A 44,118-nucleotide genomic window follows, 5' to 3' on the forward strand; every position below is an offset into this window, starting at 1 on the left:
GCGTTCGCGGCGCGCGTCCCGGCCACCCGCTTCCGCAGACCGGGACCGAACCGCTCGGCCTCCCGGCCGTACCCCACCTTGCCGAGGGCCGCGCCCAGGAATCGCAGCGACAACTCCGTCCACCCCTTCGCACCCGACCCCGCGCACGACAAGGCCGCGGCGCCCCTCGTCAGGGGCACCGCGGCCGTGCGCGGTCCACGCGGCGTACTGCGCCGGGGCGAGCCGGGGCGTTACTGCTTCTTGTCGCCGCCGCCCTTGCCCTGGTCGCCGCCGGCGCCCATGGACTCGAAGATCTCCTTGCACATGGGGCACACGGGATACTTCTTAGGGTCGCGGCCCGGCACCCACACCTTGCCGCACAGCGCCACGACGGGCGTGCCGTCCAGCGCGCTCGCCATGATCTTGTCCTTCTGGACGTAATGGGCGAAGCGCTCGTGGTCCCCGTCGCCGTGCGACACCTGCGGCGTCGGCTCTACGAGGGTCCCCGTCCCCGTGCCTCGCTGGGGCTGGGTCTCAGGCTCAAGAGTGCTCATGGAGCCAAGGGTACTGGGGCCCGGGGCCATCAGTTGAGGGAAGGGTCGCGTGCCGCTCCGAGGAGCCGCGGGGGCGCGCCGGGGGTCAGTTCAGGGACGGATCGTCCGGGTACGTCGCCACCATCGCCAGCTCGCTGCGCTGGCGGCGCAGGACCTCGCGCCAGAGCCGCTCCGGAGCCGGCGAGGAGACGTCTCCCGGCTCGGACTCCACGACGTACCAGGCGCCGTCGCCCAGCTCGTTCTCCAGCTGGCCCGGGCCCCAGCCTGCGTATCCGGCGAAGATGCGCAGGGAACCGAGGGCGGAGGCGAGCAGTTCCGGCGGGGCCTCCAGGTCGACGAGACCGATCGCTCCGTGCACCCGCCGCCAGCCGAGTGGCGCCCGCTCGGCGGACGCCCCGCCCGGGATGACCGCGACCCCGAGCGCCGAGTCCAGCGAGACCGGCCCGCCCTGGAACACGACACCCGGCTCACCGGCGAGGCCGGCCCAGGCCGCCAGGATGTCCCCGACGCCCACGGGGGTCGGCCGGTTGAGGACGACACCGAGGGAGCCCTCCTCGTCGTGGTCGAGGAGCAGCACCACCGCACGGTCGAAGTTCGGGTCCGCCAGGGCGGGCGTGGCCACGAGCAGCCGCCCTGTGAGCGAGGACACCTCGGTCATGCCAGACATGATCCCGCACATTCCCGTCCCATGGGGAGCCAATACCCGTACGCGAGTGAATGCAGCTCAGGGCGCAACGGAGCGCCGGCCGCGCACACCGCGGGCGGTGACCCCGCGTGCCCGTTTCGGAACGGTTCGTGTTGTGGCAAAGCTATGACGCACCTGAGGCGTCCGCGGGCTTACAGAGGGGGGGTGGGCGGCCATTACCCTTGCTGTTCGGCTCCCGTACGACCGGCCTGCCGACGACTCACACCTGCCCAACTCATCGGAACGCGAGATACATGACCGTCAACGACGATGTCCTGCTTGTCCACGGCGGAACCCCGCTTGAGGGCGAGATCCGTGTCCGCGGTGCGAAGAATCTCGTACCGAAGGCCATGGTCGCCGCCCTCCTGGGCAGTGGTCCGAGCCGACTGCGCAACGTCCCCGACATCCGCGACGTGCGGGTCGTGCGCGGACTGCTGCAGCTGCACGGTGTGACCGTCCGTCCGGGTGAGGAACCCGGCGAGCTGATCCTCGATCCCTCCCATGTCGAAAGCGCGAACGTCGCTGACATCGATGCCCACGCGGGCTCGTCGCGCATCCCGATCCTCTTCTGCGGCCCGCTGCTGCACCGCCTCGGCCACGCCTTCATCCCGGGCCTCGGCGGCTGCGACATCGGCGGCCGGCCGATCGACTTCCACTTCGAGGTGCTGCGCCAGTTCGGCGCGAAGATCGAGAAGCGGGAGGACGGCCAGTACCTGGAGGCCCCGCAGCGACTGCGCGGCACCAAGATCCAGCTGCCCTACCCCTCGGTCGGCGCGACCGAGCAGGTGCTGCTGACCGCGGTGCTCGCGGAGGGCGTCACGGAGCTCTCGAACGCGGCGGTGGAGCCGGAGATCGAGGACCTGATCTGCGTTCTGCAGAAAATGGGCGCCATCATCGCGATGGACACCGACCGGACGATCCGCATCACCGGTGTGGACACGCTCGGCGGCTACACGCACGCGGCGCTCCCGGACCGCCTGGAGGCCGCCTCCTGGGCTTCCGCGGCCCTGGCGACCGAGGGCAACATCTACGTCCGCGGCGCCCAGCAGCGGTCGATGATGACGTTCCTGAACACCTACCGCAAGGTCGGCGGCGCCTTCGAGATCGACGACGAGGGCATCCGCTTCTGGCACCCGGGCTCGCAGCTCAAGTCCATCGCCCTGGAGACGGACGTCCACCCCGGCTTCCAGACGGACTGGCAGCAGCCGCTGGTCGTCGCCCTGACGCAGGCCACCGGCCTGTCGATCATCCACGAGACGGTGTACGAGTCCCGGTTGGGCTTCACCTCCGCGCTCAACCAGATGGGTGCGCACATCCAGCTCTACCGTGAGTGCCTCGGCGGCTCGAACTGCCGATTCGGGCAGCGCAACTTCCTGCACTCCGCGGTCGTTTCGGGCCCGACGAAGCTCCAGGGCGCCGACCTGGTCATCCCCGACCTGCGCGGCGGCTTCTCGTACCTCATCGCGGCGCTGGCGGCCCAGGGCACGTCCCGGGTCCACGGCATCGAGCTGATCAACCGCGGCTACGAGAACTTCATGGAGAAGCTGGTCGAACTCGGCGCGAAGGTCGAGCTGCCCGGCAAGGCGCTCGGCTAGCGGGCAGGGCGTTACGTACGACGATGGGGCGGCCCCCCTGAAAGGGGCCGCCCCATCGGCGTTCCGCGCCTCGTACGCCTCCCGTGCCTACGGGAACGTACCGGCCAGGACCAGGACTACTTACCCTTGGCGGCTTCCTTGAGCTTGCTGCCCGCGGAGACCTTCACGCTGTAGCCGGCCGGGATCTGGATCGGGTCGCCGGTCTGCGGGTTGCGCGCGGTGCGAGCGGCACGGTGGGTGCGCTCGAAGGTCAGGAAGCCGGGGATGGTGACCTTCTCGTCGCCCTTGGCGACGATCTCGCCGACGGTCTCGGCGAAAGCGGCCAGAACGGCGTCGGCGTCCTTGCGGGTCACCTCGGCACGGTCGGCCAGCGCGGCCACCAGCTCACTGCGGTTCATGTCGTTACTCCCGTGTTCTTCTTGCTGTTGAGGCGTGCCACGCGGCGGAGCCGCATATCCGGCACAGTGAAGCCGATGCTGCCAGGGTCCTCGGTCGGCCCCCGGACCCGGGTCCGTAGCCAGACCGTCGCGCCCGAAGACGCATCCTGCCCCCACCTGCGGCGGGAAAGCCAATCCGGCACCCCTGGGAGTCAAACGAACACCCTTGGGGGTCACACGGAAAGGCCTGCGAGGCCTGAGCCTGGCCGCCACCATAGAGGCGGCCACTGGCCCCGCGTTCCGCGACGCGCCGGGTTACGGGCGGTCGTGGCGCCCGTCACAGCCGGGCCACCGGCCGCTTCCGGCCGGTGCTGCGGCTCTGCCCGGCCCGCTCGGCTACGCGGTCGTACCGGCCGCGTCCGTCACCCCCGCCGCCTTCGCGGCGCTGCGCACCGCTCCGGCGACCGCGCCCGCGACCTTGTCGTTGAAGACGCTGGGGATGATGTAGTTCGGGTTGAGCTCGTCCTCGGTCACCACGTCCGCGAGCGCGGTCGCGGCGGCGAGCATCATCTCCGTGTTGACGGTACGCGACTGGGCGTCCAGGAGGCCACGGAAGACGCCCGGGAACACCAGGACGTTGTTGATCTGGTTGGGGAAGTCGGAGCGGCCGGTGGCCACAACCGCCGCCGTCTGGCGGGCGATCGCCGGGTCGACCTCGGGGTCGGGGTTCGCGAGCGCGAACACGATGGCGTTGTCGGCCATCCGGGCCACGTCGTCGCCGTCGATCACGTTCGGGGCCGACACGCCGATGAAGACGTCCGCCTCGCGCACGGCCTCCTTCAGCGTGCCGGTGAGGCCCTCGGGGTTGGTGTTGTCGGCAATCCAGCGCAGCGGCGAGTCGGCGGCCGCGTCGACGAGGTCGGAGCGGTCCGCGTGCACCACGCCGTGGATGTCGGCGACGACGGCGTTCTTCACTCCGGCGGCGATCAGCAGCTTGAGGATGGCCGTGCCGGCCGCGCCCGCGCCGGACATGACGACACGGATGTCGCCGATGGCCTTGCCCGCGACACGCAGGGCGTTCGTCAGGGCGGCGAGGACCACGATGGCCGTGCCGTGCTGGTCGTCGTGGAAGACGGGGATGTCGAGCGCCTCGCGCAGCCGGGCCTCGATCTCGAAGCAGCGCGGCGCGGAGATGTCCTCCAGGTTGATGCCCGCGAAGCCGGGGGCGATGGCCTTCACGATCTCGACGATCGCGTCGGTGTCCTGGGTGTCCAGGCACAGCGGCCAGGCGTCGATGCCGGCGAAGCGCTTGAAGAGCGCCGCCTTGCCCTCCATGACGGGCAGCGCGGCCTTCGGGCCGATGTTGCCGAGGCCCAGCACGGCGGAGCCGTCCGTCACGACCGCAACGGAGTTGCGCTTGATGGTGAGGCGGCGGGCGTCCTCGGGGTTCTCGGCGATCGCCATGCACACCCGGGCCACGCCCGGGGTGTAGATCATGGAGAGGTCGTCACGGTTGCGGATCGGGTGCTTGGACTGCATCTCGATCTTGCCGCCGAGGTGCATGAGGAACGTACGGTCGGAGACCTTGCCGAGGGTGACGCCCTCGATGTGCCGCAGCTGTTCGACGATCTCGTCGGCGTGCGCGGTGGAGGTCGCCGCGATGGTGACGTCGATCTGGAGCTTCTCGTGACCGGATGCGGTCACGTCGAGGCCGGTCACCGAGCCTCCGTTGGACTCGACGGCCGTGGTGAGCTGGGAGACCGCCGTTCCGCTCGCGGGCACCTCCAGCCGGACCGTGTTCGAGTAGGAGACGCTGGGCGCCGTTGCCATGGCCGACTTCCTCTGCTTTCACCGTGTCACTGCGTTTGTGCCGTCCGATCGTCGCACCTACCCCTGAGTACGTGGTAGTCGCCCCGGATTGCGAACGTTTTGTTCGCCAGAGGCCAGCAGATTCGGAAAACGGATTCCACCATACGAGAAACCGTCGGGCAACGAAAGAGGCCCACGTCACGGGGTGACGTGGGCCTCTTCAGGTCCTCCGGGGAGAACATCGTTCAATGACACCGACCCGCCATGCTCGCCTCGCGGCAAGTGGTCGCTCGTAGCGACGAAGGTTGGGCCCGGGGGCTTGGATCGGGCCGGTGTCACGTCAAAGGTAACAAAGGATCCCCGTAAGGCAATTCCCGTCCCGGGAGTTCTTTTTCGGCGGGGCGTGCGAGCGGGAACGGCCGGAGCGGACGGGGTCAGTCCCTGAGCAGGTCGGGGACGCCGGACGCGTCGGGATCGTCGCGGTCGCTGGAGACGACGGTCAGCTGCTGGGTGGCCCGCGTCAGGGCCACGTACAGGACCCGCAGCCCGGCGGGCGACTCGTCCGCGATCTCCGCGGGCGACACGACCACGTTCGCGTCGTACTCCAGCCCCTTGGCCTCCAGGCTGCCGAGAGCCACCACACGGTCCCCGAGCCCCGCGAGCCAGCGGGCGGCCTCCTCACGCCGGTTCATGGCGACGACGACGCCCACCGTGCCGTCGACCCGGTCGAGCAGTCGGGCGGCCTCGGCACGCACGGTCTGGGCCAGGGACTCCCGGACGACGGCGAAACGCGGCTCGACGCCCGTGGACCGGACGGCGGACGGCGACTCCGAGCCCGGCATCGCGAGCGCGAGGACCTTGGCGGCCAGCTCGGCGATCTCGGCCGGGTTGCGGTAGTTCACGGTGAGCGTGAACCGGCGCCGGGGGCGGCTGCCGAGGGCCTCGTCGCGCGCCTCGGCGGCCTCGTCCGGGTCGGACCAGGACGACTGGGCCGGGTCACCGACGACCGTCCAGGTGGCGTGCCGGCCGCGGCGGCCGACCATCCGCCACTGCATGGGCGTGAGGTCCTGCGCCTCGTCCACGATGACGTGCGCGTACTCGGTGCGCTCCTGGGCCAGCCGCTCGGCACGCTCGCGCTGCGTCTCCTCGCGCGTCGGCATCAGCTCCTCGAGACCCGTGAGGTGGGCCAGCGGGTCCAGATCGCGCCGCTTCTTCGGCCGGGCGGGCGCGCCGACGATCGCCTCGAGCTCGTCGAGCATCGCCACGTCGTGCACGGAGAGCCCGTCGCGCTTCAGCGAGCGCGCCACCCGGCGCACCTCGCCCGGGTTGAGGATCCGCCGCGCCCAGCGTCCGAGGCGCCGCTCGTCGGCCATCGCGGTCAGCACGCCGCGCGGGGTCAGCTCGGGCCACCAGGCGTCCAGGAACAGCAGGAAGCTGTCCTCGGAGGTGACGTCCTCGTCGAACGAGGAGCGCAGTTCGGCCGCCAGCTCCGGGTCGTTGTGCCGGGTCCCGGCGCCCGACCTCGCCCACAGCGCGTCGAGCAGCAGCTTGCGGGCGCGCGGGCGCAGCAGGTTGACCGGCGCGGTACCGCTGAGCGCGTTGTGCTTGATGCGATCCAGCTCGGCGGACTCCAGCTCGATCCGGCGTCCGAAGGCCACGACCCGCAGCCGGGTGGGCGGTCCGGCGGGCACGGGGTCCGGCTCACCGAACGCGAGCTGCCCGGAGGCCGCGCCGCCGGCACCGGCCGACCCGTTGGCCCCGTTCGCCCTCGCCGGCGCCTCCAGCGCCCCGCGGGCCGCCTTGCGCAGCACCTTCAGCATCCGGTAGGAGCCCTTGGCGCGGGCGACCGCCGGAGAGTCGTACAGCGTGGCGCTCACGCCGTCGACGAGTGAGCCGATCGCGCGGATGGCGACCTGGCCCTCCTCGCCGAGCGAGGGCAGCACGCCCTCGGTGTAGGCGACGAGCAGCGGGGTCGGGGAGACGATCAGGATGCCGCCCGCGTACCGGCGGCGGTCCTGGTAGAGGAGGTAGGCGGCCCGGTGCAGGGCCACCGCGGTCTTGCCGGTGCCGGGGCCGCCCTCGACATAGGTCACGGAGGCGGCGGGGGCGCGGATGACCAGGTCCTGTTCGGCCTGGATGGACGCCACGATGTCGCGCATGGAGTGGCTGCGCGCCTGCCCGAGTGCGGCCATCAGGGCGCCGTCCCCGATGACGGAGAGCCGGCGGCCGTCCAGCGTGGCCGTCAGCTCGGGGCGCATCAGGTCGTCCTCGACGCCGAGGACCTTGCGGCCCTTGGAGCGGATGACGCGCCGCCGTACGACGCGGCCCGGGTCGACCGGGGTGGAGCGGTAGAACGGGGCCGCCGCGGGCGCCCGCCAGTCGATGACCAGCGGCGAGTAGTCGGCGTCCAGGACGCCGATACGGCCGATGTGGAGCGTCTCCGCGATGTCGGCCGTGTTGTCCTCGCGGACCGCGCCGTCGGCGGGCTCGACCGCCGTGTACGCGCCGTCGGGGCCCTTCTTGCCGTCCTTCCCGAGGAGCAGGTCGATCCGGCCGAAGAGGAAGTCCTCGAACTCGTTGTTGAGTCGGTTGAGGTGGATTCCGGCGCGGAACACCTGGGCGTCGCGCTCCGCGAGCGCCCCCGGCGTGCCGACCTGACCACGCTGGGCGGCGTCGTTCATCAGGAACTCGGCCTCGTGGATCTTCTCCTCGAGGCGCCGGTAGACCCGGTCCAGATGTTGCTGTTCGACGCCGATCTCCCGGTCCCGTACGGAGTCGTCCTGGGCGGACTTCTCCGCTGCGGACGGACGGACCGAACCGACCGCGGATTCCTGCTGAGCCTGAGCGGCCACCGGGCCCCCTTCTGACGTGCTGGGCAGCCGTCAACCGTACGCGAAGGGGGGCCCGCCGGGCTACGTGCGCGCCCGGGGTTCGCTCACGCGTCCACTTCGACGAGCCGTTTCCCGTCGAAGGTCATGACCTCGAAGTGGTCGATCTGGTTCGGCGTGAAGGCCGCGCCTCCGTGCACGTAGAGCGGCTGCTTCGCCTCCTCGGCCTTGGCGTTGGGGATGCCGTAGCCCCACTTCGGGACCGCCCAGGAGGTGACCGTCTCGCGCTCGCCGTTCTTGCCGACGGCGATCAGGGAGCACTTGAGCGGGCCCTTGACGTTCTTGAGCTGGAGGACGGCGTGGGTGCCCCAGTCCTTCGGCTCGACGGCGACGACGGCGTTGACCTTGGTGGTCGGGTCCGTGGCCTGCGTCTTGTCCGTCATCACGTCGAAGGCCGCCTTGGCGGGGCTGGTCGCGTGCGCCTGCGGCATGTTCGTACCGCTGTCGCTGCCGCCGTTGACGGCCATGACGGTCAGCGGGCCGCCGATGATCAGTGCGGCCGCGGCCGCCACCAGGTACATTCCACGCCTGCGCTTGTGGGCGCGGCGTGCCGCGACCTCGTCGACCAGCCGCTCCGCGAGCCGTGGGCTCGGGCGGGCGGACAGGGACTCCGCGATGGCCGGGCTGCCCTGCGAGGCGGGCAGGTCGGCGAGCGCGGCGAGCATCGGTTCCATCCCGGCCAGCTCGTCGAGCTGCTGGGCGCACCACTCGCAGGTCGCCAGATGCTCCTCGAAAGCGCTTGCCTCGGCGTCGTCGAGAATGCCCAGCGCGTAGGCGCCGACGGTCTCGTGGATGTCGCCGGGGCCCTGCTGTCCCCGCGGACCCTGCATGGCTCCCGGACCACCCGTTCCGTAACCCCCGTACGTGTTCATGCCGTCACCCCCCGCTCCTCCAGCGCCAGCTTCATCGACCGCAGGGCGTAGAACACCCGGGAGCGCACGGTGCCGCTGGGTATGCCGAGGGTCTCGGCCGCCTCATTGACCGTACGCCCTTTGAAGTATGTTTCGACCAGTACCTCCCTGTGAGCAGGGGTCAGGTCGTCCAGCGCGTCCGACAGTGTCATCAGCCACAACGCCTTGTCGATCTCGTCCTCCGCGGGGATGACCTCCAGCGGCGACGGGTCGACCTCCTGCGGCCGGGCCTGCCGACTGCGGTGGCCGTCGATGACGATGCGTCGGGCGACCGTCACCAGCCAGGGGCGTACCGAACCGGTCGCTCGATTGAGCTGGCCGGCGTTCTTCCAGGCACGGATGAGTGTTTCCTGCACGACGTCCTCGGCGCGCTGCCGGTCGCCTGCGACCAGCCGCAGCACATAGGCCAGCAAGGGCCCCGCGTGTTCCCGGTACAGCGCACGCATCAGCTCCTCGTCGGGTTCGGTCGACGAGGACTGCTGAGACATGCGATGTCGGGCCCTTGGCCTGCGTTCATCAGCCACGGCGGAATCCTTGCGCACGCCTACCTCCGGTGTCCGGGGGTTCCCCCAGTCGGTCGCTCATCACCGGGTACGTGTGCTGGTACGCGGGTGTTCAAAGTGCACAGGGTTTTTTCTGTTTGAGTTGTGAAGAAGCCGAAAAGGAAGCGTATCGATCACTTCTGGTCACAGGATGATCACGGACGGGTGTGATCAGGCGCGAGCCAGAGCAGCCCGGCGGCGGTGCCGGGCCACCCGCTCCCGATTGCCGCACACCTCGCTCGAACACCATCGTCGCCGCCGGCCACGCGAGGTGTCCAGGTAGACGATCGGGCAGTTGTCACCTTCGCACTGTCGCAGACTCGCCCGCGCGGCAGGGTCGGTGAGCAGATCGAGGGCGTCCCGGGCCACCACGGCGAGCAGTTCGGCGCAGCCGGGCTCGGTGTGCAGCCGGCGGCGCAGCGAGCCGTCGTCGGCGCGGACGGCCCAAGGAGCGGGCGGCGCCGCCAGGGCCGCGGCGTTGACCCGCGCGAGCGCGTTGTCGGCGGGCCGGCCGTCCAGCTCGCCGCGCACCAACTGGGAGATGTGGCCGCGCAGTTCCCGGAAGCCGAGCAGCCACAGGGTGTCCACCGAGGTCAGCGGGGTGGCCGCGGGCACCAGCCCCGACGCGACGACCCAGGCCCGCAACCGGCCCGCGGAGTCGAGCCGTTCGTCGGGATGGGTGGTGGTCGTCAGGTCCAGGCAGATCCGCCCGGAGTCGAACCGCAGGTCGTACGAGGCTGTGGCCGTGCCCGCTGCCATGCGCCTGTCACCGCCTTGGGGTCACCCGCCGTGGTCCCTCCTACAGTGCATGCCCGCACGCCCTGCCGGAAGACTCCGTACCGCCCCGTACCGGACACGTTCACGACACCCGCGCGCCGGCCGTGCCCCGGGCCGTCTCCGGGCCGGCTCCGCGCCGGTGAAAGGGTGGACGCCCGCGTATGCGGCCGCGCTCCTCGGCCATGTCACCCGTCGGGCCGGGCCGCTTGACTGACGGACATGACGACCGACGCGCACACCACGAACACCGCACACCCGGCCGGCGCCAGTACGGGGCCGCACAGCACCGCAGGGGCCGTCCTCGGGGCGGCGACCGTCGCGACGGGCCTGATCGCCGGGGTCTTCTACATCTTCGCCTGCGCGATCATGCCGGCCCTGGCCCGCAGCGACGACCGCGTCTTCATCGAGGTCATGCAGAACATCAACGACGTGATCCAGAACCCGTTGTTCTTCCTCGGCTTCGTGGGCGCACTCGCCCTGACGGCGGTCGCCGCCCGGCAGTCGCGCGGCGCCCCGAACCGGTGGTGGGTGTTCGCCGCCCTCGCGGCCTACGCCCTCGTCGTCCTCCTCACCGTGGCCGTGAACGTCCCGCTCAACGACGACCTGGCTTCCGCCGGCGCCCCGGCCCGGATCGCCGATCCCGCCGCGGTGCGGGACCACTTCGAGGACACCTGGGTGGCCTGGAATGTCGTACGAGCCGTGCTCTCGACCGTCGCGCCGGCCTGCCTCACCCGCGCGCTGTTCCTGTTCCGGCGCCCTCAGCCGTCGGCGTACTTGGAGTCCGCGACCGGGTCGAGTGCGAGCCGGTAGCCGCGCTTGACCACCGTCTGGATCAGCCGGGGTGTTCCCAGTGCCGTACGCAGGCGGGCCATCGCGGTCTCCACGGCGTGCTCGTCCCGTCCGGCGCCGGGCAGCGCGCGCAGCAGCTCGGCCCGCGCCACCACCCAGCCGGGCCGGCGCGCGAGGGACCGCAGCAGCGACATCCCGGCGGGCGGTACGGGCCGCAGCGAACCGTCCACGAGCACCGCGTGTCCGCGAATCTCCACGCGATGCCCGGCAACGGGCAACACCCGCACTCTCCCCGGCAGTTCCTTGCAGAGCACCTGCACGAGCGGCGCGAGCCGGAACCGCTCGGGCTGCACGGTTTCGACGCCCTCGGCCTGCAACGGCAGCGCGGTGACCGGGCCGACGCACACCGGCAGCACGTCGTGGCGCAGGGCGGCGACGACATCCGCGCGCAGCCCGCGGTCCTCGGCCCGGGAGAGCAGCGACGCGGCCGCGGGCGCGCTCGTGAACGTGAGCGCGTCGAGGCCACGGGTGAGGACGGCGTCGAGCAGCCGGTCGACCGGCCCGATGTCCTGCGGCGGCATCCACCGGTACACCGGCACGGGCACGACCTCGCCGCCTGCCGCGCGCAACGACTCGACGAACCCGGGCAGCGGTTCACCGTGCAGCAGTACGGCGACACGGCGGCCCTCGACTCCCTGGTCGAGCAGCCGTCCCAGTACCTCGGACATCGACTCGGAGACCGGCGACCACGCCTCGGTCAGCCCCTGGGCCCGGATCGCGCCCTTGACCTTGGGACCCCGGGCCAGCAGCTCGGCCTCCCCCAACCGCGCGAGCAACTCCTCACCGAGCCCCCACCCATGGGCGGCCTCGACCCACCCCCGAAAACCCACGGCGGTGCTGGCCACGACGACATCAGGCCCCCGCTCGACCAACTCCGCCGTCACCGAACGCAGTTCACCGTCATCGCCGAGAGGCACGATTCGCAGAGCGGGCCCGTGCACGACGGCGGCCCCCCGCCTCCGCAGCAACGTCCCGAGCTCCTCGGCCCGACGCGCGGCGGTCACCCCCACGGTGAACCCGGAAAGCGGCCCGGGCACACCCCCCGCCCCTCGGTCCGACCCCTGCTGTTCGTCGTACATAGACCGGCTCTCGCCTCGCACTCGTCGAGTCGTGTCCGGGGCCGAGTACGTCAGCCACCGGGTGGGGGGGTTGTCATCCGTCCACGAATGACCGGGAGCCTGTCAACGCCCCGTGACAGCCAGGGTTCCCCACGATGTCGGGGTTGTTACGACGGACGTCGGGGCGGGGCGAAGGGGGTCCGGGATGGCAGGGAGGACGAGAGGGGACGAAGGCCGAGGTGGGGGCGGGGGCGGGGGCGGAGGTAGGGGCCGAGGCGGAGGAAAGGTATACGGCTCGCCCGCCCGGGGGGGGGCGACGGAGGCGGGAGGAGGCGGGGATGGGGACCGCCGACGGGGGCGGAGGGGTGGCGTCGGTCGGGGTGGGGCTACGGCTGGGCGGGAGGCTGGGGGTGGCCGGTGTAGGGGTTGGGGGCGGGCTGGTGGGGGTGCTGGGGCGGCAGGGCGCCGGACGGGTTGTACGGGCCGGGGGCGGGGGGCTGAGTGGGGGTGGGAGTGGGGGGCTGCGGGGCGTACGGGACGGCTGGGGCGGGGTGGGCCGGCTGCGCGGGGGGCTGGGCGTAGGGGCTCTGTGGGGTGTGGGCGGGCTGGGCAGTCGGCTGGGTGTAGGGGCCTTGCGGGGTGGTGTGCGGGGCCGGCTGGGCGTAAGGGCCCTGCGGGGTGTTCGGGGCCGGCTGGGCGTAGGGACCCTGAGGGGTGTGCGGGGCCGGCTGGCTGAGGGGGGTCTGGGGTGAGGGGGCGCCGTAGGGGCCGTACGGGCCGGGGGCCTGCCCTCCGTATCCGGCACCGTATCCGGCGCCTGACTGCCCGCCGTAACCGCCGGGCCCTCCGTGCCCTCCGTAACCGGCGTATCCGGCCGTCGGGGGCAGGTACCGCACGCGCCCGCCCTCGTCCGTCACGGGAGCGAATCCGGCAGCTTGCAGCCGGGCCGCGAACTTGGCGTTGCGCTTGCGTGTGACGACGATTCCGATGCCGAGGACGACCATGAGGACGGCCCACAGGATTCCGGCGACGGTCCAGGCGACGGAGTCGCCGCCGGTCCGTACGCCCAGGACGACGCAGGCGAGGGTGAGACCGACGAACCCGTAACGCATCCGCTTCTCGGCGTTCTTGCCGGTGAGGTCGAAGTTGATCCGGGCCTTGAGGAGTTCGAGGGCGTCGGGCACGACCGGCGGGAGGGAGACGCCGTCGCCGGCCTTCGGATACTGGGCCCAGTTCTGCGCGGCACGGGCCTGGGCCTGCGGGGCGGGGTCCGGAACGATGAGCATGGTGAGCGCGTTGTTGCGGCCGCTGCCCTGCCGTACGTCCGCGTACTCGTACCCGAACTGCTGCGCCAGGAAGGCGATTCGGGCGAACTTCTTCACGGAGGCCATGGGGCTGGTGAGCTGCACGGGCTCCCCCGTGGCCATCAACCGGAACATCTGCCGAACCTGCCGCTTACTCATTCCGCCCCCAACTCCCCGCGCTCCAGACGCGTTCACAACAGCAACGGGGGCCAGCCTTTCATGGGGTCGGGGGTGCGTAGAAGCGTGGAGGGGTCGGTTTACTGGGGCTTGACCGGGGGGCGGGGAGTCTGACTCTCGCGGAGATCGTCGGCCCCGCCAGCAGAATCAGGCACGAGCGGGTCGTCGAAGCTGACGAACTCCGCGATCTCGCGGAGAACCGCTCGATAGTGTTCACGATGAACCACGGAGACGGTGCTGAGAGTGAGAATGGCGAGGCTCCTGCCATCTGGGTGAGGAAGATGCGCGTGGATCTGCAGCAGGGGACCCTGCGGGAGGCCCGATTCCGCGGGTGTCGTGCGCACGATCTCACTGAAAGCGGCTGGCCCACAGGCAAGTTCTCCATAGCCAACCTCTGAGTGGCCGTGGGCCGTGGCCACGATTCGCGCAACTGTCACCCTCCTGGGGGCCCAAGCCGTATGCACCCAGGTGACGGTCAGAAAAGAGAGGAGCGGACCGCTGCTCTCTCCCGTCGTATCGTCTCGATGCAACCCCAACGAGCAATAGGTTGTCCCTTCGGATGTGAGGTTCCGGAGCATCTGCTCGACTGGGCCGAGCTGAGCAATGAGCTGGTTTCGCGCGGCCTCATCCGGAGCGGACTCCAGCAGAGGGGTCAGCGCCCCAGGGATACGTCCCTCGCGAACTTCGCCCGTTGCCTCCAACAGGGCATCGAGAGGCACCTGCACAAAGCCGGCCGGAACAGCGAACCAGATACCCGGACCTGGATCGAAGACGCTCGGATGGAGCGTGAAGGACGATGTGGTCATCGCCTTCAGAGCTTCTCTGCTTGCGGAATCGAGACATGCAGCTGGGCGCCGGCACAACGCGCACGCTCCATGTCCTCCACGTTGACGCTCCACGCAGGAGTCACCGAGGGCCGACCAAATGCCGCACGCTGATACAACACGTGCAAACGCACGGGGAGGCATCCATCCTTGGAGGGGGCCGCAACAACTCCGACGAATCGAGGGTCACCGGAGAACCAAACCGGCTCGATCTCCGCCTTCAAGGCAGGCTTGGTTCGGGGACCGCCAATCCGCTTCATCCACCAATGCGACCGTTGATGTTTGATGAAAACCAGCGGAACCTTCTCGTCTAGATTCTCCGGATTGCGGAACTCGAACCACATGCCATCATCGCCCGCTTGCGGATGTTTCTTCAGACCTCTTGGGAGATCCGGGAGAATTGACCAGGGATACTCTTTGAAAATGCGACGCATACGAAAAGCCCACGGGAAATAGGAGAGTTGGACAAAGACTCGATAGAACCCATACAGGAAGTAAGGCATGAAGATCCATGCAACCCACCCTGGAGACCTCACAGAAATCCCGAGCAATGCCATCCACGCTCCGGCCCAACAAGCGAGCCCCGCTACATTTATGGCCATATGCCTGCGCCAGGCACGCCGTGTAGGGACGTACCCCCAGGCGGTCAACGGATCGGTGGGATTCATGTCAGCTGCTTTCATTGGAAGATGCCTGGCACGATGCCCCCGGCCGGCTCACTGGAACGCGCGTCGCACGAGATCAATGGTCTCGCCCCCGTCGACAGGACCCAAGAACGTCCCGTCAAGCGTGGTGCCGATCTTCGCTGCCGTGTCGTTCTCAACCTGGCCGCCTTACGGACGGAGTGCGCCGCGTTCTTCAGGTTCAACGGCAGCGGCCCGCCGTCAAGCTGCTCCCGGAAGGCAACAGCGGCGTCACCCTTCCAGTAGCTGCCCTCCATCAGCTTCGTCACCAGGCCATGCGTCTCTTCGAGGACCTTGGCGCAGTTACCCAGCTTCTTGGACAGGGCACGCACGGTGTCAGGGCTGCCCGGAACTGGATTGAACCCAAGGTGGGGGTAGTTGGGGTTCGGGATGGTGGGGTCGTACGGCGAGGACTTAAGGCCCTGTGGAAGGTCACCGTTGTGCCGAGCAGCGGAGTCCGAGAAGGGGTCGGTCTCGGCCCCGGGGGTGTAGCTCACTTCGCGCCCTTCCCCCGCGTGCTCTTGGACTTCCTCAGCGCTTCCTCCAGCGCCTTGTCGACCTCGCGGTAGCTGTCCTTGCTCTGACCCACGATCTTCGCCAGGTCCTCGGTCTGCTGACCGATCTCATCGGCCCCGTACTTCCAGTCCTCCTGGAAGTCCTCACACGCCGAATCCAAGTCATCCGTACCGAGGCCGGCGACCGTTCCGTCGCTCAAGGCTTTGCGCAGCCCCTTCAGCGAATCGGCGGACTTGTTGAGCATCTTCATGAAGTGCTCAAGTTCGTCCCCGTCAACGGCAAGGCGCTCTGCCACGCGTCCCACTCCTCGATCGCACACCAAAACCAGAAGGGTATCTCCGGTCGGCGGGCAGCCTCCCGCCCGCGGTTCCCCTGGCCAGCGTGCGCAGTGCTCTCTACCCTCAGCGGTTGACGGACTGGATCTCCTGCACGACCACGTCCTGCTCAGCACCGAACGTGCCGTCGGGCAGATCCTGCGCGGCAGCAACGCCCGTGCCCGTCCAGTGGATCTTCCACGTGATCGTGGCCCGCAGTTTGAAGGAACCGTCGCCCGACGAGCGCAGGTACTTCACCCCACAGGATGGCGTCTCGTTCGCCTTGCCCTTTGCGTACGCCTCACCGATGCGATCGCCGGCTATCTCGCAGACACCCGACGCCGGATAAGTCGTCGCGTCCGGCGTCCCCGCCTCGATCTTCAGGGAGACCGGCTCGGCGGTGGTCGTCGCCGACACGTTGAGGAGGGGCACCGACGCAGTCACCGAAACCGGCTTGAACTTCGCCGTGTCCAGCCACGCCCACGTCGGCAGATTCACCTTCGTCGTCCCCGCAGGAGCCAGGTCGACCTTGGTCGACGGCACGCGTATCTCGGCGTACGCGAGCTGCGCGAGGATCTCCGGGCTGACGGCCTGTCGGATTCTTGCGGGCGGGGCGTCACCCGTGTCCACCCAGAAGGTGTCCTCCACGCAGTCCGTCGCACCGGGGTCACCCTCACGGCCCTGGGTTACGTACGAGTCCCACCAGTAGCCCTTACCTGCTTTGTCCTTGTTGAAGTCCTTGTACGGGTGCCCGTTCACGTATTGGTCACGCTGCTCGGCATCCCACTGGTAACCCGTCGAATCGACGCCCCAGATGGACTCCTTGTACTTCTCCAGCTGCGCTGGCGTGTACTTCGGGGCGTAGTAGCAGGCGGGTGGTGTCCAGTTACCCGATGAAGACGTCACGCGGCCCGTCGAGTCCCCCGAGCCGTTCTTCGAGCGGTCGAAGACGACAGCTCCGGCAGTGGCGGACAATGTGCCGTCGTCGGTTGCGTTGCCGCCGGGCTTGGGAGGGTTCTCTGAACCCTCCCCACCACGGCCGCCGGCGTAGGCGGGTTGCGCGCCGAGCATCGTGACGCAAAGCAGCGTTACGAGTGTTGCCGCACCGACTGAGCGCTTCACGGCTGGCACTGGTCAGCTCCTCGCTTCGAGATCACGTTGGTGGTCTGCCACACGCCATCCGCGTTCTTGACGAGCTTGGTGTTGTACAGAACGTAGCTGTCTGCCGAGGTGGGCGTCTTCTCGGCCTTGTTCGTCTTTCGGTTCGTAAGGAACGACTTGCTTTCATCCGAGCAATAGATGACGACCGCGCTGCCGTCGCTTCGGAAGGACACTTGGCGGTCGAAGTACCGTGTGATGCCCGTCCATGAGCGGTTGTCGTCCAGGTAGCCCTTGACGAACGATCTGGCGCTGTCCAAAGCACCTTCTGCGCTGTAGAACCCCAAGGCCTCAGTGTTCACGCTTCCCCGGAAGATCGCGTCGTCCACCGAGTTGATTCGCTGAGCGTTGTCGGCCAGAACGGCGTTCTTCTTCGCGTCCCCGGTCTTCTGCCCCTCGAACACGTTGCGTGCGTCGGAAGGGAAGGTGATCTTCGGCCGTCCCGCCGGCTCGCTCGTGCTCGCGCTGGGCGAAGCCGACGTCTTTTCGCCGGTGTCCGCGCCCGCGATCTTGTCGTTGCCCTTGGACTCGTCCGCGCCGCCGCCGCAGGCGGTCAGGAGCAGCGCGGCTGTCGCGCCGACGGCGGCTGTTGCAAACAGGCGGGGACGGCGGTTCACGGCGGGCTCCTGTGCGGCGTGGGGTGCGGAAGGGCAGCAACACGCTATCGGGGGCCCGCGGGGCGACACCAGAGCGAAGAGCATCAACTGGGCAACAGTGGGCGGGCAAAGGCCGCCAAACAGTGATCAACCTGTCCCAGGAAACCTTCGATTGAGTGACGGGACGGCGTGGGATGCGTCACCACGTTGGCCACCGCAAAGCCTCTGAGGCACTCAGGCTCTGCGCCTCTGCGGTGGCCAACTCGCCTGCGTCACGGGTGGGTCATGGGTGGGACCGGACGAGGCCCATCCCCTTCGCCCTCGCCCCTCGGCCCCCGCCCCAGCTCAGTCCCGTCCTCGATGCCCCTGTCGTCTGGGGCTCGCGCCGTTCGGCCACAGCCTCGGTGACCGCTTCGCCGCGATGTCCTCGATCCAGCCGAAGGTGAGGATGGCCAGGCCGATCAGGGGCCAGACCAGGACGAACATCCAGAGCGAGTACGTCTCGTCGAGGGCGGCGCCCGCGCGTTCGCTGTCCATGAAGGGGAGGCCGTACGCCTGGTCGAGGATCGGGACCGTCGCCATGATGAGCATGTTGTGCCAGAGGTAGATCGTGACCGCGCGGTTGTTGGACAGCGTCACCAGCTTGTCCCACCTGGCCAGGCGGCCCGGCAGTTCCTTCCAGGACGGGCTGTACTGGAGCAGGATCACCACGAACCCGAAAGACCACAGCGCGTCCGCCAGCGGGATGTCGTTCATGTCCCAGCCCTCGGGGCCCAGATGGCCCGACGCCCACCACAGGGCGAAGCCCATCACCAGCGCAGAGCAGGAGATCGCGACGTACCGCGGGACCTGGGCCAGTTTGCCCTCGTGGTGGGCGAAGCCGAGGACCCAGCAGCCGCCGTAGACGGCGAAGTCGGTGACGGCATTGCCCGTTTCGCCGGGGATGGTGACCAGGCCCGTGCCGACGACGGCCGTCAGCGCGAGCGGCGCCAGCAGGGTCGCCCACGGGACGCGGCGGAACGCCCACAGCAGGACGGGTGACGCCACGACGAACCACAGGTAGGCCCGCAGGTACCACAACGGGCCCGCGCCCTGTTCCGCCCACGTGGCCTCCAGCAGGCCCGACTCGGAGCCGACGTGCGCGGGATACGGCGGGGCCCCCACCGGGACGATGTAGTTGAGCACGTCGATGACGCCCCACGCGCCGCCGCCGGTGTCCGGGTCGTGCGCGGGGTTCCAGCCGCCCGCGAACATCAACGCCAGCGCGACCGCGCTGAAGGCCCACAGCGGGGGCAGCAGACGGCGGACGCGCCCCCGGATCACACTCCATGCCGGCCGGCTCAGCGAGCGTGCCATCAGCGAGCCCGCCAGCGCGAACATCACGCCCATGGAAGGGAACAGGACCGACAGCCACGCCCACCCGAAGAGGTGGTAGACGACGACGCGGACCAGGGCGATGGAGCGGAGCAGGTCCAGATAGCGGTCGCGGCCCGGGCGGCGGGGGGCGGCCTGGGGCTGTTCCGTGGCCGGTTGACCGTCGGACGGCTGTCCCGTACGCCGGTGCCCCGCGCCGCGCGCGTGTTCCGGCCCTCCTCCCCCGTGGGACCCGCGCCCCGGAGCGGGAGCGACCCCCGGCCCCGGCCCGGGATGCGCGCCCGCCCCCTCCGGCTGCCGCGGAACCCCCACCCTCGGCGACCCCAGCGGCGGCGTGGACCCCACCGGGTACTCGTGCGTGGTCATCCGACCGGCCTCCGTTCGTTCCCGTCCTGCGGCTCCCGCGGGCGCGGGGCCGATCCCGGTGTCCCCACCACGCCCGTGCGGCGCAGTTTCTGCCAGCGCAGCCGGCCGCCGGTGAGGGCGGTGATCCAGGACTGGAGCAGGACGACGTACATCAACTGCCGGTACAGGACCTGCTGGAGGGGGAGTGAGATCAGGTGGGTCATGCGTTCCTTGTCCAGGCGGAAGGCGTAGGCGGCGCACACCGCCTGGATGGTGAGGACTCCGAGCCAGGCGACGACCGTCTTCTGCGTCGGGCCGAAGACGACGCCGTACAGCAGGAAGATGTCGATCAAGGGTGCCAGCAGCGGTGCCAGCACCATGAAGAGGGACACCAGGGGCAGACCGACCCGGCCGAAGCGGCCCGAGGGGCCCCGTTCGATGAGGGCCCGGCGGTGCTTCCAGATGGCCTGCATGGTGCCGTAGCACCAGCGGTAGCGCTGGGACCACAGTTGCTGGACGGACTCCGGGGCCTCGGTCCAGGCGCGCGCGTTCTCCGCGTAGACGACCCGCCAGCCGTCGCGGTGCAGCGCCATCGTGATGTCGGTGTCCTCGGCGAGCGTGTCGTCGCTCATACCGCCGACCCGCTCAAGTGCCGTACGGCGGAAGGCTCCCACGGCACCGGGGATGGTCGGCATGCAGCGCAGCAGGTCGTACATGCGGCGGTCGAGGTTGAAGCCCATGACGTACTCGATGTGCTGCCAGGCGCCGATCAGGGAGTCGCGGTTGCCGACCTTGGCGTTGCCGGCGACCGCGCCGACGCGCGGGTCGGCGAAGGGCTGGACGAGTTCGCGGACGGTCGCCGGTTCGAAGACGGTGTCGCCGTCCATCATCACGATGATGTCGTGACTGGCGTTCGCCAGGCCTCTGTTGAGGGCGGCGGGCTTTCCGGCGTTGAGCTGGCGCACGACGCGTACGTTGGGCAGGTCCAGGTCCTCGACGATACGGGCGGTGCCGTCGCTCGATCCGTCGTCGACGACGAGGATCTCGATGGGGTGTTCGCTCTCCATCAGGGAGTGGACGGTGTTCTCGATGCACTTGGCCTCGTTGTACGCGGGCACCAGCACCGACACCGGTTCGGTGATCGGGTTGCGGCCCCAACGGAAGCCCACCCGGCGGACCTTGCGCGCGTGGGTGGCGGAGAGCAGCAGCATCAGGCCGAACCGGGTGAACACGAGCACGCCGATGACGGCGATGCCGACGACCAGGACGTCGGTGGTCTTCTCCGCGGCCTGGACGAGGAAGATCCAGGCCCGGCCCTTCCACAGGTCGAGGCCGGTGACCGGGGTGTGCGCGCTCGGCGCGTCGAGTGCCTCGGTGAGGTTCTCGAAGTCGTAGCCCCGCTGCTGGAGTCCGGGGATGAAGCTGTCCAGGGCCTGCACGGTCTGGTGGCGGTCGCCGCCGGAGTCGTGCATCAGGACGATGGCGCCCTTGCCGCCCTTGGGCGTGGCCCGGCGGACGATCTCGGCGACGCCGGGCTTCTGCCAGTCCTCACTGTCGGTGTTGTTGACGACGGTGATGTAGCCGCGGGTGCCGATGTACTTCGTCACGGGCCAGGACCGGTTGTCCATCGCGTCGGCGAACGAGGAGTACGGCGGGCGGAACAGGGAGGTGCGGATGCCGGCGGCGCCCTCCAGCGCGAGCTGGCTCTGCGACAGCTCCCAGTCGATGCGGCTCTTCGACTGGTACGAGAGGTCGGGGTGGTTGAAGGTGTGCAGGCCGACCTCGTGGCCCTCCCTCACCATGCGCTCGACGAGGTCCGGGTAGCGCGACGCCATGGTGCCGGTGACGAAGAAGACCGCGTGGGCGTGGTGCGCCTTGAGGACGTCGAGGACCTTGGGCGTCCAGGTCGGGTCGGGGCCGTCGTCGAAGGTGAGGACGAGGCGGTGGTCGGGGATGCCGAGGCTGGTCGTGCGGCCGCCGCGGGTGTCGATGACGGGGCCGCCGTCGAGGATCTTCTCCGGCACCTTGCCCGTGGCGGCCTCGGGCTGGATGCGGTGGTCGGCGAGGATCTCGCTGTGCACGTAGCCGCGCAGCATCAGCATCGCCATCATCGCGAGCAGGATGAACATCGGCAGCAGGAAGCGCATCGGCAGTCGCCGGCGCCGGGCGTCACTGTGACGCTTCGGGGTGGTGCGTGTGCCATGACCAGGCGCCTTGGGCGCCGGACCGTGACGGCTGGTACGGGAAGCCATCAGAGAGGGTTCTCCGGGAACGAGTGACGAGTGAGGTGGACGGGGAACTCGGGACGCCCGGCCACCCGGACCGGACGTGATCCGGCGCGGCGACCGGTCCCGAGGGACCACAAGCGGAGACCGGTCCCGAGGGACCACATGCGGCGACCGGTCCTGAGGGACCGGGTCCGGTTCGGAGCGCCGTCGACAGCGACGCCCACGGCCGTGGCCCCCGCCGCGGTCGTGGCCGTACCGGCCGAGGTGCCGCCGCGTGCGATCCGGTACGGCGGGTGCCGAGGTGCGACGGCCTGCGGCCCCGAAGGACGCGTGCCGGTGAGCCGCCTGAGGCTCGGCGGACGAACAAGTGCTGGTGAACCGCCTGCGGGCCGATGGCGACGGCCGGTGAACCGCGACCTGCCGGGTGGCGCGGGCACCGGTCGACCGTCTGCGGCCCGGTGGGCGACGGCCCGCGAACCGCGGCCGCCCGGCGGGGTGGGTGCCGGTCGACCGGTGGCCGCCGGGGCGGACAAGTGCGCCCGCCTCGACAAGTGCGCCTGCCTAGTGCGCCGTTCCCCACCGCGGGTGCCGGTGGACCGTGTGCGGAACGACACGGCGGATCCCGGGTGACTACACGCCGCTCGGGGCGGCGGACGCCGACGAGCTCGTGTCGCTCGGGGCGGGTGCCGAGGGGGTGAAGCCCGCCGGCTGGGCGCCGGTTCCTCCGCCCGCGTCACCGCCGCCGGTGGCCGGGGGCTCCGAGGGCGGGGGTGTCGTGGGCGGGGTGGTCGTCGGGGTCGGTTCGGCGGGCGGGTCGACGACCGGGTTCGACGGCTTGGGGTCCGGGTCCTTCGAGGTGACGCCGGGCTTCGGCTTCTTCGTCGTCGACGTGCTGGGCTTCGGCTCGGCCGAAGCCCCCGGGGCCTTGGACTTGCCGGAGGCCTTGGCCTTCGGGGTCTTGCCGGGCGAGGGCGTCGAGCCGTCCACGGCCGTCGCCACCGTGCCGGGCGCGGCCGCGTCCTGCGGGGCGGACGGGTCGACGGCCCGGGAGGGCAGCGGCGAGGTGTCGACCTTGCCCGCGGGCTGGTCCTTCTTCTGGCCCGGCACCGGCAGCCAGGGCGCGTTCGAGTTCCCGGACAGCAGGGTGGCGACGATGACGACGGCGTAGACCGCGCAGGCGGCGGCGACGAAGATGCCGAGCCGGCGGTAGCGACGGCTGCGGCGGCCGGACTCGTCGACGAAGACCGGGCGGTCCGACTCCTGCCCCGACGCGCCGCCCTCGGTCTGCTTGACCAGCCGGTCGTCCAGCCGCCGTCCCGTTCCGTCGAGTTGGACGGTGACCTCGTGCGGGTCGTGGTTGTGTCCGGGGACGTCGGGCTGCTCCCAGGACGGCGGCAGCGGACGCGAGTCCGCCGACACGGAGTCCGGGTCCTCCCCGGATGTCGTCACGGTTCCGGTGAGCACCTCGGTCGGCGGCTCCGATCCGGCGGCGTCGGCGGCCGGCGGATCGGCGAAGAAGGGCCGGCCCTTGGCCCGCCGGCCGCGGGACGACGCCCCGCCCTCTCCCGAACCGCCGAAGCCGAAGCGCGACCGGGCCGACCGTCCCACCCGGGAACGCCCGGCCGGTGGTCCCACCTCGGTGTCGGCTCCGCCGGACAGCGGTTCGCTGTCCGGCGAGCGGCCGGACAGGAGACCGGTGTCTCCCGCGGTGCCCGGGAGGAGGCCGCTGTCGGACGCGCGGCCGTGGAGCAGCGCCGCGGCCTGCTCCGGGGTTCGTTCGGAACGTCCGCCGAAGCCGCTGACGGCGCTGTCGGCGCGTTCCCCACGCTCAGGACTGATGCCAACTCCCCTGCTCGGCCACGATGCCGTTCTGCCGCCGGCCTCCGGCCAGACGACCGGATCCGCGGCTCCTGGGCCCGGGGACGGTTCGGCTGTCCGCCCGTCCCGCTGATCGACGGATCGTCGATTCGGTTGGGCGTCTTCTCGCCAGTTCTCCACGCGCACGTGCTTCCCCCCACGGGACTGTTCACGGGGTGCGCGACGACTCCGGGCCTACATCACTTCGTCGTCCCGACCGGGCCCCCACCCGGTCAAAGCGCCCCCAAATATCACACTGCGCCCGGAGGAAAAAAATGTAGCGCCGTGAGGGACTCGTGGGGTTACGTCTCATGCATCGGTCATCAGGATGAGTGATTCCCCGGGGGGAACCCACCCTTCCAGGTGACTCATGAGCCATCCTTCCTCGCCCGCAAGTTCGGAGGCAGCACGCCTGAGGGCGTCGATCCCGGGGTGCGCGTGTCCCTTGCGCCACACCAGGGACACGGGTGACAGGGGGACGGGGTCGACCAGCGGTCTCAGTACCGTTCCGGCCAGGGCGGGGAAGTCCACCACGGCGAGGACGGGGGTACGGGTCTTCGCCATCACCCGCTGGAACTCCTCGGGCCCGACGGCCACCGGGGCGGGTGACGCGAGGCCGATCCCGCGCCCCTCGAACAGGTGACGCGCCAGGTCGGTCCACTCCAGCGTCCGGGGATTGCCCGCCCCCGCGTACACGGTCTCGCCGGCGAGCGCCGCCAGCGGTACCGCGTCCAGTTCCGCGAGCCGATGGTCCTCCGGCAGGACCACGGCCATGGGCTCGTACCGTACGAAACGATGCTCCAGCCGGGCCCGCACGGCCGGGTCGAGCCCGGCGAACCGGCCGAACGAGGCGTCCAGGCGACCGGCGAGCAGTTCCGTGGCGGCGCCGGTGAGCCCGCTCTCGTAGCGGGCCATCAGTTCGCTGCCCGGGGCGAGTTCGCGGGCCCGTTCCAGGATGCGGCCGGCGACGAGGCCGGGGGTGTTGACGTCGACGAGGAGCGGGCGCTCGGCGTCGCCGGGCCGCGCGAAGGCGGCGAGCAGGGCGTCGTGCGCCGCGAGGACGCGGCGCGCGTACGGCAGCAGCCGCTCGCCGTCGGCCGTCGGCGCCACCTGCCGGGTCGTCCGGACGAACAGTTCGGTCCCCAGTTCCCGCTCCAGCCGGCGGATGTCCCGGCTCAAGGCCTGCTGGGCGACGTACATCCCGGCGGCGGCCCGGGTGAAGTGCAGTTCCTCGGCGACGGCGACGAAGGCGCGCAGCAGACGGGGGTCCAGGTGTCCGGGAAAGGGTCCGCGAGAGGGGCCGGGCAGCGGGCCGGGGAGGGGATCGGGAAGGGGGCTTCGACCAGGCATCACGCGAACCTACAACCCAGGCGCGTGAATCGTCACGGAACAGGTGTTGGACCGCGCGCGGGGTACCGGACGAGGGTTGCCGCATGTCACCCCTCACTCCCTACCGCCGTCTTTTCGCGCGCCCGGGCACCCGTGCCTTCACCCTCGGCAACCTCGTCGCGCGGCTGCCCATGGGCATGTTCAGCGTGAGCGCCGTGATCATGATCGCGAGTGCCCGGGGCTCGTACGCCCTCGCGGGCGCGGTCACCGCGACCGGTCTGGCGGCGACGGCGGTGGTCGCCCCGTGGACCGCGCGCCTGGTGGACCGGCACGGGCAGGCCCGGGTGGCGGTGCCCGCGACGGCCGTCGCGCTGCTCGGCGGGATCGGGCTCGTGCTGTGCGTGCGGTTCGGCGCCCCGGACTGGACGCTGTTCGCCGGGTACGCCGCCACAGCCACCACCCCCAACACGGGCGGCATGTCGCGGGCGCGCTGGGCCCACCTGCTCCGGGACGACCCGGCGGCGCTGCACACGGCGAACTCCTTCGAACAGGCCGCGGACGAGCTGTGCTTCATGCTGGGCCCGGTCCTCGCGGCCCTCCTGTCCGGGACGCTGTTCCCGGAGGCGGGCATGCTGGCGGGATCCGTCCTGCTGATGACGGGTGTCCTGCTGTTCGCGGCCCAGAGGTCGACGGAACCGCCGCTGCGGCCGCGGACCGCGTCCCGGTCACCCGTGCGCGCGCCCGGGATGCCTCCGCTGCTGCTCGCCTTCCTCGCGACGGGCGCGGTGTTCGGCGCGATGGAGGTGGTGACGATCGCGTTCGCGGACGCGCGGGGGAACCGCTCCGCGGCGGGAGCGGTGCTCGCGCTCCAGGCGGCGGGATCGTGTGTGGCGGGGCTGCTGTACGGATCCGTGCGGCAGAACGGGACCGATGCACAGTCGCTCGCGGAACGGCGCTTCCCGCGGTGTGTCGCCGCCATGGCCGTCCTGCTGACGCTGCCGCTGCTCGCCGTCGTGCTGACGGGTTCGCTGTCGCTGCTCGCGGGTGCGTTGCTGGTGGCGGGCATGGCGACCGCTCCGACGATGGTGACCGGGATGACGCTGGTCCAGCGGCGCACGCCCGAGGGGCGGTTGAACGAGGGCATGACCCTGGCGGTGACCGGCCTGCTGGGCGGGATAGCCGCCGGTTCGGCGGCCGGCGGCTGGATGGTGGAGCACGTGTCCCCCGAGGCGGGGTACGGGGTGCCGGTCCTGGCGGCGACGGTGGCGTTCGCGGTGGCCGCGCTGGGTGCGCGGCCGGGCGCGGTACGGCGGAGCCGGGGCGCCGGGGCGGGCCTCGCCCTGCCGGAGCGGGAGCCTCGGATCGAGCACGGGAACCCGGTCGCGGACACCCCTGCCGTGGGCGCTCCGTCGTCCGACCCGTCGAACCCCTGCGCCAATTCCGGCGCAGCCCATTGACGGGCTCCCCTCCCCCACCTACCTTCCCCCGTCGAAGCGCTTCGACGTCACGCATCGAAACGATTCGACAATCACCGCGTGACGCTCCCGATACCCATCCAACTCCCCTGGAGGCAGTGGATGTTGACGAAACGAAGGCGTGCGGCGCTGGCCGCCGTGGCCCTGACGGGTGCCCTGCTGGCCACGTCCTGCGGCAGCTCGGACAGCGGCTCGTCGGACGGCCGGACGCTGCGGCTGTGGCACTACGAAGGGCCGGACAGTGCGATGGGGGTGGCCTGGAAGGAGGCCATCAAGGAGTTCGAGGCGCAACACCCCGGCGTGAAGGTGAAGTTCGAGGAGAAGGGCTTCGAGCAGATCCAGAAGACGGCGCCCATGGTCCTCAACTCGAACGACGCGCCGGACCTGATGGAGTACAACAAGGGCAACGCGACCGCGGGCCTGCTGTCGAAGCAGGGACTTCTCACCGATCTCACTCCCGAGGTGACCCGCCGCGGCTGGGACAAGAAGATCACCGGCGGTGTGCGGACCATCAGCCGGTACGACACCAACGGCGTGATGGGCTCGGGCAAGTGGTACGGCGTGCCCGACTACGCCGAGTACACGATGGTCTTCTACAACAAGGACCTCTTCAAGAAGTACGGGATCGCGCAGCCCACCTCGCTCGACGAACTCACCGCGGCGATGGACACGTTCGTGAAGAAGGGCATCACCCCGCTGGCCAACGCGGGCGCCGAGTACGTCGCCCAGCAGTACCTGTACCAACTGGCGCTGACCCGGGCCGACCGCTCCTGGGTCGACAGCTACGAGCTGTACAAGGGCCGCACCGACTTCCACGACGCGGCCTGGACCTACGCGGCCGAGACCTTCGCCGACTGGGTGAAGAAGGGGTACATCGGAAAGAAGTCCACCGGTCTCAAGGCCGAGGACGCGGGAGTCTCCTTCATCCAGGGGAAGAGCCCGATCCTGTTCAGCGGCAGCTGGTGGTACGGCCGCTTCAAGGCCGAGAACAAGTTCGACTGGGGCACCTTCCTGTGGCCGGGCAGCAACCTCACCCTCGGCTCCGGCGGCAACCTGTGGGTCGTCCCCAAGGGCGCGAAGAACAAGGAACTCGCCTACGACTTCATCGACATCACCCTGTCGAAGAAGATCCAGAACCTGCTGGGCAACCAGGGCGGCGTCCCGGTGGCCGCCGACCCGGCCGCCGTGACCGACCCGCGGGCCAAGACACTGATCGCCGACTTCAACTCCCTCTCCGGCAAGGACGGTCTCGCCTTCTACCCGGACTGGCCCGTCGCCGGCTTCTACGACGTCCTCGTCTCGGAGACGCAGAAGCTGATCACCGGGAGCGAGAAGCCGGACGACTACCTGTCGGCGTTGCAGAAGGCGTACGACAAGGGCGTACCGAAGACATGACCGCCACCGTCGAACGGAGTGTGCGGGTGGTGCGCGGGCGGCGCGGCGGAGCGTCGCGCCCGCGCCGCCCGGGCTCCTCCTACGCCCTCTTCCTGGTCCCGGGGTTCGCCGGGTTCCTCGTGGTGGTCGTCGCGCCGTTCCTGATGAACACGGGGGTGAGCTTCACCGACTGGCAGGGAGTGGGCACCCCGCACTTCACCGGACTCGCCAACTACCGGGGGCTGCTGGGCGACGCGGAGTTCTGGGCGTCGTTCCGGCACAGCCTGTTCATGGTCGTCGCGATGGCCGTCGTGCCGACCGCGCTCGGACTCGTACTGGCCGCCGCCCTGTTCGACTTCGTCGGCAAGCACTTCGGACCGCGGACCGCCTCCGTGCTGCGCGCCTGTTTCTATCTCCCGCAGGTCCTGCCGATCGCCGTCGCCGGCATCGTGTGGAGCTGGATCCTCGCGCCCGACGACGGCTCGCTCAACGACCTGCTGAAGGCGGTCGGCCTCGGGTCCTGGCAGCAGGACTGGCTGGGCGATCCGGACATCGCGCTGTACAGCGTCATGGGCGTGATGGTGTGGGTGCAGATCGGCTTCCCGCTCGTCGTCTTCATGGCGGGCCTGCAGCGCGTGGACCCGCAGTTGTACGAGGCCGCCGAGCTGGACGGCGCGGGCTGGTGGCGGCGGTTCTGGCACATCACGCTGCCACAGATCCGTCCCGAGATCTCCGTCGTGCTGCTGTGGTGCACGATCGCGGCGCTGAAGGTGTTCGGAGCGGTGTACGTGCTGACCAAGGGCGGCCCGGGCGGCGCCACCGACGTGCCGTCGTACTTCTCGTTCACGACCTTCTTCGAGAAGACCCAGGTCGGCTACGGCGCCGCCATCTCCACCGTCCTGACCGTCGTCATCCTCGCCCTCGCGCTGGTCGCGCTCGGGTTCCAGTCGCGCGCCGAGAACGCCGAGGAAGGGGGCGGCGGATGACCGCGCTGCGCAGGTATCCGGTGCTGCTGGCGCTCGTCGTCGGCGCCCTGTTCATGGTGCTGCCGTTCGTGGTGGTCGCGGTGAACGCGGTCAAGTCGCCCGCGGAGTACGCCGAACACGGCCCGCTCAGCCTCCCGCACGGCCTCTATCTCGACGGGCTGAAGGACTTCTGGGAACGCGTCGACTTCGGGCGCAAGCTCCTCAACTCGGTATTGATCTCGGGCTCGGTGGCGGCCGGGGCCGCGGTGCTGTCGGTCCTGAACGCGTACGCGATCGGCATCGGCCGGATCAGGGGCCGCACCTGGGTGCTCGCGTTCTTCGTCCTCGCGAACACGCTGCCGCAGGAGGCGCTGGTCTACCCGGTCTACTACCTGAGCAAGCAGGCCGGCCTCTACGACACCCGGCTCAGCGTGATCATCGTGTTCACCGTGATCCAGGCGGCGTTCGGCACGTATCTGCTCTCCGCGGTCCTCGGGCGCTTCCCGCGCGAGATCATCGAGGCCGCGCGGATCGACGGGGCGAACCGGTGGCAGGTGCTGTGGCGGATCGTGGTGCCGGTCAGCCGGCCGACGATCGGCGTGCTCCTCGTCTTCTTCTTCATCTGGACGTGGAACGAGTTCCTGCTGCCGCTGGTCATGCTGATCTCGAACGACAACCAGACGGTGTCGGTGGCCCTCGGTGTCCTCCAGGGGCAGCGTCTGATGGACGCCACGATGACGAACGCGGCCGCCCTGCTGGGCGTCCTGCCCGCCATCGTCTTCTTCCTGCTCTTCCAGCGGACCCTGACCCGCGGTATCGCCGTCGGCGCAGTCAAGTAAGGGGTACGACAGTGAAGTTCACGGACGGCTACTGGCTGCTGCGCGACGGTGTCACCGCCGCCCACCCGGTCGAGGTCCTCGACGTGACCGCGGGACCGGGCGGCCTGGAGATCCACGCGCCCACGCAGCCCATCCGGCACCGCGGCGACCTGCTGAAGGGACCGGTCGTGACGATCAGCGCGCACGCGCCGATGCCCGACGTCATCGGCGTCACGTTCACCCACTTCCAGGGGGAGCGGTCCCGGGGACCGCATTTCGAGCTGCGGACCGGTGAGTTCGAGCCCCTGGTGGAGTACGACGACGAGCACGCGACACTCACCGCGGGCGCGCTGTCCGTCCGGGTGGACCGCACCGCGCCCTGGCACATCGACTTCCGCGCGAACGGCCGCACGCTCACCGGCAGCGGTCCCAAGGGCATGGGCATCATGCGGGACGCGGACGGCGCCCACTATCTGCGCGAGCAGCTGAACCTCGGGGTCGGCACCCAGGTGTTCGGCCTCGGCGAGCGGTTCGGCCCGCTCGCCAAGAACGGCCAGGTCGTGGACATGTGGAACGCGGACGGCGGCACGGCCACCGAACAGGCCTACAAGAACGTGCCGTTCTATCTGACGGACGCGGGCTACGGCGTCTTCGTGGACCATCCGGGCCGGGTCTCCTTCGAGGTCGGCTCCGAAGCGGTCTCCCGGGTCCAGTTCAGCGCCGAGACACAGCAGTTGACGTACTACGTCATCCACGGCCCGACCCCGAAGGACATCCTGCGCCGGTACACCGAGCTGACCGGCCGGCCGGCGCTCCCGCCGCCCTGGTCGTTCGGGCTGTGGCTGTCCACGTCGTTCACCACCTCCTACGACGAGGCCACCGTCACCTCCTTCATCGACGGCATGCGGGAGCGCGAACTGCCGCTGTCCGTCTTCCACTTCGACTGCTTCTGGATGCGCGAGTTCAACTGGTGCGACTTCCGGTGGGACCCGCGGGTGTTCCCCGACCCGGAGGCGATGCTGGCCCGGCTGAAGGACAAGGGGCTGCGGATCAGCGTCTGGATCAACCCCTACATCGCGCAGCGCTCACCGCTGTTCGCGGAGGGCCGCGAACTCGGGCACCTGCTCCGCAGGCCCGACGGGAGCGTCTGGCAGTGGGACCTGTGGCAGCCGGGCATGGCGCTGGTCGACTTCACCAGCGCGAACGCCCGTCAGTGGTACGCCTCGAAGCTGGAGGCGCTGCTCGCCCAGGGCGTCGACTGCTTCAAGACCGACTTCGGCGAACGGGTTCCGGTCGACGTGGCGTACGCCGACGGCGCCGACCCGGAGCGGATGCACAACTACTACACGTACCTCTACAACCGGACCGTGTTCGACGTGCTCCGCAAACACCGGGGGGAACACGAGGCCGTCGTCTTCGCGCGGTCGGCGACCGCGGGGAGCCAGCAGTTCCCGGTGCACTGGGGCGGCGACTGCGAGGCGACGTACGCGTCGATGGCCGAGTCGCTGCGCGGCGGGCTCAGCCTCGGCATGTCGGGGTTCGGGTTCTGGAGCCACGACATCGGCGGATTCGAGGGGACGCCGTCGCCCGCACTGTTCAAGCGGTGGATCGCGTTCGGGCTGCTGTCCTCGCACAGCCGCCTGCACGGTTCGTCGTCGTACCGGGTGCCGTGGCTCTTCGACGAGGAGGCCGTCGACGTACTGCGGCTGTTCACCCGCCTCAAGCTCCGCCTCATGCCGTATCTGTACGAGGCCGCCCGCACCGCCCACACTGAGGGGGTGCCGATGATGCGGGCGATGGTGCTGGAGTTCCCGGACGATCCGGGGTGCGCGCATCTGGAGCGGCAGTACATGCTCGGCTCCGACCTGCTGGTCGCGCCCGTCTTCAGCGACGAGGGCGACGTCGCGTACTACGTGCCCGAGGGTGTCTGGACACCCTTCCTCGGCGGGCCCACCGTGACCGGGCCGCGCTGGGTGCGCGAGCGGCACGGCTTCCTGAGTGTTCCGCTGCTCGTGCGGCCGGGGGCGGTGATCCCGGTGGGGTCGGTGGAGGACCGGCCCGACTACGACCACGCCGACGGGGTCACCCTGCGCGCGTACGGGCTGGAGCGGGGCGCGCGGGTGACCGTGCCGGTCGGCGCGGTGACCTTCACCGTCGTCCGTGAGGGGAACACCCTGCGCGCGTCCTGTTCGGATCCCGCGGCGCCCTGGGGGCTGGCCGTGGACGGGCGCGAGGTGCGGGCCGCCGCCGGCACCGGCTTCCTGTCCCTGGAGGTGGAGTCCGCCTGATGGTCAAGATCACCGATGTGGCCCGGCACGCCGGGGTCTCCCCCAGCACCGTCTCCTACGCGCTCAGCGGCAAGCGGCCGATCTCCGAGGAGACCCGGCGCCGCGTCGAGGAGAGCATCCGCCGGCTCGGCTACCGGCCACACGCCGGTGCCCGGGCTCTCGCCAGCAGCCGCTCGAACGTGCTGGCCCTGGTGGTGCCGCTCCGGGCGGGCATCCATGTGCCGGTCGTGATGCAGTTCGCGGTGTCGGTGGTGACGGAGGCGCGGCGGCACGACCACGACGTGCTGCTGCTCACGCAGGAGGAGGGCGAGGAGGGGCTGCGCCGGGTCGCGGACACGGCGCTGGTGGACGCGTTGATCGTGATGGATGTCCAACTGCACGATCCCCGGCTGCCGTTGCTGCGGGCCCTGGACCGGCCGTCGGTACTCATCGGCTTCCCCGCCGCGGCGGAGGGCCTCACCTGCATCGACCTGGACTTCAGGGCCGCCGGCGAGCTGTGTGTGGAACGGCTGGCCGAACTGGGGCACCGGGTCGTCGCCCTGGTCGGCTCACCGCCGGAGGTGTACGTGCGGGGCACGGCGTTCGCGCAACGGGTGGTGGAGGGGTTCACGGCCGCCGCCGACCGGGGCGGGCTCGTGTCGTCCGTCCACCCCTGCGAGGCCTCCCCCGCCGCGGCACGCCGGATGGCCGATCGACTCCTGCGGGAGCAGCCGGGCCTGACGGGCGTGGTCGTGCACAACGAGCCCGTACTGGAGCCCCTGATCGACGCCTTCGAACACCTCGGCCTGCGCGTCCCGGCCGACCTGTCGGTCACCGCGATCTGCCCGGACGAACTCGCCGAGGGCCTCCGCGTCCCGGTGACGTCCGTCGCCATCCCGTCGGCGGAGGTCGGCTCGCGCGCGGTGGACCTGCTGATGCAGAAACTGGCGGGCACCCCGGTCGCGGAGGCGACCCTGCTGACGCCACGGTTGGTGGAGAGGGGGAGTACGGGGGTGCGGGGCGCGCTCTGACCCGGACCGCGAACGCGTGTGGCCGGTGGCACGGAGATCAGCGGTTCTCCCCGTCCACCGGCCACGTTCAGGCGGTACCTACAGCCGCCGGTCTCCCTGCCATCTGAGCACCGTCATCCGGCCAAGACCTCCGTGGGCCAGGCCCTTGTAGGTCACCGTCCGGCCCGGACCCGTCTCGTGCGCGACCCGCCGCGCCAGCTCTGTCCCCTCGTGGAACAACCGGTCCCAGTCGTCGTCGTACCTTCCGTCCACCCGGTCGCGAAGTTCCCGGTTGAGCGTCGCGTCGATGCTCTGGGCCCATCTGTAGAGGCCGGCGACGAGTTCGTCGGACAGGTCCAGGGCGGCGGCGGGATCATCGGGGAAGAAGTCCCCGAACCCGTCCGAGCGCAGCGGACCGTACCTGAACTCGCCCTCGACGGTGAGGTCGACCGGGTGCGGCGGCGTGCCGTGGCTGTCGCGCTCCCAGTGCAGGCGGTCGCATCCCCAGCACAGCCACTTCGCCGCCCCGAGCTGCTCGTCCCAGTAGCGCACCGACCACGACGGCCCGAGTTGTCCGGCCAGCCGCTGAGCGGTCTCCAGCCCCCGCTTGGCGTGCTTGCGCAGGTCGGGGCGGGAGGTGAATCCCTCCGGAGGACGGGACAGCGACCAGGAGCGCAGCGCCTCCGCCAGCGCCGCCGGGAGAGCCAGCCTGTCGTCGGCCAGTGGAACGCTACGAGTGAAGGCGTCGGGACCGTCGCCGGCCCCGGCATCCTCCGGTTCGTACAGGGGTGAGGGCTCGCCCCGGGCGTGCACGAGCACGCTCCGCGGTTCTTCCGACATCATGCGATGTTCGCTCCGATCACGAATCCGTTGTCCCCCACGCTAACGGCCACCTTCAAGGGCTTGCCGTTGAAGACAACCTCGTAGATGGGCCGGCCGGCCCCCTGGGTGCCGACCTTCGTGCCCTCGGTCAGGGCCTTGCCGACCACGGCCGGGATGTCCTCGATGCGGACCCCCGCGGCGGCGAACTCTCCGGCGTGCCGGAAGATGATGTGGGTGAGCCCGGCGTTGACGGTCCCCTTCTCCAGCCAGGCGAGGTTCAGACCGGGCTTGGCGTACTGGACCACCCAGATCGTGTCCGCCTTGTTGAATTTCACTCCCGCGTTCTGGAGCTTCTCCAGCAGTTTGGGGTCCAGCGCGCTCGCGGCGATCTTGGCCCGTTCCGCAACGGCCTTGGCGATGCGCAGCGCCATTCCCGCCTCGCTGGAGCCGTCGGCGAGCGCCTGGGCGGCCCCCGCCTCACCGTAGATCTTCTTCAGGTCCGCAAGCACTTCCGCGGCCTTCGAACCGGTCTTGATGGCCTCTTCGATCCGAGCGGCGAGCTTGACGCCCTCCGCCAGCTTCTCGGCCATCGACGGCGGTACGGCCAGCGCGGCGGCCCAGGCGCAGCTCGACCCGTCCCCGTGGTAGCACTTGGCGGCGTCGCCCAGCACGATCTCGTACAGGACCAGTCCGAGTTTCTCGCCGAACAGGTTCTGCCAGCCGAGCCGGGTGATGTCCCCGAAGCTGAAGTGGTGCGTCCAGTTGTTCTTCTGATCCTTGAACGTCTCCGTCTTGAGGAAGATCCAGTCCGCCTTCGGGCAGCCGGCCTCGGTGGCGGGGACATCGGGATTGGCGCAGTAGTAATAGCTGGCCGTGACATTGAGGTGCAGCTCGTACGTGACCGTGCAGCCCTGCGGGACGTAGTCGCACGTGTTGAGCTGCTTGCCCGGTGCCGCCTCGGTGACCTTCTCGACGACGTAGAAGACACCGGCCACACCGGTTCCCGCGCCTGTCTGGACCTGTTTGTTCGCTTCCTCTCGTTCGGCCTGGTCCGCGGCCTCCTGGGCCGAGTCCGCGTACTTCTGGGCGTCCTTGGCCGCTTCCTCGGCCGCGGTGGCCTCGGTGTCGGCGCGGGTGGCTGCCGCGCGGGCGTCCTTGGCCGCCTGTTCGGCCTCGGAGGCCGCCGTGCGAGCCGCGTCGGCGTCCAGGGCCGCCTGGTCGGCGGAGGAGCGGGCGTCGGTGGCGTACCCCTCGGCGCTCCCGGCGGCCTTGTCGGCCGCGGCGGCGTCCTTGGTGGCCTGGTCGTCGTACTCGATGGTGCGGGCCAGGGACGACTGGGCGTCCGACGCGTACGTCGCCGCGTCGGCCGCGTAACCCAGTGCCTCCTTCGCCGACTTACGGGCGTCCGCCGCGTGTCCTGCCGCCTCGGCGGCGATGGTGTACGCGGCCTTGGCGTCACCGGTCGCCGCGTTCGCGAGACTGGCGGCCTGCTCGGCGTTCTTCTGTGCGTTGACGGCGTGCGCGTCGGCGACCGCCTGCTGCTGCTCGGCGATGCTCTTCGACGACTGGCCGATCAGCACGACGAGACCGGCCGCGAAGTCGGTGTTCACATAGGGCGAGCCGAGCTGGATCGCGTCGTTGGCGGGGGCGGCCACCTGCTGCGCCGAGGCGCCGGCGTCGTCTGCGGCCTGGGCGGTCGTGTACGCGTGACCGGCCGCGTCCGCCGCGCCCTTGACGGCCTTGACGGCTTCGCCCTTGGACGCGTCGGCCTGCTTCTTGGCGTCGGCCGCGTCCTTCTCGGCGTCGTCGGCCAGTTTCACGGCGGTCCGCGCCGCGCTCGCCGCGTCCTGGGACGCCTTGATCGCGTCCGCTGCGGCACTGGTCGCGGTGCGCACGGCGGCGTCCGCCTTCAGCTTGGCCGCCTGGGCGTCGTCCGAGTCCGAACGGGCCCGCTTGGCCGCGGCCTCGGCTCGCGTCGCCGCGGCGTCGGCGTCGGCCGCCGCCTTGGTCGCCGCGTTCGCCTCGGTACGGGCCGAACCCGCTGCCGTCTCGGCGTCGTCGGCGGCCTTGTCGGCGTCGTCGGCCGCCGCCCGTGACTCCACCGCGTCGTCCGCGGAGTCGTGGGCGTCGGCGTAGGCGTCCTTGGCGTCGGCCTTTGCGCGGGCGGCGTTGGCCTCGCTCTCGGCGTCCCAGGCGTCGTCGCGCTTGCCCTTCGCCCGGTCCCGTGCGCTCTCCGCGTCCTCGCGCTTGGTGCGGGCGGTGGTCTCGGCCGTCTCCGCCCGGCCCTTGGCCGCGGTCGCGGTCTTCGCGTAGCCCTCGGCGTTGGACTTGTGCTGGGCGGCCTCGACCTGCTTGAGGGCGGCGGTCTCCTTCTCCGCCTTGGCCGTGGCCTCCTCCGCCTCCGCCGCTAGCCGCTTGGCGTGCGCGGTGGCGGCGGCCGACTTCGCGTCCGCCTCGGCCTTCTGCGTCTCGACCAGCTTGGCCTTCGCGGTGTCGCGGGCGGTCTTCGCGGTCTTCGCCTGTACGGCGGCGGCGTCGGCGGCGGCCTTCGACTGGGCGTTGGCCTCCTGCGCGGCGGCGGTACGGAAGGCGGCCTTCGACTGGGCTGCCTGCGTCAGGGCACGGGCGGCGATGGTCGCGCTGTCGCCGGCCGAGGCCCGGGTGGCCGCGTACGCGGTGTCACCCGCCGTGGACAAGGCGGTGAGGGCGGCCGCCGATGCCTTCGTCACCTGGGCCTTCTGCTGTCCCACCAGCAGACCGCGTCCGCGCGGGGCACCGGCGGTGTCGGCGATCGCGTAGGCGGCCTTCGTGGCGGTGTCCGTGTCGGTGGCGGCCTTCTGCGCCGTGGTCGCCTGTCCCTTGAGCAGATCGAGCTGCTTCTTGGCCGCGGCCTGCGCGTCGGTGATCTGCTTCTTCACCTTGTCGAACTGGGCCTTGGTCGGGTAGTCCAGATCGTCGGTGCCGTTGTGGCCGGACGGCGCGATGTCGAACTTCTGCGGGTCGGTGCCCTTGCAGTCCCACATGCGCGCGTCACGGCTGTTGTCGTAGGTCGCGAGGTCGAGGCAGTTGCCCGTACCCGGGTTGTACAGGCGCGATGTGGCGTGGGTGTTGTACTGCCACTTCTGGCCTGCGCTGCTGTTGCACGTCAGGATCTGGACCACGGTGCCGTTCGCGGTTCCGTTGCCCTTGATGTCCAGGCACTTGCCGGAGTTGACGTTGACGAACGAGTCGCCGCGGATCTCCCACTTCTGGCCCGCGGATCCGTTGCAGGTGTAGATCTGCGCCGGTGTGCCGTTGTCCTTCTTGCCGCCTCCGACCTCGAGGCACTTGTCGGCGGCGCCGTGCGCGTGCACGACCATCGGGCTGGTGCCGATCCAGCCGGGACCGCCCGCGGACCAGTAGTCCTGCCAGCGGGTCAGGTGATCGGCCATCCACGACTGGCCGAGCATCTCGCCCAGCGACTTCGAGCCGGCCGCGAGGGCCTTGGTGGCGTCGCGGTTGGCGCCGAGGATCTGGTTGCGCTGGGTGCCCTGGGCGGAGATCTCCTGCTGCCACTCCGCGGAGGCGGCGGCCACCTCCCGGCCGAGGACCTTGCTCGGGTCGGTGGGGGTACGCCACGCGCAGGAGGCGAACCGCGACTTCAGGTCCTCGACGGCGATGCGGTACTCGACGCTGTCCGGCTCGGGTGCGGTGCGCGGGAAGCCGCCGGAGGACAGGAACACGCGGGCGTTGTCGGCACCGGTCGGCTCCATGGACCAGTTCACCAGGTCGTCCCACGCCTGGTGCTCGGCGTACGCCTGCTGCCACTGCTGAGGGGGCATGCCCGGGTCAGGGCTGTTGCCGTAGAGCGGAGTGCCCAGGTCCTTGACGGCCTTGAGCGTGGCGTCGTCCGCCTTCGGGGTCGGATCCTCGTAGAAGTCGCCCTCGGACTTCCAGAACTGTTCCCAGATCCACCGGGACAGGCCGGTCTGGCCGAAGAAGTTGTCGCGGCTGTCGCCGGGCAGGCCGGGCGGGTCCTCGAAGTCGGCGACCGACTTGAAGCCCCCGGGCGTGGGCAGACCCGAGATCTTCCAGTCCCGGACGTGCTCGTAGAGGGCGGTTCCCTCGGCGTCGGCCGCGGTCCTGTCCTTCTCGAACGTGGTCGACAGAGGGGTGTCGTTCCAGTATTCGCGGTTGGCCGCCGTGTGCAGCTTCTCCGGGGTCTGGTTGAGCCCGTCCTGTGCCGTCGTGTACATCGAGGGCCCGCCCCTGCGCAGCGCCTCGCTCAGCAGGCACTGGTCCTCGCGGAGCTGCTCGGCGCCCTTGGCGTCGAAGCCGTCGTAGCTGTCGGCCACCGGGCTGGAGTCGCCGTCGCGATGCGTCGGCAGATCCGGCACCGAGGCGACCCCGACGAGGACGGCGAGCGCCACGACGGGCGGAACAAGCCGGTTGAAGGTCCCGGATTTTCGCCTCGAGGGCGCGCGGAACCATGGTCTGGAACGCAAGAGAGCATCCGTTCTTCGTGAAGAGTGCAGGCCGGGGCCCGGCCGAAGAGGTGAAGTGCCGTGGAGGCGGTCAGGACTCCGTACGGCGTGGATGCGCAGGTGCGTGTGCGTACGGACGCGTCAGCAGTCGCGGCATGGCGATGTACCCCTCCCCGTAGCGACGGTGTCCCCCCGGTCGCTGATTGGCTTGCGCGGCAGCGGAGTTGGTCGTCTCCACCCGGCGCGCGGCCACCTCGGTCACGGGCCCGGATGCGCGGGACGGAGCCACGCGGAACTGGGCCTTCTGCCGAGAGTGCGATCGAACTGTACTCACCCTGTGCACTCTCTGTGAAGTGAGGGGCTGAAGTTGTTCGATGCGCTAGCAAATTTTGACTGTTTCTGTGCAACTGCCGTTGTACAGAACGAGCCTGACGTCACGTCGGCCTCACGTCGCCCGGCCTCGCGCACCCTGGGGTCTACGCGGCGGCGGCACGGAGAGGCGCCGCGCCCTCCCCGGCACGACGTCAGACATGACTCGGACATGACTCAGGCCCCGCAGCTCGGAAGCCGCGGGGCCTGTGCCCACATGGGATGAGTGGAGATGGCGGGAATCGAACCCGCGTCCAACGGTGCAAAATCAGGGCTTCTCCGTGCGCAGTTCGCTGTGATTTTCTCAGCCCCGGCGATCACGCGAACAAGTCGCCGACGGGCTCAGTCACTGTTTGATTTCCCAGCGAACCCCGTGACCGGGCTCGATGGTTTAGTCCCCTAGATTATGCCAGGATCCGGGTCGGGAACACTCCCGGGCTGACACCCATTAAGGGTCCTTCACTCACTGCTTATTAGGCAGCGAGGGCGAAGGACTGGGAATCGCTCTTGGAATTGGCGATTATTTTTTGCGACATATGGTTAACGAGATCATTGCCGCTTCCTCGACACGCTTCCCCTGCTTCAACAGCCGCTGTCGAAACCGATCATCCCCATGTTGATTTTTCAATGTGTCCGCGGAGGCCGCCTTAACCGACCGTCCTGTGACACCCGGCCCTCCGAGGAGGAACCCACACCCGCTGTGAGGTGCGTTGCCATCGTACGTGACCAACGCACGACGGTGCCAGCCTATTCCCGCCGGGCCGCTCTCACGCGCCGCGCTGCTTCCGCTTGGCCGACGCGATCGCCCGGTCCGACTCGCGCCGGTCCTGCTTCTCCCGCAGGGTCTGCCGCTTGTCGTACTCCTTCTTGCCGCGCGCGAGCGCGATCTCCGCCTTCGCCCGGCCGTCCTTGAAGTACAGGGCGAGCGGAACGATCGTGTGACCCGTCTCCTGGGTCTTCGCCTCCAGCTTGTCGATCTCCTCGCGGTGCAGCAGGAGCTTGCGCTTGCGCCGCACGGTGTGATTGGTCCAGGTGCCCTGGCTGTACTCCGGGATGTGGGCGTTGTGCAGCCACGCCTCGTTCCCGTCGATCTGGACGAAGCCGTCCGTCAGCGAGGCCCGTCCCTGCCGCAGCGACTTCACCTCGGTGCCGGTCAGGACGAGCCCGGCCTCGTAGGTGTCGACGATCGCGTAGTCGTGCCGCGCCTTCTTGTTCTGCGCGACGATCTTGCGCTTGCCGTCCTTGGCCTTGCCGGAGGCCTGGCCTCCCTGCTTGGGCTGGGACTCCTTCGGTACGTACATTCCCTTGCTCATAGTGCTGGCCATTTTCGCACTACAGGGGGGCTCGGGGGAAAGCCGATTACCGGGACGGGGTCCGGCGGGTCACGAAGGGTCGCCCAGACCGCTCAGAACGGTCTCGGCCCGCTTCAGGGACTCCCGGTCCGCCTCCAGGTCGGGCGTGATGCCCCGGCCGTCGACGGAGCGGCCCGCCGGGGTGCGGTAATGGCCGACGGTCAGCTCGGCGACGGAGCCGTCGGGCAGCCGGCTCGGCATCTGGACCGAGCCCTTCCCGAAGGTCCTGGACCCGACGACCACGGCGCGCCCGCGGTCCTGGAGTGCCCCGGTGAGCAGCTCGGCGGCGCTCATCGTGCCGCCGTCGACGAGCGTGACCAGGGGCCGGGCGGTGTCGCCGCCGGAGTCGGCGTGAAGGGCACGCTGGGCGCCGTTCACGTCGTACGTGGCGACGAGGCCCCCGTCGAGGAAGGCGGAGGCGGCGGTGACGGCCTCGGTGACCAGCCCGCCGGAGTTGCCGCGCAGGTCGAGGACGATGCCGCCGCCCCGGGGCGCCCCGTCGACGGCGGTCCGTACGGCCTGGCCCACACCCTTGGTGAAGGCGGCGACCTTGATCACGGTGGCGTCGTCGGGGAGCCGGTCGACGGTCACGGAGTCCGTGGAGAGCCTGGCCCGGCGCAGGGTGCGGCTCCAGTTGCGCGAGCCGCGCTCCAGACCGAGAGCGACCTCGGTGCCGGCGTCGGCGTCGTCCGCCTCGCCGCGCAGTAACGCGACGACCTCGGTGACGGGCCGGCCGTCCACGCGGGTGCCGTCGACGGAGCGCAACAGGTCGCCCTCGTGGATGCCGGCCGCGGCGGCGGGCGAGCCGGCCGCGACCCGGGTGACCTCGATCCGTCCGTCCCGCTCACGTCGGGCCCAGAGGCCGACGCCGGTGTACCGGCCGTCGAGCGCTTCCTCGAACTCCTCGAACTCGCCCTCGGAGTAGACCGCGCCCCAGCGGTCGCCGCTGCGGCTGACCGCGCGTTCGGCGGCCTCCATGGGGGACTTGCCGTCGGCCATCGCCTCGGCGGCGGCCCGGGTGACGGTCTCCTGGTGGCGTGCCGGTGTCGGGCGGGGCGCGTCGGCCGCGGTCTTCGGTGCGGTGTCGGAGAAGGATCCGGTCGCCGCACCGGCGACGAGGACGCTCGCGAACACCAACGTCAGGGCCGCCCCGCGGCACATGCGGCGGGGCTCGCAGATCGGGTCACGGCCTGACATGCCGGTGAGTCTAGGACAACGCGAAGGGCCGCACCGCCGGTTGACGGTACGGCCCTCTTGGCATGTGTCACACCTTCAGGTACTTGCGCAACGCGAAGAACGCGGCCAGCGCCGGCATCAGCAGACTCGTCGCGAGGATGAGCGGCAGCTTGGTCAACACGGCGTCCCAGCCGATGAAGTTGATCAGGTTCAGCTTCTCGGACAGGGCGAGGCCGTGGTCGATGATGAAGTACCGGGCGACGAGCAGGAACCCGCAGGCGACACCGCCGCCGATGAGTCCGGCGACCGCTGCCTCCGCGATGAACGGCGCCTGGATGTAGAAGCCGGAGGCGCCGACGAGGCGCATGATGCCGGTCTCACGGCGCCGGCTGAACGCCGAGACGCGGACGGTGTTGACGATCAGCATCAGCGCGACGACGAGCATCATCGCCATCACCGCGCGCGCGGCCCAGTTCATGCCGTTGAGGAGTCCGAAGAGGTTGTCCAGGATGCCCTTCTGGTCCTGCACGGACTGCACGCCGTCCCGGCCGTCGAAGGCGGTGGCGATGACCTGGTACTTCTCCGGGTCCTGCAGCTTGATCCGGTACGACTCCTGCATCTGGTCCGGCGTGAGGCTGCTGGCCAGCGGGGAGTCGCCGAACTGCTCCTTGTAGTGCTTGTACGCCTGGTCCGAGGACTCGTACGCGACCTTCTGGACGACGGTCATCTTGTCCAGGTCGGCGAGGATCTGCTTCTTCTGGTCGGCGGTCACCGCGCCCTTGGCGCAGTTGGGGTCGGACTCGGCGTCGCTCTTGTTGCAGAGGAAGATCGAGACGTTGACCTTGTCGTACCAGTAGCCCTTCATGGTGTTCACCTGGTCGCTCATCAGGAGCGACCCGCCGAACAGGGCGAGCGAGAGGGCGACCGAGACGACGACCGCGAAGGTCATGGTCAGGTTGCGGCGGAGACCGACACCGATCTCCGACAGAACGAACTGCGCGCGCATGGCGTCTTCCTCAGACCTTTCCGTGGTCGATGATCAGTGCTGGTAGCCGTAGACGCCGCGTGCCTGGTCGCGGACGAGTCGGCCCTGCTCCAGCTCGATGACGCGCTTGCGCATCTGGTCCACGATGTTCTGGTCGTGGGTCGCCATCACCACGGTGGTGCCCGTCCGGTTGATCCGGTCGAGCAGCTTCATGATGCCGACGGAGGTCTGCGGGTCGAGGTTTCCGGTCGGCTCGTCCGCGATGAGGAGCTTGGGCCGGTTCACGAAGGCTCTCGCGATGGCCACACGCTGCTGCTCACCACCGGACAGCTCGCCGGGCATCCGGTCCTCCTTGCCGCCCAGGCCGACGAGGTCGAGCACCTGGGGCACGGACTTGCGGATCTCGCCGCGGGACTTGCCGATGACCTCCTGGGCGAAGGCCACGTTCTCGGCGACCGTCTTGTTGGGCAGGAGACGGAAGTCCTGGAACACGGTCCCCAGCTGGCGGCGCATCTGCGGCACCTTCCAGTTGGAGATGCGCGCGAGGTCCTTGCCCAGGACGTGCACCTGACCGTGGCTGCAGCGCTCCTCGCGCAGGACCAGTCGCAGGAAGGTGGACTTTCCGGAGCCGGAGGAGCCCACGAGGAACACGAATTCTCCGCGCTCGACCTCCAGGGAGACATCCCTGAGGGCGGGGCGGGTCTGCTTGGGGTAGACCTTGGAGACGTTGTCGAATCGGATCACGGATGCACCACGGGTCGCCGGGGGTAGGTGTGCGTGACCATACGCGAACCGGGTGTGCGAGCGCAGTCGGCGTACGGGGTTGCGCGCGGCTTGCGCGTTTTGTCACGGATCTGAGGTCCGATTCTCCCCGGTTCTTTCCTGGATCCGAGCGGCTGGCGGGCTTCTCGGCGGGGCAGGATAAGGCGAGCCGCGCCGAAATCCGCGGAACCTGGCACAGTGGAAGGGGAACGGTTGCGTTCCCCGCAGCGTTAAGAGAGCGACGCGCACGCAGGAGTCGGTGCGGCGCGGAGACAGCGCAAGGAGGGCCGGCGCATGACGTACGACCGATTGGTGTGCGCTAACTGTGCGGGGCCTGTCAGCGAGGGCCGCTGCCGCGTGTGCCGCGCGAACCGTGAGCGGCTCCAGCAGGAGAGCCCCTTCGCGGGCATGAACCCCATGGCGCTGATCGCCCTGCTCGCGGTGCTGGTCGCCGCGCTGGCGCTGGTGGCCCACCAGACGGTGTGAGCCTCTCGCGGCCGATCCGGGCCCGAGGGCGATGACCTGCCCCTGACATGACGAAGGGCCCGGAGCGTGCCGCTCCGGGCCCTTCGTGGTGCGCGTGTGCGTCAGGCTGCGGTGGTGCCGCGGCCGCCCGCGAGACGCGGGAGCATCCGGAAGCCGATGCCACCGGCGATCATCGTGGCGGCGCCGATCAGCAGGAACGTGGTCTGACCCGCACCGGTCTCGGCCAGTTCGCCGTCGTTCTTGCCCTGCGGCGCGGTGTCCGACCCGGTGTCGGTGAGGGCGGAGGAGCCCTCGTCCTGGGCGGAGGAGCCGCCGTTGGGGTCGGCGTCATTGCCGCCGGTGCCCGTGCCGCTGGTGTTGTCGTCCGAGGGCGCCGAGGTGCCGGAGGTCGGCTCCTCGGTCGGCTCGGTGGGCTCCTCCGTGGGCTCGGTCGGCTCCTCGGTGGGCTCGGTGGGCTCCTCCGTGGGCTGAGTCGGCTCCTCGGTGGGCACCGTGGGCTCGTCAGTCGGCTCAGTGGGCTCGCCGGTCGGGATACCCGTGTCGGTCGGAGTGGGCGTCGGGTCGTCGGCCGTGGTCGCGCCGATGCCGACATTGAGGTCGAGCGCCGAAGCGGCACCCGCAGCGGTGAGCGAAGCACCGGCGGCGATCACCGCACCGGCAGCTATTCGCGCCACGCGGATCCGCGTCTTCTTGGTCATCTGCCTGCTACCCCCAGTAGCTGATCGTCAATGGAGCAGCGCCCGGGGCCACGGCGTCACAGGCGGCCTCTCTCGGCCTCCCGGTTCACATGCGCCCCGGAGATACGCATGCCACGCGTCACCCTTCCCAGTTTTCACAGCAACGTCAAGGTCGTTGCGTACGCGATGTCCGGAACAACGTCTTTTGCCTGTCGTGAGGACATGTGACTGTGACGTAAAACCCAGACAACCCCCACAACGAAGGCAACTGCCGTCCGATGGACGGCAGTTGCCTTGTCGACATCGGGAGCAGCTGGCCCAACTGCTCGACGCCGCGGGCGAATCCGGCTTCGGGGTGCAGGTCCTGCCGTTCGATCAGGGCGGGCAC

General features: G+C 70.1%; 36 protein-coding genes and 1 other RNA gene (1 of these 37 cut by a window edge). 9 read left to right on the top strand and 28 right to left on the bottom strand.

What is annotated here, in order from left to right:
* The 3 genes from ABZT74_RS10475 to ABZT74_RS10485 form a co-directional block, all read right to left on the bottom strand.
* Positions 1–113 carry the start of a hypothetical protein gene (locus ABZT74_RS10475; protein WP_356434035.1) on the bottom strand. 478 nt of this gene lie to the left of the window's left edge, so only the first 113 of its 591 coding nucleotides appear in the window; the start codon lies at positions 111–113; its stop codon lies off the left edge, out of view.
* A 117-nt stretch (positions 114–230) separates the two neighbouring features.
* A complete protein-coding gene (locus ABZT74_RS10480) occupies positions 231–533 on the bottom strand; it encodes a DUF3039 domain-containing protein (protein WP_355862828.1) in 303 nt (100 codons plus the stop codon).
* An 85-nt stretch (positions 534–618) separates the two neighbouring features.
* Complete coding sequence (locus ABZT74_RS10485; protein ID WP_355862826.1) at positions 619–1,191, bottom strand: YqgE/AlgH family protein; 573 nt, start codon at positions 1,189–1,191, stop codon at positions 619–621.
* A gap of 281 nt (positions 1,192–1,472) precedes the next feature.
* Between ABZT74_RS10485 and murA the strand changes: the two genes are divergently transcribed.
* Positions 1,473–2,813, top strand: coding sequence for a UDP-N-acetylglucosamine 1-carboxyvinyltransferase (gene murA, locus ABZT74_RS10490; protein WP_355862824.1), 1,341 nt, complete (start codon positions 1,473–1,475; stop codon positions 2,811–2,813).
* A 116-nt stretch (positions 2,814–2,929) separates the two neighbouring features.
* On the opposite strand, the gene ABZT74_RS10495 is transcribed toward murA, so the two are convergent.
* The 6 genes from ABZT74_RS10495 to ABZT74_RS10520 form a co-directional block, all read right to left on the bottom strand.
* Positions 2,930–3,211 (bottom strand): HU family DNA-binding protein, encoded by a 282-nt coding sequence (locus ABZT74_RS10495; RefSeq protein WP_007382399.1) that lies wholly within the window; start codon positions 3,209–3,211, stop codon positions 2,930–2,932.
* Positions 3,212–3,586: 375 nt separating this feature from the next.
* The gene (locus ABZT74_RS10500; protein WP_355862822.1) at positions 3,587–5,020 is read right to left on the bottom strand and encodes an NAD-dependent malic enzyme; all 1,434 of its coding nucleotides are present in this window, start codon (positions 5,018–5,020) and stop codon (positions 3,587–3,589) included.
* Positions 5,021–5,433: 413 nt separating this feature from the next.
* The gene (locus tag ABZT74_RS10505; protein ID WP_356176466.1) at positions 5,434–7,851 is read right to left on the bottom strand and encodes a UvrD-helicase domain-containing protein; all 2,418 of its coding nucleotides are present in this window, start codon (positions 7,849–7,851) and stop codon (positions 5,434–5,436) included.
* 83 nt (positions 7,852–7,934) lie between these two features.
* Positions 7,935–8,759 carry a zf-HC2 domain-containing protein gene (locus ABZT74_RS10510; RefSeq protein WP_355862818.1) on the bottom strand — a complete coding sequence of 275 codons (825 nt, stop codon included), beginning with the start codon at positions 8,757–8,759 and terminating at the stop codon, positions 7,935–7,937.
* Positions 8,756–9,286: a sigma-70 family RNA polymerase sigma factor gene (locus ABZT74_RS10515; protein WP_037619265.1), complete on the bottom strand. Its 531-nt coding sequence runs from the start codon at positions 9,284–9,286 to the stop codon at positions 8,756–8,758. The genes ABZT74_RS10510 and ABZT74_RS10515 overlap by 4 nt, the downstream gene beginning before the upstream one ends.
* A 225-nt stretch (positions 9,287–9,511) precedes the next feature.
* The gene (locus ABZT74_RS10520) at positions 9,512–10,099 is read right to left on the bottom strand and encodes an ABATE domain-containing protein (protein WP_355862815.1); all 588 of its coding nucleotides are present in this window, start codon (positions 10,097–10,099) and stop codon (positions 9,512–9,514) included.
* A 237-nt stretch (positions 10,100–10,336) separates the two neighbouring features.
* Between ABZT74_RS10520 and ABZT74_RS10525 the strand changes: the two genes are divergently transcribed.
* On the top strand, positions 10,337–10,927 hold the full coding sequence (locus tag ABZT74_RS10525) for an anthrone oxygenase family protein (protein ID WP_356434036.1): 591 nt from the start codon (positions 10,337–10,339) through the stop codon (positions 10,925–10,927).
* Here the strand turns inward: ABZT74_RS10525 and ABZT74_RS10530 are convergent.
* The 11 genes from ABZT74_RS10530 to ABZT74_RS10580 all read right to left on the bottom strand — a co-directional run bounded on the left by ABZT74_RS10530 (position 10,876) and on the right by ABZT74_RS10580 (position 24,750).
* A complete protein-coding gene (locus ABZT74_RS10530) occupies positions 10,876–12,045 on the bottom strand; it encodes a uroporphyrinogen-III synthase (protein WP_356434037.1) in 1,170 nt (389 codons plus the stop codon). The two genes, ABZT74_RS10525 and ABZT74_RS10530, sit on opposite strands and share 52 nt — an antisense overlap.
* Before the next feature lie 365 nt (positions 12,046–12,410).
* A complete protein-coding gene (locus ABZT74_RS10535; RefSeq protein WP_356434039.1) occupies positions 12,411–13,487 on the bottom strand; it encodes a hypothetical protein in 1,077 nt (358 codons plus the stop codon).
* 829 nt (positions 13,488–14,316) lie between these two features.
* Positions 14,317–14,832 (bottom strand): hypothetical protein, encoded by a 516-nt coding sequence (locus tag ABZT74_RS10540; RefSeq protein WP_356176474.1) that lies wholly within the window; start codon positions 14,830–14,832, stop codon positions 14,317–14,319.
* 176 nt (positions 14,833–15,008) lie between these two features.
* Positions 15,009–15,509 carry a WXG100 family type VII secretion target gene (locus ABZT74_RS10545; protein WP_356434041.1) on the bottom strand — a complete coding sequence of 167 codons (501 nt, stop codon included), beginning with the start codon at positions 15,507–15,509 and terminating at the stop codon, positions 15,009–15,011.
* Positions 15,506–15,823, bottom strand: coding sequence for a type VII secretion target (locus tag ABZT74_RS10550; RefSeq protein WP_356434043.1), 318 nt, complete (start codon positions 15,821–15,823; stop codon positions 15,506–15,508). Before ABZT74_RS10550 ends, ABZT74_RS10545 begins: the two co-directional genes overlap by 4 nt.
* 106 nt (positions 15,824–15,929) lie before the next feature.
* Positions 15,930–16,913 (bottom strand): hypothetical protein, encoded by a 984-nt coding sequence (locus tag ABZT74_RS10555; protein ID WP_356434082.1) that lies wholly within the window; start codon positions 16,911–16,913, stop codon positions 15,930–15,932.
* Between the two features lie 47 nt (positions 16,914–16,960).
* On the bottom strand, positions 16,961–17,617 hold the full coding sequence (locus ABZT74_RS10560) for a hypothetical protein (RefSeq protein ID WP_356434045.1): 657 nt from the start codon (positions 17,615–17,617) through the stop codon (positions 16,961–16,963).
* A gap of 324 nt (positions 17,618–17,941) precedes the next feature.
* Positions 17,942–19,336, bottom strand: coding sequence for an acyltransferase (locus ABZT74_RS10565; RefSeq protein WP_356434046.1), 1,395 nt, complete (start codon positions 19,334–19,336; stop codon positions 17,942–17,944).
* Positions 19,333–21,567 (bottom strand): glycosyltransferase, encoded by a 2,235-nt coding sequence (locus ABZT74_RS10570; RefSeq protein ID WP_356434048.1) that lies wholly within the window; start codon positions 21,565–21,567, stop codon positions 19,333–19,335. The genes ABZT74_RS10565 and ABZT74_RS10570 overlap by 4 nt, the downstream gene beginning before the upstream one ends.
* Positions 21,568–22,173: 606 nt before the next feature.
* Positions 22,174–23,151, bottom strand: coding sequence for a hypothetical protein (locus ABZT74_RS10575; RefSeq protein ID WP_356434050.1), 978 nt, complete (start codon positions 23,149–23,151; stop codon positions 22,174–22,176).
* Positions 23,152–23,709: 558 nt separating this feature from the next.
* Positions 23,710–24,750: a LysR family transcriptional regulator gene (locus tag ABZT74_RS10580; protein ID WP_356434052.1), complete on the bottom strand. Its 1,041-nt coding sequence runs from the start codon at positions 24,748–24,750 to the stop codon at positions 23,710–23,712.
* Positions 24,751–24,833: 83 nt separating this feature from the next.
* Here ABZT74_RS10580 and ABZT74_RS10585 point away from each other — a divergent pair, with 83 nt between their 5' ends.
* The 6 genes from ABZT74_RS10585 (at position 24,834) to ABZT74_RS10610 (ending at position 32,659) form a co-directional block, all read left to right on the top strand.
* Positions 24,834–26,186, top strand: a complete 1,353-nt coding sequence (locus tag ABZT74_RS10585) for an MFS transporter (protein WP_356434054.1) — start codon at positions 24,834–24,836, stop codon at positions 26,184–26,186.
* Between the two features lie 120 nt (positions 26,187–26,306).
* Positions 26,307–27,599, top strand: a complete 1,293-nt coding sequence (locus ABZT74_RS10590) for an extracellular solute-binding protein (RefSeq protein WP_356434056.1) — start codon at positions 26,307–26,309, stop codon at positions 27,597–27,599.
* The gene (locus ABZT74_RS10595) at positions 27,596–28,564 is read left to right on the top strand and encodes a sugar ABC transporter permease (RefSeq protein ID WP_356434058.1); all 969 of its coding nucleotides are present in this window, start codon (positions 27,596–27,598) and stop codon (positions 28,562–28,564) included. Before ABZT74_RS10590 ends, ABZT74_RS10595 begins: the two co-directional genes overlap by 4 nt.
* Positions 28,561–29,382, top strand: coding sequence for a carbohydrate ABC transporter permease (locus tag ABZT74_RS10600; RefSeq protein WP_355862781.1), 822 nt, complete (start codon positions 28,561–28,563; stop codon positions 29,380–29,382). Before ABZT74_RS10595 ends, ABZT74_RS10600 begins: the two co-directional genes overlap by 4 nt.
* 11 nt (positions 29,383–29,393) lie before the next feature.
* Positions 29,394–31,649, top strand: coding sequence for an alpha-xylosidase (gene yicI, locus ABZT74_RS10605; RefSeq protein ID WP_356434060.1), 2,256 nt, complete (start codon positions 29,394–29,396; stop codon positions 31,647–31,649).
* Positions 31,649–32,659: a LacI family DNA-binding transcriptional regulator gene (locus ABZT74_RS10610; RefSeq protein WP_356434062.1), complete on the top strand. Its 1,011-nt coding sequence runs from the start codon at positions 31,649–31,651 to the stop codon at positions 32,657–32,659. The genes yicI and ABZT74_RS10610 overlap by 1 nt, the downstream gene beginning before the upstream one ends.
* 78 nt (positions 32,660–32,737) lie before the next feature.
* On the opposite strand, the gene ABZT74_RS10615 is transcribed toward ABZT74_RS10610, so the two are convergent.
* The 7 genes from ABZT74_RS10615 to ftsE all read right to left on the bottom strand — a co-directional run bounded on the left by ABZT74_RS10615 (position 32,738) and on the right by ftsE (position 42,549).
* Positions 32,738–33,481, bottom strand: coding sequence for a hypothetical protein (locus ABZT74_RS10615; RefSeq protein ID WP_356434064.1), 744 nt, complete (start codon positions 33,479–33,481; stop codon positions 32,738–32,740).
* Positions 33,478–37,869 (bottom strand): RICIN domain-containing protein, encoded by a 4,392-nt coding sequence (locus tag ABZT74_RS10620; RefSeq protein WP_356434066.1) that lies wholly within the window; start codon positions 37,867–37,869, stop codon positions 33,478–33,480. The genes ABZT74_RS10615 and ABZT74_RS10620 overlap by 4 nt, the downstream gene beginning before the upstream one ends.
* Positions 37,870–38,516: 647 nt before the next feature.
* Positions 38,517–38,905: a transfer-messenger RNA gene (ssrA, locus tag ABZT74_RS10625) on the bottom strand.
* 154 nt (positions 38,906–39,059) lie between these two features.
* On the bottom strand, positions 39,060–39,593 hold the full coding sequence (gene smpB, locus ABZT74_RS10630) for an SsrA-binding protein SmpB (protein ID WP_355863777.1): 534 nt from the start codon (positions 39,591–39,593) through the stop codon (positions 39,060–39,062).
* Positions 39,594–39,674: 81 nt separating this feature from the next.
* Complete coding sequence (locus tag ABZT74_RS10635; protein ID WP_355862771.1) at positions 39,675–40,841, bottom strand: S41 family peptidase; 1,167 nt, start codon at positions 40,839–40,841, stop codon at positions 39,675–39,677.
* Positions 40,842–40,908: 67 nt separating this feature from the next.
* A complete protein-coding gene (gene ftsX / locus ABZT74_RS10640; RefSeq protein ID WP_355862769.1) occupies positions 40,909–41,826 on the bottom strand; it encodes a permease-like cell division protein FtsX in 918 nt (305 codons plus the stop codon).
* Between the two features lie 33 nt (positions 41,827–41,859).
* On the bottom strand, positions 41,860–42,549 hold the full coding sequence (gene ftsE, locus ABZT74_RS10645) for a cell division ATP-binding protein FtsE (RefSeq protein ID WP_164374975.1): 690 nt from the start codon (positions 42,547–42,549) through the stop codon (positions 41,860–41,862).
* A 312-nt stretch (positions 42,550–42,861) separates the two neighbouring features.
* On the opposite strand from ftsE, the gene ABZT74_RS10650 reads away from it, so the two are divergent.
* On the top strand, positions 42,862–43,053 hold the full coding sequence (locus ABZT74_RS10650) for a hypothetical protein (protein WP_081217590.1): 192 nt from the start codon (positions 42,862–42,864) through the stop codon (positions 43,051–43,053).
* A gap of 101 nt (positions 43,054–43,154) precedes the next feature.
* Here the strand turns inward: ABZT74_RS10650 and ABZT74_RS10655 are convergent, their stop codons facing one another.
* On the bottom strand, positions 43,155–43,751 hold the full coding sequence (locus ABZT74_RS10655; protein ID WP_356176501.1) for a hypothetical protein: 597 nt from the start codon (positions 43,749–43,751) through the stop codon (positions 43,155–43,157).
* Positions 43,752–44,118: the final 367 nt, after the last annotated feature.

The sequence above is a fragment of the Streptomyces sp. NPDC005302 genome, assembly GCF_040607345.1.
In the GTDB taxonomy this organism is placed as follows: domain Bacteria; phylum Actinomycetota; class Actinomycetes; order Streptomycetales; family Streptomycetaceae; genus Streptomyces.

What these genes read in the sequence shown, in the direction of transcription:
- smpB (WP_355863777.1), bottom strand. Translation starts at nt 39,593, where the DNA reads ATGTACGTACCGAAGGAGTCCCAGCCCAAGCAGGGAGGCCAGGCCTCC.
- ABZT74_RS10530 (WP_356434037.1), bottom strand. Translation starts at nt 12,045, where the DNA reads ATGTACGACGAACAGCAGGGGTCGGACCGAGGGGCGGGGGGTGTGCCC.
- ABZT74_RS10495 (WP_007382399.1), bottom strand. Translation starts at nt 3,211, where the DNA reads ATGAACCGCAGTGAGCTGGTGGCCGCGCTGGCCGACCGTGCCGAGGTG.
- ABZT74_RS10525 (WP_356434036.1), top strand. Translation starts at nt 10,337, where the DNA reads ATGACGACCGACGCGCACACCACGAACACCGCACACCCGGCCGGCGCC.
- ABZT74_RS10650 (WP_081217590.1), top strand. Translation starts at nt 42,862, where the DNA reads ATGACGTACGACCGATTGGTGTGCGCTAACTGTGCGGGGCCTGTCAGC.
- ftsX (WP_355862769.1), bottom strand. Translation starts at nt 41,826, where the DNA reads ATGCGCGCGCAGTTCGTTCTGTCGGAGATCGGTGTCGGTCTCCGCCGC.
- ABZT74_RS10485 (WP_355862826.1), bottom strand. Translation starts at nt 1,191, where the DNA reads ATGACCGAGGTGTCCTCGCTCACAGGGCGGCTGCTCGTGGCCACGCCC.
- ABZT74_RS10610 (WP_356434062.1), top strand. Translation starts at nt 31,649, where the DNA reads ATGGTCAAGATCACCGATGTGGCCCGGCACGCCGGGGTCTCCCCCAGC.
- ABZT74_RS10590 (WP_356434056.1), top strand. Translation starts at nt 26,307, where the DNA reads ATGTTGACGAAACGAAGGCGTGCGGCGCTGGCCGCCGTGGCCCTGACG.
- ABZT74_RS10635 (WP_355862771.1), bottom strand. Translation starts at nt 40,841, where the DNA reads ATGTCAGGCCGTGACCCGATCTGCGAGCCCCGCCGCATGTGCCGCGGG.
- ABZT74_RS10600 (WP_355862781.1), top strand. Translation starts at nt 28,561, where the DNA reads ATGACCGCGCTGCGCAGGTATCCGGTGCTGCTGGCGCTCGTCGTCGGC.
- ABZT74_RS10535 (WP_356434039.1), bottom strand. Translation starts at nt 13,487, where the DNA reads ATGAGTAAGCGGCAGGTTCGGCAGATGTTCCGGTTGATGGCCACGGGG.
- ABZT74_RS10510 (WP_355862818.1), bottom strand. Translation starts at nt 8,759, where the DNA reads ATGAACACGTACGGGGGTTACGGAACGGGTGGTCCGGGAGCCATGCAG.
- ABZT74_RS10555 (WP_356434082.1), bottom strand. Translation starts at nt 16,913, where the DNA reads ATGCTCGGCGCGCAACCCGCCTACGCCGGCGGCCGTGGTGGGGAGGGT.
- ABZT74_RS10655 (WP_356176501.1), bottom strand. Translation starts at nt 43,751, where the DNA reads ATGACCAAGAAGACGCGGATCCGCGTGGCGCGAATAGCTGCCGGTGCG.
- ABZT74_RS10570 (WP_356434048.1), bottom strand. Translation starts at nt 21,567, where the DNA reads ATGGCTTCCCGTACCAGCCGTCACGGTCCGGCGCCCAAGGCGCCTGGT.
- murA (WP_355862824.1), top strand. Translation starts at nt 1,473, where the DNA reads ATGACCGTCAACGACGATGTCCTGCTTGTCCACGGCGGAACCCCGCTT.
- ABZT74_RS10580 (WP_356434052.1), bottom strand. Translation starts at nt 24,750, where the DNA reads ATGCCTGGTCGAAGCCCCCTTCCCGATCCCCTCCCCGGCCCGCTGCCC.
- ABZT74_RS10515 (WP_037619265.1), bottom strand. Translation starts at nt 9,286, where the DNA reads ATGTCTCAGCAGTCCTCGTCGACCGAACCCGACGAGGAGCTGATGCGT.
- ABZT74_RS10615 (WP_356434064.1), bottom strand. Translation starts at nt 33,481, where the DNA reads ATGATGTCGGAAGAACCGCGGAGCGTGCTCGTGCACGCCCGGGGCGAG.
- ABZT74_RS10585 (WP_356434054.1), top strand. Translation starts at nt 24,834, where the DNA reads ATGTCACCCCTCACTCCCTACCGCCGTCTTTTCGCGCGCCCGGGCACC.
- ABZT74_RS10480 (WP_355862828.1), bottom strand. Translation starts at nt 533, where the DNA reads ATGAGCACTCTTGAGCCTGAGACCCAGCCCCAGCGAGGCACGGGGACG.
- ABZT74_RS10520 (WP_355862815.1), bottom strand. Translation starts at nt 10,099, where the DNA reads ATGGCAGCGGGCACGGCCACAGCCTCGTACGACCTGCGGTTCGACTCC.
- ABZT74_RS10500 (WP_355862822.1), bottom strand. Translation starts at nt 5,020, where the DNA reads ATGGCAACGGCGCCCAGCGTCTCCTACTCGAACACGGTCCGGCTGGAG.
- ABZT74_RS10540 (WP_356176474.1), bottom strand. Translation starts at nt 14,832, where the DNA reads ATGCCTTACTTCCTGTATGGGTTCTATCGAGTCTTTGTCCAACTCTCC.
- ABZT74_RS10565 (WP_356434046.1), bottom strand. Translation starts at nt 19,336, where the DNA reads ATGACCACGCACGAGTACCCGGTGGGGTCCACGCCGCCGCTGGGGTCG.
- ABZT74_RS10595 (WP_356434058.1), top strand. Translation starts at nt 27,596, where the DNA reads ATGACCGCCACCGTCGAACGGAGTGTGCGGGTGGTGCGCGGGCGGCGC.